This window comes from Pseudomonas sp. GL-B-26 (genome assembly GCF_019947405.1).
In the GTDB taxonomy this organism is placed as follows: Bacteria; Pseudomonadota; Gammaproteobacteria; order Pseudomonadales; family Pseudomonadaceae; genus Aquipseudomonas.
In genome coordinates this window covers 56902-114572 of sequence record NZ_JAGYGJ010000016.1, presented here as the reverse complement: position 1 = coordinate 114572, position 57671 = coordinate 56902, and the positions used below count along the sequence as shown (strand labels likewise).

54 protein-coding genes (2 of these 54 only partly in view) are annotated in these 57671 nt (G+C 58.5%); 39 read left to right on the top strand and 15 right to left on the bottom strand.

Features of this window, described 5'->3' with window-relative positions; translation table 11 throughout:
• Both choX and KGB23_RS13095 read left to right on the top strand, forming a co-directional pair.
• Positions 1-721, top strand: the 3' portion of a protein-coding gene (choX, locus tag KGB23_RS13100) for a choline ABC transporter substrate-binding protein (protein WP_150657788.1). 200 nt of this gene lie to the left of the window's left edge; the window shows 721 of its 921 coding nt (coding positions 201-921); its start codon lies off the left edge, out of view; its stop codon occupies positions 719-721.
• 261 nt (positions 722-982) lie between these two features.
• Positions 983-2551 (top strand): SulP family inorganic anion transporter, encoded by a 1569-nt coding sequence (locus KGB23_RS13095; protein ID WP_223431369.1) that lies wholly within the window; start codon positions 983-985, stop codon positions 2549-2551.
• 43 nt (positions 2552-2594) lie between these two features.
• Here the strand turns inward: KGB23_RS13095 and aroE are convergent, their stop codons facing one another.
• Both aroE and hemF read right to left on the bottom strand, forming a co-directional pair.
• Complete coding sequence (aroE, locus tag KGB23_RS13090; protein ID WP_223431368.1) at positions 2595-3416, bottom strand: shikimate dehydrogenase; 822 nt, start codon at positions 3414-3416, stop codon at positions 2595-2597.
• A 13-nt stretch (positions 3417-3429) separates the two neighbouring features.
• Positions 3430-4344 (bottom strand): oxygen-dependent coproporphyrinogen oxidase, encoded by a 915-nt coding sequence (gene hemF, locus KGB23_RS13085; RefSeq protein ID WP_223431367.1) that lies wholly within the window; start codon positions 4342-4344, stop codon positions 3430-3432.
• Between the two features lie 178 nt (positions 4345-4522).
• Here hemF and KGB23_RS13080 point away from each other — a divergent pair, with 178 nt between their 5' ends.
• Positions 4523-5500: an NADPH:quinone reductase gene (locus KGB23_RS13080; protein ID WP_111448163.1), complete on the top strand. Its 978-nt coding sequence runs from the start codon at positions 4523-4525 to the stop codon at positions 5498-5500.
• Positions 5501-5620: 120 nt separating this feature from the next.
• On the opposite strand, the gene KGB23_RS13075 is transcribed toward KGB23_RS13080, so the two are convergent.
• The 3 genes from KGB23_RS13075 to KGB23_RS13065 form a co-directional block, all read right to left on the bottom strand.
• Positions 5621-6178, bottom strand: coding sequence for an L-threonylcarbamoyladenylate synthase (locus tag KGB23_RS13075; protein WP_223431366.1), 558 nt, complete (start codon positions 6176-6178; stop codon positions 5621-5623).
• Between the two features lie 54 nt (positions 6179-6232).
• On the bottom strand, positions 6233-7333 hold the full coding sequence (gene dprA, locus KGB23_RS13070) for a DNA-processing protein DprA (RefSeq protein WP_223431365.1): 1101 nt from the start codon (positions 7331-7333) through the stop codon (positions 6233-6235).
• A gap of 79 nt (positions 7334-7412) precedes the next feature.
• Positions 7413-8438, bottom strand: coding sequence for a LysM peptidoglycan-binding domain-containing protein (locus tag KGB23_RS13065; protein ID WP_223431364.1), 1026 nt, complete (start codon positions 8436-8438; stop codon positions 7413-7415).
• Between the two features lie 172 nt (positions 8439-8610).
• Here KGB23_RS13065 and def point away from each other — a divergent pair, with 172 nt between their 5' ends.
• The 5 genes from def (at position 8611) to KGB23_RS13040 (ending at position 13345) form a co-directional block, all read left to right on the top strand.
• Positions 8611-9117: a peptide deformylase gene (def, locus tag KGB23_RS13060; protein ID WP_008155676.1), complete on the top strand. Its 507-nt coding sequence runs from the start codon at positions 8611-8613 to the stop codon at positions 9115-9117.
• A gap of 57 nt (positions 9118-9174) precedes the next feature.
• Entirely contained in the window at positions 9175-10134 is a 960-nt protein-coding gene (fmt, locus tag KGB23_RS13055) for a methionyl-tRNA formyltransferase (RefSeq protein WP_223431363.1), read from the top strand.
• Positions 10131-11441, top strand: a complete 1311-nt coding sequence (gene rsmB, locus KGB23_RS13050; protein WP_134421100.1) for a 16S rRNA (cytosine(967)-C(5))-methyltransferase RsmB — start codon at positions 10131-10133, stop codon at positions 11439-11441. The genes fmt and rsmB overlap by 4 nt, the downstream gene beginning before the upstream one ends.
• 22 nt (positions 11442-11463) lie before the next feature.
• Positions 11464-12837 carry a Trk system potassium transporter TrkA gene (gene trkA / locus KGB23_RS13045; protein ID WP_223431362.1) on the top strand — a complete coding sequence of 458 codons (1374 nt, stop codon included), beginning with the start codon at positions 11464-11466 and terminating at the stop codon, positions 12835-12837.
• 193 nt (positions 12838-13030) lie between these two features.
• On the top strand, positions 13031-13345 hold the full coding sequence (locus KGB23_RS13040; protein WP_223431361.1) for a tetratricopeptide repeat protein: 315 nt from the start codon (positions 13031-13033) through the stop codon (positions 13343-13345).
• Here KGB23_RS13040 and KGB23_RS13035 read toward each other — a convergent pair whose 3' ends face one another.
• The 3 genes from KGB23_RS13035 to tag all read right to left on the bottom strand — a co-directional run bounded on the left by KGB23_RS13035 (position 13346) and on the right by tag (position 15142).
• The gene (locus KGB23_RS13035; protein WP_008155688.1) at positions 13346-13585 is read right to left on the bottom strand and encodes a PilZ domain-containing protein; all 240 of its coding nucleotides are present in this window, start codon (positions 13583-13585) and stop codon (positions 13346-13348) included.
• A 71-nt stretch (positions 13586-13656) separates the two neighbouring features.
• Positions 13657-14544: a lysophospholipid acyltransferase gene (locus KGB23_RS13030; protein ID WP_223431360.1), complete on the bottom strand. Its 888-nt coding sequence runs from the start codon at positions 14542-14544 to the stop codon at positions 13657-13659.
• 40 nt (positions 14545-14584) lie between these two features.
• Entirely contained in the window at positions 14585-15142 is a 558-nt protein-coding gene (gene tag / locus KGB23_RS13025) for a DNA-3-methyladenine glycosylase I (protein ID WP_150657777.1), read from the bottom strand.
• 81 nt (positions 15143-15223) lie between these two features.
• On the opposite strand from tag, the gene glyQ reads away from it, so the two are divergent.
• The 4 genes from glyQ (at position 15224) to KGB23_RS13005 (ending at position 19647) form a co-directional block, all read left to right on the top strand.
• On the top strand, positions 15224-16177 hold the full coding sequence (glyQ, locus tag KGB23_RS13020; RefSeq protein WP_003213601.1) for a glycine--tRNA ligase subunit alpha: 954 nt from the start codon (positions 15224-15226) through the stop codon (positions 16175-16177).
• On the top strand, positions 16174-18228 hold the full coding sequence (gene glyS / locus KGB23_RS13015) for a glycine--tRNA ligase subunit beta (protein WP_223431359.1): 2055 nt from the start codon (positions 16174-16176) through the stop codon (positions 18226-18228). The genes glyQ and glyS overlap by 4 nt, the downstream gene beginning before the upstream one ends.
• Before the next feature lie 4 nt (positions 18229-18232).
• The gene (gene gmhB / locus KGB23_RS13010) at positions 18233-18778 is read left to right on the top strand and encodes a D-glycero-beta-D-manno-heptose 1,7-bisphosphate 7-phosphatase (RefSeq protein ID WP_223431381.1); all 546 of its coding nucleotides are present in this window, start codon (positions 18233-18235) and stop codon (positions 18776-18778) included.
• Between the two features lie 89 nt (positions 18779-18867).
• Positions 18868-19647 carry a lysophospholipid acyltransferase family protein gene (locus KGB23_RS13005; RefSeq protein WP_223431358.1) on the top strand — a complete coding sequence of 260 codons (780 nt, stop codon included), beginning with the start codon at positions 18868-18870 and terminating at the stop codon, positions 19645-19647.
• Between the two features lie 296 nt (positions 19648-19943).
• Here the strand turns inward: KGB23_RS13005 and gyrB are convergent, their stop codons facing one another.
• Genes gyrB through dnaA form a run of 4 tightly spaced genes read right to left on the bottom strand, consistent with a single transcriptional unit; the run spans position 19944 to position 26154 of the window.
• Entirely contained in the window at positions 19944-22361 is a 2418-nt protein-coding gene (gene gyrB, locus KGB23_RS13000) for a DNA topoisomerase (ATP-hydrolyzing) subunit B (RefSeq protein WP_223431357.1), read from the bottom strand.
• A gap of 5 nt (positions 22362-22366) precedes the next feature.
• Positions 22367-23470, bottom strand: coding sequence for a DNA replication/repair protein RecF (recF, locus tag KGB23_RS12995; RefSeq protein ID WP_056738504.1), 1104 nt, complete (start codon positions 23468-23470; stop codon positions 22367-22369).
• A gap of 20 nt (positions 23471-23490) precedes the next feature.
• Positions 23491-24594 carry a DNA polymerase III subunit beta gene (gene dnaN, locus KGB23_RS12990; RefSeq protein ID WP_008155702.1) on the bottom strand — a complete coding sequence of 368 codons (1104 nt, stop codon included), beginning with the start codon at positions 24592-24594 and terminating at the stop codon, positions 23491-23493.
• Positions 24595-24633: 39 nt separating this feature from the next.
• The gene (gene dnaA, locus KGB23_RS12985; protein WP_223431356.1) at positions 24634-26154 is read right to left on the bottom strand and encodes a chromosomal replication initiator protein DnaA; all 1521 of its coding nucleotides are present in this window, start codon (positions 26152-26154) and stop codon (positions 24634-24636) included.
• A 567-nt stretch (positions 26155-26721) separates the two neighbouring features.
• Between dnaA and rpmH the strand changes: the two genes are divergently transcribed.
• From rpmH to glmS, 21 genes are all read left to right on the top strand, one after another.
• Positions 26722-26856: a 50S ribosomal protein L34 gene (gene rpmH / locus KGB23_RS12980; RefSeq protein WP_003213577.1), complete on the top strand. Its 135-nt coding sequence runs from the start codon at positions 26722-26724 to the stop codon at positions 26854-26856.
• Between the two features lie 16 nt (positions 26857-26872).
• Positions 26873-27274: a ribonuclease P protein component gene (gene rnpA, locus KGB23_RS12975; protein WP_223431380.1), complete on the top strand. Its 402-nt coding sequence runs from the start codon at positions 26873-26875 to the stop codon at positions 27272-27274.
• Positions 27267-27512, top strand: a complete 246-nt coding sequence (yidD, locus tag KGB23_RS12970; RefSeq protein WP_074872215.1) for a membrane protein insertion efficiency factor YidD — start codon at positions 27267-27269, stop codon at positions 27510-27512. The genes rnpA and yidD overlap by 8 nt, the downstream gene beginning before the upstream one ends.
• 2 nt (positions 27513-27514) lie before the next feature.
• On the top strand, positions 27515-29200 hold the full coding sequence (yidC, locus tag KGB23_RS12965) for a membrane protein insertase YidC (protein ID WP_223431355.1): 1686 nt from the start codon (positions 27515-27517) through the stop codon (positions 29198-29200).
• A 79-nt stretch (positions 29201-29279) separates the two neighbouring features.
• On the top strand, positions 29280-30650 hold the full coding sequence (mnmE, locus tag KGB23_RS12960; protein WP_223431354.1) for a tRNA uridine-5-carboxymethylaminomethyl(34) synthesis GTPase MnmE: 1371 nt from the start codon (positions 29280-29282) through the stop codon (positions 30648-30650).
• Positions 30651-31200: 550 nt separating this feature from the next.
• Positions 31201-33099 (top strand): tRNA uridine-5-carboxymethylaminomethyl(34) synthesis enzyme MnmG, encoded by a 1899-nt coding sequence (gene mnmG / locus KGB23_RS12955; RefSeq protein WP_223431353.1) that lies wholly within the window; start codon positions 31201-31203, stop codon positions 33097-33099.
• Positions 33096-33740, top strand: coding sequence for a 16S rRNA (guanine(527)-N(7))-methyltransferase RsmG (rsmG, locus tag KGB23_RS12950; protein ID WP_033059687.1), 645 nt, complete (start codon positions 33096-33098; stop codon positions 33738-33740). Before mnmG ends, rsmG begins: the two co-directional genes overlap by 4 nt.
• 18 nt (positions 33741-33758) lie before the next feature.
• A complete protein-coding gene (locus KGB23_RS12945; protein WP_008155709.1) occupies positions 33759-34556 on the top strand; it encodes a ParA family protein in 798 nt (265 codons plus the stop codon).
• Positions 34557-34565: 9 nt separating this feature from the next.
• A complete protein-coding gene (locus KGB23_RS12940; protein WP_008027541.1) occupies positions 34566-35438 on the top strand; it encodes a ParB/RepB/Spo0J family partition protein in 873 nt (290 codons plus the stop codon).
• Between the two features lie 147 nt (positions 35439-35585).
• Positions 35586-35993, top strand: a complete 408-nt coding sequence (locus KGB23_RS12935) for a F0F1 ATP synthase subunit I (protein ID WP_007948092.1) — start codon at positions 35586-35588, stop codon at positions 35991-35993.
• 16 nt (positions 35994-36009) lie between these two features.
• On the top strand, positions 36010-36879 hold the full coding sequence (gene atpB / locus KGB23_RS12930) for a F0F1 ATP synthase subunit A (protein ID WP_223431352.1): 870 nt from the start codon (positions 36010-36012) through the stop codon (positions 36877-36879).
• 133 nt (positions 36880-37012) lie between these two features.
• Positions 37013-37270 (top strand): F0F1 ATP synthase subunit C, encoded by a 258-nt coding sequence (atpE, locus tag KGB23_RS12925; RefSeq protein WP_002555987.1) that lies wholly within the window; start codon positions 37013-37015, stop codon positions 37268-37270.
• Positions 37271-37326: 56 nt separating this feature from the next.
• Entirely contained in the window at positions 37327-37797 is a 471-nt protein-coding gene (locus tag KGB23_RS12920; protein WP_150657769.1) for a F0F1 ATP synthase subunit B, read from the top strand.
• 12 nt (positions 37798-37809) lie between these two features.
• Positions 37810-38346: a F0F1 ATP synthase subunit delta gene (locus KGB23_RS12915; protein ID WP_008155712.1), complete on the top strand. Its 537-nt coding sequence runs from the start codon at positions 37810-37812 to the stop codon at positions 38344-38346.
• 21 nt (positions 38347-38367) lie between these two features.
• Positions 38368-39912 (top strand): F0F1 ATP synthase subunit alpha, encoded by a 1545-nt coding sequence (gene atpA / locus KGB23_RS12910; RefSeq protein ID WP_033059681.1) that lies wholly within the window; start codon positions 38368-38370, stop codon positions 39910-39912.
• Positions 39913-39962: 50 nt separating this feature from the next.
• Entirely contained in the window at positions 39963-40823 is an 861-nt protein-coding gene (gene atpG, locus KGB23_RS12905) for a F0F1 ATP synthase subunit gamma (RefSeq protein WP_033059680.1), read from the top strand.
• A gap of 27 nt (positions 40824-40850) precedes the next feature.
• Entirely contained in the window at positions 40851-42230 is a 1380-nt protein-coding gene (gene atpD / locus KGB23_RS12900; RefSeq protein WP_033059678.1) for a F0F1 ATP synthase subunit beta, read from the top strand.
• 45 nt (positions 42231-42275) lie between these two features.
• A complete protein-coding gene (locus KGB23_RS12895; protein WP_008155716.1) occupies positions 42276-42701 on the top strand; it encodes a F0F1 ATP synthase subunit epsilon in 426 nt (141 codons plus the stop codon).
• Between the two features lie 116 nt (positions 42702-42817).
• Entirely contained in the window at positions 42818-44185 is a 1368-nt protein-coding gene (gene glmU, locus KGB23_RS12890) for a bifunctional UDP-N-acetylglucosamine diphosphorylase/glucosamine-1-phosphate N-acetyltransferase GlmU (RefSeq protein WP_223431351.1), read from the top strand.
• Positions 44186-44385: 200 nt separating this feature from the next.
• Positions 44386-45162 carry a DeoR/GlpR family DNA-binding transcription regulator gene (locus KGB23_RS12885; protein WP_223431350.1) on the top strand — a complete coding sequence of 259 codons (777 nt, stop codon included), beginning with the start codon at positions 44386-44388 and terminating at the stop codon, positions 45160-45162.
• Position 45163: 1 nt separating this feature from the next.
• Positions 45164-46996 carry a glutamine--fructose-6-phosphate transaminase (isomerizing) gene (gene glmS / locus KGB23_RS12880; RefSeq protein ID WP_223431349.1) on the top strand — a complete coding sequence of 611 codons (1833 nt, stop codon included), beginning with the start codon at positions 45164-45166 and terminating at the stop codon, positions 46994-46996.
• A 246-nt stretch (positions 46997-47242) separates the two neighbouring features.
• On the opposite strand, the gene KGB23_RS12875 is transcribed toward glmS, so the two are convergent.
• A complete protein-coding gene (locus KGB23_RS12875) occupies positions 47243-48547 on the bottom strand; it encodes an MFS transporter (RefSeq protein WP_223431348.1) in 1305 nt (434 codons plus the stop codon).
• A 281-nt stretch (positions 48548-48828) separates the two neighbouring features.
• Between KGB23_RS12875 and KGB23_RS12870 the strand changes: the two genes are divergently transcribed.
• From KGB23_RS12870 to KGB23_RS12850, 5 genes are all read left to right on the top strand, one after another.
• Positions 48829-49731 (top strand): LysR family transcriptional regulator, encoded by a 903-nt coding sequence (locus KGB23_RS12870; RefSeq protein WP_223431347.1) that lies wholly within the window; start codon positions 48829-48831, stop codon positions 49729-49731.
• A gap of 131 nt (positions 49732-49862) precedes the next feature.
• Positions 49863-50489, top strand: coding sequence for a glutathione S-transferase family protein (locus tag KGB23_RS12865; RefSeq protein ID WP_223431346.1), 627 nt, complete (start codon positions 49863-49865; stop codon positions 50487-50489).
• A gap of 63 nt (positions 50490-50552) precedes the next feature.
• Entirely contained in the window at positions 50553-52583 is a 2031-nt protein-coding gene (locus tag KGB23_RS12860; protein WP_223431345.1) for a pyridoxamine 5'-phosphate oxidase family protein, read from the top strand.
• Positions 52584-52753: 170 nt separating this feature from the next.
• Positions 52754-53950 (top strand): DUF3142 domain-containing protein, encoded by a 1197-nt coding sequence (locus KGB23_RS12855; protein WP_223431344.1) that lies wholly within the window; start codon positions 52754-52756, stop codon positions 53948-53950.
• Complete coding sequence (locus tag KGB23_RS12850; RefSeq protein ID WP_223431343.1) at positions 53937-56051, top strand: hypothetical protein; 2115 nt, start codon at positions 53937-53939, stop codon at positions 56049-56051. Before KGB23_RS12855 ends, KGB23_RS12850 begins: the two co-directional genes overlap by 14 nt.
• A gap of 3 nt (positions 56052-56054) precedes the next feature.
• On the opposite strand, the gene KGB23_RS12845 is transcribed toward KGB23_RS12850, so the two are convergent.
• Positions 56055-56684 carry a LysE family translocator gene (locus tag KGB23_RS12845; RefSeq protein ID WP_223431342.1) on the bottom strand — a complete coding sequence of 210 codons (630 nt, stop codon included), beginning with the start codon at positions 56682-56684 and terminating at the stop codon, positions 56055-56057.
• 145 nt (positions 56685-56829) lie between these two features.
• Between KGB23_RS12845 and KGB23_RS12840 the strand changes: the two genes are divergently transcribed.
• Positions 56830-57303, top strand: a complete 474-nt coding sequence (locus tag KGB23_RS12840; protein WP_046044944.1) for an Lrp/AsnC family transcriptional regulator — start codon at positions 56830-56832, stop codon at positions 57301-57303.
• Between the two features lie 113 nt (positions 57304-57416).
• Here KGB23_RS12840 and lpdA read toward each other — a convergent pair whose 3' ends face one another.
• A protein-coding gene (gene lpdA, locus KGB23_RS12835; protein WP_223431341.1) for a dihydrolipoyl dehydrogenase crosses the window boundary here: on the bottom strand, positions 57417-57671 show its 3' portion. 1146 nt of this gene lie beyond the right edge of the window; only the last 255 of its 1401 coding nucleotides appear in the window; the start codon falls outside the window, past its right edge — the gene reads right to left on this strand; it ends in the stop codon at positions 57417-57419.

Below are 57671 nucleotides of genomic sequence, written 5' to 3'. Positions count from 1 at the left end.
CTTTGGCGGCTTGAAAGATGGCCAGGTCGATGTGTTTCTGGGTAACTGGATGCCGGCGCAGCAGGGTTTCTACGACAAGTTCGTGGCCACCGGCGATGTCACGCAACTGGCAAAGAACCTCGACGGCACCGAATTCACCCTCGCGGTCCCGGATTACGTTTGGGACGCGGGTGTGCATAACTTTTCCGACCTGAACAAGTACGCCGACAAGTTCGACAAGAAGATCTATGGCATCGGCTCCGGCGCTCCCGCCAACATCTCCTTGCAGGAAATCATCAAGAAGAACGACTTCGACATGGGCCAGTGGAAACTGGTCGAGTCCAGCGAGCAGGCCATGCTGGCCGAAGTGTCCCGCGCGGTGAAAAAACAGAAGTTCGTGACCTTCCTCGGCTGGACCCCACACCCGATGAACGTGCAACTGAAAATGCATTACCTCAAGGGCGGCGAGAAGTACTTCGGCGACACCGGCAGCGTCCATACCCTGACCCGCAAAGGTTATGCACAGGCCTGCCCGAACGTTGGCAAACTGCTCACCAACCTGAGTTTCACCCAGGACATGGAGAACAGCATCATGGCCGAGGTGGTGAACAAGAAGGTCAGCAATGCTGATGCGGCCAAGGCGTGGATCAAGGCTAATCCGGCGGTACTGGATAAGTGGCTGGATGGGGTGAAGACAGTGGATGGGAAGGATGCGTTGGGGGCGGTGAAAGCGAAGCTTTGATGGATCGATCCTGAGTATTGTGTCTGACTCAGGATCCACCCCTCACCCCAGCCCTCTCCCCATAGGGGAGAGGGGGAAAGGGAGCAGATCTCCGGTGTTTTTCAGACCTGAGTTCGCCTCGTTATCTCAGGTCGCAGTATTCCGAACATTCAACACGGTCAGTCCCCTCGCCCCTCTGGGGAGAGGGTTAGGGTGAGGGGGCGATCTCCCTGGCAGTCCCCACCCTGCTACCCTTGCGCAAACCCCCACCCGAGAGGACCCATGGCCTTCCCAAGCCGCCATTCACTCTTCCCCTTCCTTAGCTGGATGCCCCGGCAAACCCGCGCCAGCGTCGGTCGCGACCTGATCGTCGGCCTCAGCGGTGCGATTCTCGCGTTGCCGCAATCCATTGCCTACGCGCTGATCGCCGGTCTCCCACCTGAATACGGTCTGTACGCTGCGATTATCCCGGTGCTGATCGCCTGTCTCTGGGGTTCTTCATGGCACTTGATCTGCGGTCCTACGGCGGCGATTTCTATTGTCTTGTATGCCAGCGTCAGTCCGCTGGCCGTTCCTGCGTCAGAGGACTACGTCACCCTGATCCTGTTGCTGACGCTGCTTGCCGGCATTTTCCAGTGGCTGCTCGGTTTGCTGCGCTTCGGCGCCTTGGTGAATTTCGTCTCGCACTCGGTGGTGCTGGGTTTCACCCTCGGCGCGGCGGTGGTGATTGCCATCGGCCAACTGCCGAATCTGTTGGGGCTGGACTTGCCCAACCAGGCAACAGCGCTGAACAGCTTGATGATGCTGTTCAGTCATCTTGGCGAAGTGGATAAACCGTCGCTAATGCTGGGCCTGGCGACGGTCGTCGTGGGCGTGATCCTGAAATTGCTCCTGCCGCGCTGGCCGACGCTATTGATCACCCTGGTACTGAGCGGATTGCTGGTCTGGCTCTGGCCATCGATGTTCGGTCATGTGAAGTTGGTCAGCGCATTTGTCGGGCGGTTGCCGCCTTTCAGCCCGCTGCCGCTGGATCTGGACCTGATTCTGCGCTTGCTACCCAGCGCGGTGGCGGTGGGCATGCTCGGGCTGGTCACCAGTCTGTCAATTGCCCGATCCTTGTCGGCCCGCTCCCAGCAGTTGCTCGACGCCAATCAGGAAGTCCGCGCCCAGGGTTTATCGAACATGGTGGGTGCGTTTTTTTCCGGATCACTGTCAGCCGGTTCCTTCACCCGCTCGGGCCTGAGCTACGAAGCGGGTGCCTGCTCGCCGATGGCCGGCGTTTTTTCGGCGGTGTGGGTGGCGCTGTTCGCCATCTTCGGCGCGAATTTGATCGCGCACATTCCGATCCCGGCCATGGCCGGCAGTATTTTGTTGATCGCCTGGGGTCTGGTGGATCATCGCGGCATTCGCGCGTTGTTGCGGGTCAGTCGCGCCGAGTTCCTGGTCATGGCGCTGACCTGTGTCGCCACGCTGCTGCTGGAATTGCAGACCGCAATCTACGCCGGGGTGCTGGCTTCGCTGTTCTTCTACCTCAAACGCACCTCACAACCGCGAGTTCAGCATTGGCGGGATGGGGATGAAGACATTCTGCGGGTTGGCGGTTCGATCTTTTTCGGCGCCAGCCATTACCTGCAAGTACGCCTGCAACGGATGCACGGCGCGCGCGTGGTGATCGAGGCGCAACAGATCAACTTCATCGACTATTCAGGCGTGGAGATGCTGCACCAGGAAGCGCGACGGCTATTGCGCCAGGATCGCAGCCTGACCCTGCGGCGTGCGCGGCCGCAGGTGGTGGAAGAGTTACGGAAGCTGGAAGGGGCGGAGAAATGCCCGATCCGGTTTGAGGACTGATCCGAAATCGGTGTCGCGGCCATTCGACTTGCTCGCGAAGCTTTTAAAGGGCCAACTGGCGGCGGAGTTCGGCCAGCACCGGCGCCGTGTCCGGCCGCACGCCGCGCCACAGGAAGAAGGCTTCTGCCGCTTGTTCCGCGAGCATCCCCAAGCCATCCATCGACACCGCCGCGCCATGTTCACTGGCCCAACGGCAGAACGAGGTCGGCTCCTTGCCGTACATCATGTCGTAGCACACCGTCTTGCCCGGTTCGATCAAACTGCTGGCAATCGGCGGTACATCCCCTGACAGACTGGCGGATGTCGCGTTGATGATCAGATCGACCGACTCCTTCAACCAATCGAAACCACTGGCCGACACCGGCCCCAGGTCCGCGAACAATTCCGCCAACAGTTCGGCTTTTTCCACCGTGCGGTTGGCGATGACCACCGAGGCAGGTTGCTCGGCCAGCAACGGCTCCAGCGCACCGCGCACCGCGCCGCCAGCACCGAGCAGCAGGATGCGTTTGCCCTTGAGGCTGAAACCGGCGTTGACCGTCAGGTCCCGCACCAGTCCGGCGCCATCGGTGTTGTCGCCCAGCAGGCTGCCATCCGCGAGTTTGCTCAGGGTGTTCACCGCACCGGCGCGTTGCGCCCGCGCCGTCAGACTGTTCGCCAGACGATAGGCCTCTTCCTTGAACGGCACCGTCACATTCGCCCCGCGACCCTCGAGGAAAAACGTTCGGGCGCAGGTGGAAAAATCGTCGAGGGGCGCCAGCAACGTGCTGTAGTCCAGTTTTTGAGCCGTCTGCTCGGCGAACAGACGGTGGATCAGCGGCGACTTGCTGTGGCCAATCGGGTTACCGAATACGACATAACGGTCCATCAGGATTCCTCGTTCAGGCGTTGGCCAACCAATCGCGGTCTTGCAGGAAGTACTCGGTCAGCCGTGCTTCTTCACTGCCCGGCTCGGCTTTCCAGTCGTAGCTCCAGCGTACTTGCGGTGGCAGGGACATCAGGATCGACTCGGTACGCCCGCCCGATTGCAGACCGAACAACGTGCCGCGGTCGTAGACCAGGTTGAATTCAACGTAGCGCCCACGGCGGAATTCCTGGAATTCACGCTGTTTGGCGGTAAACGCATCATTTTTGCGGCGCTGCACGATCGGCAGGTAGGCGTCGATGAACGCATCACCGATGGCACGCATGAAAGCGAAGCTGGTGTCGAAGTCCCACTCGTTCAAGTCATCGAAAAACAGGCCGCCGATGCCGCGCGGCTCGTGGCGATGCTTGATGTGGAAATAGCTGTCGCACCAGGCCTTGTAGCGCGGGTAAACATCCGGACCGAACGGCGCACAGGCCTGTTCGGCAACGCGGTGCCAATGCACGCAGTCTTCTTCATTGCCGTAATAAGGGGTCAGGTCGAAGCCGCCGCCAAACCACCAGACTGGTTCTTCACCTTCTTTTTCAGCGATGAAAAAGCGCACGTTGGCGTGGGACGTCGGCACATACGGGTTGTGCGGGTGAATGACCAAAGACACGCCAAGGGCTTCGAAGCCACGGCCAGCCAACTCTGGCCTATGGGCGCTGGCGGACGGAGGAAGACCGCTGCCGAAGACGTGGGAAAAATTGACGCCGCCCTTTTCGATGACCGCGCCGTTTTCGATCACCCGGGTGCGACCGCCACCGCCGGCAGGTCGGGTCCAGGCGTCTTCGACGAACTGCGTGCCGCCGTCTTCAGCTTCGAGGGCCGCGCAAATGCGGTCTTGCAGGTCGAGCAGGTAGGCTTTTACGGCCTCGGTGCGGGTCGTCATGTCATCACCTTGAATCGGGCAAAGCTACGCGGCGCTCCATGGGAGCGGGGCCGGCGCAAATGGGCGCGTAGCATAACATCGCAGATGGACCTGCCGCAGTTGACGAAGATCAAGCTTGGGAGTTCGATAGGGAGCTTCGCGCTACAAATCCAGTAGCCAAGACCTAAGGAGAGTTCTGATGGCCAAGCGTATCCAGTTCCGCGCCCATGGCGGCCCCGAAGTACTCGAGTATGTCGATTACCAACCCGCCGAGCCTGGCCCGCAGCAGGTTCGCGTGACCAACAAGGCCATCGGCCTGAATTTCATCGACACCTATTACCGCAGCGGCCTCTATGCCCCGCCAGCCCTGCCATCGGGCCTGGGCTCGGAAGGCGCGGGCGTGGTCGAGGCGGTGGGCAGTGAAGTCACCCGGTTCAAGGTCGGTGATCGCGTGGCGTACGGCAGCGGTCCATTGGGCGCCTACAGCGACGTTCACGTGTTGCCGGAAGCCAACCTGGTGCATCTGCCGGACGCGATCAGCTTCGAACAGGCCGCCGGCGTGATGCTCAAGGGCCTGACCGTGCAGTACCTGCTGCGTCAGACGTATGAACTCAAGGGTGGCGAAACCATCCTGTTTCACGCTGCCGCGGGTGGCGTCGGCTCCCTGGCCTGCCAATGGGCCAAGGCCTTGGGCGTGAAGTTGATCGGCACGGTCAGCTCACCAGAGAAAGCCGCACTGGCCAAGGCCAACGGCGCTTGGGCGACCATCGATTACAGCCATGAAAACGTCGCACAGCGCGTACTGGAATTGACTGACGGGAAAAAAGTCCCGGTGGTGTACGACGGCGTGGGCAAGGACACTTGGCTGACTTCGCTTGATAGCGCGGCGCCTCGCGGTCTGGTGGTGAGCTTCGGCAATGCGTCCGGTGCGGTAGACGGGGTGAATCTGGGGATTCTCTCGGCGAAGGGTTCGCTGTACGTGACCCGCCCTACGCTCGCGACCTACGCCAACAATGCCGAGAACCTGCAGCGTATGGCGGATGAGCTGTTTGAGATGATCATCAGCGGCAAGTTGAAGGTGGACATCAGCCAGAAATATCCATTGGCCGAAGCGGCGAAGGCGCAGACCGAGTTGTCGGCGCGGCGTACGACTGGTTCGACTGTTTTGTTGCCTTGAAGACGCCTTCGCGAGCAAGCCCGCTCCCACATTTAACCTCATTCCGCTGAGGAAACCCGGTCAACTGTGGGAGCGGCGGTGCGACGATTCGACTTGCTCGCGAATAGCCGCACCTCGGTCTTAATCCGGGCGGATGACGTGGCCGGTCGCCAGATCGCGAATCACGCTCGGATTCTTGCGCCCACCCAGATTCCCACCCAACACGTAATCCACCTGCCCACGGAAATACTGCTCGACGCGAATCCGCGTCCGCGCCGCCGGTTGGCCCTGCGGGTTGGCCGACGTTGAAACCAACGGCCCGACCACCGCGCACAAATCCCGCACCAACGGGTGATCGCTGACCCGCAGCGCCACCGTTTCATGCACGCCGGTAATCCACTGCGGCAACATATTCTGATGCGGCACCAGCCAGGTGTTCGGCCCTGGCCAGGTGCTGGCCATGCGATCCATCCACAATTCAGGAAAGTCTTCGAAGAGGAAGTCGAACTGGCGAATGTTGTCGGCCACCAGAATCAACCCTTTTTCCACCGACCGACCCTTGATCGCCAGCAGACGATAGACCGCCTCTTCGTCCCACGGGTCGCAACCCAGGCCCCAGACCGCTTCGGTTGGGTAGGCAATCACCGCGCCTGCGCGAATGGCTCGTGCGGCTTGTTGCACACGCCAACTGTTGACCATGAAAAACTCTCCGGAATAAGGCTCTGCGCAGTTTACCGATCTTCCTTGTAAAACCTAGCTCACCCGCGCAAACCAGCGCCCGCTTTCGCAGACCGCCCGGCCATCCATTTCCAGCTCCGTCAGCGCTGCCAGCACTTTTGGCAAGGCCCAGCCGCTGGTGACGGACAACGCTTCACTGGTGTGGGGCGCGGCATGCAGCAGCATGAGCAACGGATGTGTCACTGCTGGTGTCGCTGTGGATAACGGCAACCGTTGCCAGCCACGCAAGGCTTCGAGGATATGCTCGATGGTTTCTACCAGCACCGCGCCGTCGCGGATCAGCTGATGACAACCCTTTGCGCCCGGGTGGTGGATCGAACCTGGAATCGCATACACCTCGCGGCCCTGTTCCGCCGCCAGCCTCGCGGTGATCAGCGAACCGCTGGCGATACTTGCCTCGACCACCAGCACGCCGAGGGATAAACCGCTGATGATTCGATTGCGCCGGGGGAAGTTGCTGGCGCTGGGACCAGCGTCCAGCGGGAACTCCGAAAGCACCGCGCTGCCCGAAGCGATCATGGCATCTGCCAGCCGTCGATTGCGCTGTGGATAAAACTTTTCAAGCCCCGTGCCAAGTACACCGACCGTTCGCCCGCCCACGTCCAAAGCGGCTTGATGGGCGGCGGCATCAATGCCCAAGGCCAGACCGCTGGTAATGACAAAACCGGCACCGGCCAGACTGCGGGAAAAAGCAGCGGCGGTGTCCATGCCCGGCCGCGAAGCGCGACGGCTGCCGACCATCGCCAGCTGCGGTTTTTCCAGAATTCCCGGATCGCCCGCCACGAATAACAGCGGCGGCGCATCACTGATTTCCGCCAGCAGTGCCGGATAGTCAGGTTGGTCCCACATCAGTAAATGCTGGCTCGGACGCTCTAACCAGGCCAATGCATGGCTCGCGCCATCACGGATTTCACTGGAGCGCCTGGCCTCCGCGCAAGCGAGGGGCAAACCCAACGAACGCCAGGCACTGGCCGGCGCGCTGATTGCCTTGGACGCCGAGCCGAAGGCCTCAAGCAATTTCTTGAATCGCGCAGGGCCGAGTTCCGGCAGGCGATGCAAACGTAAACGAGCTTCCAGTTCCGCAGGGGAAACCGGTGCAAAAGCAGACAGCGACATGGATCATCCTTGATCGTTATGAGCCCCGTTCAAACGGGAATAAGCTGTGGATAACTCTGTTGGTAACTTGTTGAGCCTGTTAAGGATTTCGCACCTTGTCCAGCACCGCCAGGGAGCGTGATGCATAGAGCACCAGCCCGTAGCTGAGCTTGTCGTAGGTGCGGAAAACCATCAGCAAACCGGCGCGCTCATCCGGGATTTTCAGTGGCTGACCGGTGATCCGGTCACGCACGGTCTCGCCGGTTTTCATCACCACCAACACGTTGCCTTCGGCCAGGCCATCGCGCTGGCCCTTGTTCAGCGTGACCACATCCAGCGCGCCAATCTGGGTAACCCCGCGCGGCACATCGATGATCAGCCCGTTGATCTCGGTTTTTGGCGCACTGGGCATGAAGGTCGAGTTGATCGAGCGCTCTTCACCGCTGAACAAGCGGTCGCCGAGGCGGACTTCCTGAGTGGTGCGTTGCAGCGCCAGGGTGGCGACGTCGCCTTCGGTGGCCACAATCTCGCCACCGCCGATATCGTCGGCATTGATCCCCAAAAATTCTTTACTGACAGGATCGGTGTAGACCTTGCCCTGACGGAAGATGCCGTAAACCGGTTGAGCCGGGTCGAAGTGACCGCGAGCGAAGATTCGGTCACCGGTGCCACTGAGCACGCGTTCGGCATCGCCGGCGACGATATAAGGCGCCTTGTCGAAGTCCTCGACCTTGTCGATGATGCGGTTGCTCAGCAGAAAGCTGTTGATCGATTGCAGCGGAATGCTCGGGATAGCATCGGCAACCGCGCTGCTGCGGATGCGTGGCGAAAGCTTGATGGTGCCCCTGGAAGCGCCGCGATTGAGGGTCAGGCGTGGCTGCCCGTTGACGTAGACCAGCGACAGCGAGTCGCCGGGGTAAATCAGATTGGGGTTTTCGATCTGTGGATTGGCCTGCCAGAGTTCCGGCCATTTCCATGGTTCACGAAGGTATTTCCCCGATATGTCCCAAAGCGTGTCACCCGATACCACGGTGTATTGCTGTGGAAAACCTTCCTTGAGTTGCACTTGCCCGTGCGCCAAACCGGCCGAGGCCAGAAGGAGCAAGGCGAGTAGTGATTTCCTCATGCGGTGAATCCCTTTATTATGTGCATTCGCGTAGAACGCCAGAGCCCTCGTGGCTCGCTCCCGACTCTTTACCAAAAAGAGCAGGAAGCTACGTTTTACAACGGTAGCCTGCATCTTCGGACCCGCCAGGCCATCGACCCGACATTACCTCACATGTGCAGCAATTGAGCTTATGGCCATTTTAGACATCCTCGAATTCCCCGACTCGCGCCTGCGCACTATCGCCAAACCTGTGGCCGTAGTGGACGACGAAGTGCGTCAGTTGGTCGATGACATGTTTGAAACAATGTATGAAGCGCCAGGCATCGGCCTCGCCGCGACCCAGGTCAACGTGCACAAACGTATCGTCGTGATGGACCTCTCCGAAGACCGCAGCGAACCACGGGTGTTCATCAACCCCGAGTTCGAAACCCTGACCGACGAGATGGAGCAATATCAGGAAGGCTGCCTCTCGGTGCCGGGCTTCTACGAAAACGTCGATCGCCCACAGAAGGTTAAAGTCAAGGCTCTGGACCGCGACGGCCAGCCTTACGAACTGATCGCCGAAGGCTTGCTCGCGGTGTGCATCCAGCATGAATGCGACCACCTGAATGGCAAATTGTTCGTTGACTACCTGTCCAATCTCAAACGCGACCGAATCAAGAAGAAACTGGAAAAGCTCCATCGCCAGAACGCTTGATGCCCTCCTTTCAAAGGCTTGCTGCGGCAAGCCTTTTTCTTTTGCGAGACCTTTTGAATGACTGAGCCACTGCGCATCGTCTTTGCCGGCACCCCGGAATTCGCCGCCGAACACCTCAAGGCCCTGCTCGACAGCCCTTACGAGATCGTCGCGGTCTACACCCAACCGGACCGTCCGGCGGGCCGTGGGCAAAAGTTGATGCCAAGTCCGGTCAAGCAGTTGGCTCTGGAAAACAACATTCCTGTGCTGCAACCGCCAACCCTGCGCAACGAAGACGCTCAGGCTGAACTGGCCGCGCTCAAGCCGGACTTGCTGGTGGTGGTCGCCTACGGCCTGATCCTGCCGCAAGTGGTGCTGGATATTCCGCGTTTGGGTTGCATCAACAGCCACGCCTCCTTGCTGCCACGCTGGCGCGGAGCGGCGCCGATCCAGCGCGCCGTTGAAGCGGGCGACAACGAGAGCGGCGTGACCGTGATGCGCATGGAACTGGGCCTCGACACCGGGCCGATGCTGCTGAAAGTCACCACCCCGATCACCGGTGAAGACACCGGCGGCAGCCTCCACGACCGTCTGGCGGAAATGGGCCCGCCAGCGGTGATTCAGGCGATCGCCGGCCTCGCCGCCGGCACACTGGAAGGCGAAGTGCAGGACGACAGCCTCGCCACTTATGCTCACAAATTGAACAAAGATGAAGCGCGCATCGACTGGAGCCGCCCGGCGGTTGAGCTGGAACGTCTGGTCCGCGCCTTCAATCCATGGCCGATCTGCCACAGCACGCTAAATGGCGAAGCGCTGAAAGTGCTGGCCGCGAGCCTCGCCGAAGGGCAGGGCGCACCGGGGGAAATCCTCAGCGCCAGCAAGGACGGTTTGATCGTCGCCTGCGGTGAACAAGCCCTGTGTCTGACTCGTCTGCAATTGCCCGGCGGCAAGGCGCTGAACTTCAGCGACTTGTTCAACAGCCGTCGTGAGAAATTCGCCGTCGGTACCGCTCTCGGTCAAGCGGCGGACGCTCAATGAATCCACGTCTGGCCGCCGCCAAGGCACTTGCTGCTGTTCTTAACGGAAAAGCCTCACTCAACAGTTCGCTGCCGACACAAATGGACAAGGTCGAAGACCGCGATCGCGGCTTCACCCAGGACCTGGCGTTCGGCACCGCGCGCTGGCAGCCACGTTTGTCGGCGCTGGCGGCCAAGTTGCTGCAGAAGCCGTTCAAGGCAGCCGACGCAGATGTCGAGGCGCTGTTGCTGGTCGGTCTCTACCAGTTGCTCTACACCCGGGTTCCGGCCCATGCCGCCATCGGTGAAACCGTAGGTTGCGCCGACAAGCTGAAAAAACCCTGGGCCAAGGCCTTGCTCAACGCCGTGCTGCGCCGCGCCCAGCGTGAAAGCGAAGCGCTGCTGGCCGAGCTGGAACACGATCCGGTGGTGCGCACTGCCCACCCGCGCTGGCTGCAAAAATCCCTCAAGGCGTTTTGGCCTGAGCAGTGGGAAGCCATTTGCGCAGCGAACAACGCGCATCCGCCGATGATCCTGCGGGTCAACCGTCGTCATCACAGCCGCGATGCTTACCTCGGGTTGCTGACTGACGCCGGCATCGCCGCCACGCCGTGTGTTTACAGTCAGGACGGCATCATTCTCGACGCCGCTGCCGACGTGCGCAGCTTGCCGGGTTTCGCCGAAGGCTGGATCAGCGTGCAGGACGAAGCCGCGCAACTGGCCGCCGATCTGCTCGACCTGGCACCGGGCCAACGGGTGCTGGACGCCTGCTGTGCACCGGGAGGAAAGACCTGCCACATCCTTGAAGCCGAGCCGGCACTCGCCGGTGTGGTGGCGGTGGACCTGGAAGCCAAGCGTCTGGTGCGGGTACGGGAAAACCTCGCCCGCCTGGGCCTGAGCGCCGAACTGATCGCCGCCGACGGCCGCGACACCGCGACCTGGTGGGATGGCAAGCCGTTCCAGCGCATTCTGCTGGACGCGCCATGCTCGGCCACCGGTGTGATTCGTCGTCACCCGGACATCAAGCTGACTCGCCAACCCGATGACATCGCCGCACTCGCGGTTCTCCAGGGTGAACTGCTCGATGCCATGTGGATAACTTTGGAGGTCGGCGGCATCCTGCTTTACGCCACCTGCTCCACGCTGCCGACCGAGAACACCGAAGTCATCGAAGCCTTCCTCGCTCGCACGCCGGGCGCCCGTGAACTGGACCTCGCGACTCAAGCCGGTATCAAGCAACCTCACGGTCGCCAATTGCTGGCCCAGGAAGGCGGGCACGACGGGTTCTACTACGCCAAGCTGATCAAGATCGCCGCCGCGCGCGGTTAATGGGTTTTAAGGGAGTGACTGGATGAAAATCATCATCCTCGGCGCAGGGCAGGTCGGCGGTTCGCTGGCAGAACACTTGGCCAGCGAGGCCAACGACATCACCGTGGTCGACACTGATGGTGAACGCCTGCGCGATCTCGGCGATCGGCTGGATATCCGCACCGTGCAGGGCCGCGGTTCACTGCCGACGGTACTGCGTCAGGCCGGCGCGGACGACGCCGACATGCTGGTGGCGGTGACCAACAGCGACGAAACCAACATGGTTGCCTGCCAGGTTGCCCACACCCTGTTCCACACGCCGACCAAAATCGCCCGGGTTCGCGAAGCCGCCTACCTGACTCGCTCCGAGCTGTTCGACAACGAAGCGATTCCGGTGGACGTGCTGATCAGCCCGGAGCAAGTGGTCACCAATTACATCAAGCGCCTGATCCAGCATCCGGGCGCGTTGCAGGTGATCGACTTCGCCGAAGGCAAAGCCCAATTGGTGGCGGTCAAGGCGTACTACGGCGGCCCGCTGGTGGGTCAGCAATTGCGGCAGTTGCGCGAACACATGCCGAATGTCGAAACCCGTGTCGCGGCGATTTTCCGTCGTGATCGGCCGATCTTGCCGCAGGGCGATACGGTGATCGAGGCGGACGACGAAGTCTTTTTCATCGCCGCCAAGGCGAATATTCGCGCGGTGATGAGCGAAATGCGTCGCCTCGATGAGAGCTACAAACGCATCGTCATCGCCGGCGGCGGGCAGATCGGTGAGCGTCTGGCCGAGGCCATCGAAAGCCGTTACCAAGTGAAGATCATCGAGATGAACCCGGCGCGCTGCCGTCATCTCTCGGACACCCTCGATAGCACCGTGGTGTTGCAGGGCAGTGCCTCCGACCGCGACTTGCTAATGGAAGAGAACATCGCCGACGCCGACCTTTTCCTGGCGCTGACCAACGACGACGAAGCCAACATCATGTCCTCGCTGCTGGCCAAGCGCCTGGGCGCGAAGAAGGTGATGACCATCATCAACAACCCGGCCTACGTCGACCTGATCCAGGGCGGCGACATCGACATCGCCATCAGCCCGCAATTGGCGACCATCGGCACCTTGCTGGCCCACGTACGTCGCGGCGATATCGTCAGCGTGCACTCATTGCGCCGGGGCGCGGCGGAAGCCATCGAGGCGATTGCCCACGGTGATGAAAGATCGAGTAAGGTCATCGGCAAGTCCATTGAGAACATTGGCTTGCCGCCGGGCACCACCATTGGCGCGATCATCCGTGACGAAGAAGTGATCATTGCCCACGACGACACGGTGATCGTGGCGGGTGACCATGTGATTCTGTTCCTTGTGGATAAAAAGCATATTAGGGATGTGGAGAAGCTGTTCCATGTGGGACTCAGCTTCTTCTGATCCGGAGTTTGCACTGGGCAGACTGGCCCCTTCGCGAGCAAGTCGAATCGTCGCACCGCCGCTCCCACATTAGATCTTCAGTGGACATTAATTTTGTGTACGAAGACGATTCAATGTGGGAGCGGGCTTGCTCGCGAAGGCGGTCTCTCAGAAAAAATCCTTCCCTGATTCACCTCAATAAGGAATCCACCCAATGCTCGAATCCCTGGAAAAAATGCTCGCCAAGGGTGTGGATAACTCATTGCTGCGCTTCGGTCTGGGCAAGGGTTATCTGGATCTTGGGGAAAACGCCAAGGCCGCTGAGCATTTCCAGCGTTGCGTCGAATTCGATCCGAAGTACTCAGCCGCCTGGAAGCTATTGGGCAAGGCCCATCTGGGGCTGAAGGATTTCGCATCCGCACGTCAGGCGTGGGAACAGGGCCTGGAAGCCGCTCGCGCCCATGGCGACAAGCAGGCCGAAAAGGAAATGACCGTGTTTCTGAAGAAGCTTGAGCGTCAGGCTCACTGATCAGAGGTAGCGCAGGCCAATGCCCTCGGCATCCACCAGCACCACTTCCATGCGCACCCGCGGCGCGCCTGTGGGTAAGTCTTGCACTTGACCGTAAACCACCGCGCCCTTGGGCAATGCCGACAAGCCCGGATGCTTGACGTAGACGCCTGTCGTCGAAAGGTTACGCGTCTGGCCCAGGCATTCGCCGAAGCTGTGGTGACTGATCTTGATGCGAAACGATTTGCGGTGTTCGGACATCTTCTGCGCCCTTAATTGAACGGTGTGGATAACCCTGGACTCACGGTTATCCACAGATCATGCCAATCAACTCAGTACCAGCGTTCTTCACCCGGCGGACGCTTCTTGAAGCGCTTCATGCTCCACATGTACTGGCTCGGATACGCCCGCACATAGCGCTCGACCACCTGGCTCATGGCCGCGCAGGACGTCTCGGTATCGGTGCTGTACATGGCTTCTGGCGCGGCTTCGAGGATCACTTTGTAACCCGAACCGTCGGGCAGACGTAGCGCATGCAGGAACACGCCGACCGCTTTGCCGCCGGCCAGCATATTCGGTACGAACTTGCTGGTCAGGGCCTGGGTGGCGAAGAACGGCACGAAAATCCCGGCGGATTCGGACGGTTCCGGGTCAGCGGGAATGCCCACTGCACCACCTTTGCGCACTTCCTTGATGATGCTGAGGATGCCTTCCTTGGTGGAAGCGGCCACCCGGTTGCCCAATTGCACCCGCTGCTTGCGCAGCAAATCATCCACAGCCTTCAGCTTTGGCGGACGATAAAAGATGATCGGTTTGCACTGGTTGCAATAGAAGTGGTTCAACACTTCCCAGTTGCCCAGGTGACTGGTGATACCGACGACCCCTTTGCCGGAGGCGAGGGCGTCCTTTAATACGTCGAGACCTTCGACTTCACGCACCAGGTCGATGGAGCGCTGGGCCGGCCAGATCCAGGCGCAGGCACTTTCGGTCAGGGACTTGCCGATGTCTTTCAGGCTCTGGCCTACCAGACGCTCACGCTCGGCCGGGTCCATATCCGGGAAACACTTGGCGAGATTGATCCGCACCACATCGCGGGAACGGTTAGGGGTTTTCCACATGACCCAGCCGATGACCGAGCCCACTGCCTGCACTGCCCGCCAAGGAAGCAGGGCAAACAGCCGCAGAGCGCCTACCAGCAAGGCGCCTTTAAACTTATCCACAGGTCACTCCTGATCTTGTGCTGTGCGCGAGGCGGCTATTCTAACCGCCGATCGCCAGCGCCGCGTAGCGATCGCAATCCTGGGTGTGGTCCATGACCATGCCCGAGGCCTGCATCAGCGCGTAGCAAATAGTTGGACCGACGAACGTGAAGCCGGCCTTTTTCAGGCCTTTGCTCATCTCCACGGCGGTCGGCGTCACGGCCGGGACTTCGCTGCGGTCCTTGAAATGATTGATCACAGGCTTGCCGTCGACGAAGGACCAGAGAAACTCCACCGGATCCTCCAGCGCCAGCCAGGCCTGGGCATTGCGCCGGGCCGCATTGAGTTTGAGGCGATTGCGAATGATGCCCGGATCGAGCATCAATTCATCGATTTCGGCGTCGCTCATCTGCGCCACGCGCTGTACGTCGAAGCCGAACATCACCTGACGATAGTGCTCACGTTTACGCAGCACGGTGATCCAGGAAAGGCCGGCCTGGAACCCTTCGAGCAAAAGCAACTCGAACAATCCCTGCGCATCGCGTAGCGGCGTGCCCCACTCCTGATCGTGATAAGCCATGTACAGCGGATCTTCGGAACACCAAAAGCAGCGTGGCATAAGGCTCCAGGGGGCGTGCGCAGGACCGAATCGGGTATACTCCCGCTCTTTAAATCGCAGCCCAAGAAACAGGTGAATTTCGTGAGCCAGCCTACGCCAGCCGTGCGTACCTTCCAAGACTTGATCCTCGCCCTCCAGCAATACTGGGCCGAGCAAGGTTGTGTGGTACTTCAGCCCTACGATATGGAAGTAGGCGCCGGGACTTTCCACACTGCCACGTTTCTGCGCGCCATTGGCCCGGAAACCTGGAACGCCGCTTATGTGCAGCCCAGTCGTCGCCCGACTGACGGCCGCTACGGCGAAAACCCGAACCGTCTGCAGCACTACTACCAGTTCCAGGTCGTGCTGAAGCCGAACCCGGACAACTTCCAGGAACTGTACCTGGGCTCCCTCAAGCATGTCGGCCTGGACCCGCTGGTCCACGACATTCGCTTCGTTGAAGACAACTGGGAATCGCCAACACTGGGCGCCTGGGGTCTGGGCTGGGAAGTCTGGCTCAATGGCATGGAAGTGACGCAGTTCACTTACTTCCAGCAAGCGGGCGGCATCGAGTGCTACCCGGTAACCGGCGAGATCACTTACGGTCTCGAGCGCCTGGCCATGTACCTGCAGGGCGTGGACTCGGTCTACGACCTGGTCTGGGCTGACGGTCCGTTCGGCAAAGTGACCTACGGCGATGTGTTCCACCAGAACGAAGTGGAGCAGTCGACCTATAACTTCGAACACGCCAACGTCGAGAAGCTGTTCGAACTGTTCGACTTCTACGAAAGCGAAGCCAAGCGCCTGATCGAACTTGACCAGCCGCTGCCGTTGCCAAGCTACGAAATGGTGTTGAAGGCCTCCCATACCTTCAACCTGCTGGATGCTCGCCGGGCGATCTCGGTGACCGCGCGTCAGCAATACATTCTGCGTGTCCGCACCCTGGCGCGTTCCGTTGCGCAAGCCTACTTGCTGGCTCGCGCCAAGCTGGGCTTCCCGATGGCGACCCCGGACTTGCGTGACGAAGTACTGGCCAAGCTGGAGGCTGCACAATGAGTGCTCAAGATTTTCTGGTTGAACTGGGCACCGAAGAACTGCCACCCAAAGCCCTGAACACCCTGGCCGACGCGTTCTTGGCTGGTATCGACAAGGGCCTGCAAGCCGCTGGCCTGAACTACGAGACCAAAACCGTCTACGCCGCGCCACGTCGTCTGGCTGTGCTGATCACCGATCTGGCGACTCAGCAGCCGGATCGCAGCATCAACCTCGATGGTCCGCCACGTCAGGCCGCATTCGATGCCGAAGGCAACCCGACTCAAGCAGCCCTGGGCTTCGCCAAGAAGTGCGGCGTCGACCTGAGCGAAATCGATCAGAGCGGCCCGAAACTGCGTTACAGCCAAAGCATCGCCGGCAAGCCGACCGCGAGCCTGCTGCCAACCATCGTCGAAGATTCCCTGAACGACCTGCCGATTCCCAAGCGCATGCGCTGGGGTGCTCGCAAGGAAGAATTCGTTCGTCCGACCCAGTGGCTGGTGATGCTGCTCGGTGACCAAGTCATCGACTGCACGATCCTCGCCCAGAAGGCGGGTCGCGATTCCCGTGGCCACCGCTTCCATCACCCGGAAAGCGTGCGCATCACCTCGCCGGCCAACTACTTGACCGACCTGCGTGCCGCTTACGTATTGGCCGATGCCAATGAGCGTCGCGAGCTGATCAGCAAACGCGTCGAAGAGCTGGCGACGATGCAGGAAGGGACGGCGATCGTGCCGCCAGCGCTGCTCGACGAAGTGACCGCGCTGGTTGAATGGCCGGTGCCGCTGGTGTGTTCGTTCGAAGAACGTTTCCTCGACGTGCCGCAAGAAGCCCTGATCACCACCATGCAGGACAACCAGAAGTACTTCTGCCTGCTGGATGCCGACGGCAAGTTGCTGCCACGTTTCATTACCGTGGCCAACATCGAAAGCAAAGACCCGCAGCAGATCATCGCCGGTAACGAGAAAGTGGTTCGCCCACGCCTGACCGACGCCGAGTTCTTCTTCAAGCAAGACAAGAAGCAGAAACTCGAAGACTTCAACCTGCGCCTGCAGAACGTGGTGTTCCAGGAAAAACTCGGCAGCGTCTACGACAAGGCCGAGCGCGTTTCCAAACTCGCTGCGTTCATCGCTCAACGCATTGGCGGTAACGCCGCATGGGCTTCCCGTGCCGGTCTGCTGTCCAAGTGCGACCTGGCGACCGAGATGGTCGGTGAGTTCCCGGAGATGCAAGGTGTCGCCGGTTACTACTACGCCCTCAACGACGGCGAGCCGGAAGAAGTCGCTCTGGCGCTGAACGAGCAATACATGCCGCGCGGTGCCGGCGCTGAACTGCCGACCACCCTGACCGGTGCGGCGGTGGCCATCGCTGACAAGCTCGACACACTGGTGGGGATTTTCGGCATCGGCATGCTGCCAACCGGTAGCAAAGACCCGTACGCCTTGCGCCGTGCTGCACTCGGCGTGTTGCGCATCCTGATCGACAAGAAGCTCGACCTCGACCTGAACGACGCCGTGGCTTTCGCCGTGAATGCATTCGGTACCAAGGTCAAGGTTGCCGGCCTCAACGATTCGGTGCTGGAATTCATCTTCGACCGTCTGCGTGCCCGTTACGAAGACGAAGGCGTTGATGTCGGGACGTACCTGTCGGTGCGTGCCCTGAAACCGGGTTCAGCGCTGGACTTCGATCAGCGCGTACAAGCGGTAGAAGCTTTCCGAAAATTGCCGGAAGCCGCTGCCCTGGCCGCCGTGAACAAGCGCGTTTCGAACTTGCTGAGCAAGGTCGAAGGCTCTGTTCCTTCGGTCGTGGAAGCCAAATACTTCGACAACGCCAACGAGTTCTCCCTGTACTCGGCGATCCAGCAGGCTGACCAGGCTGTCCAGCCGATGGCTGCGGCGCGTCAATACAGCGAATCGCTGGCACGTCTGGCTGCCTTGCGCGAGCCAGTGGATGCGTTCTTCGAAGCCGTGATGGTCAACGCAGAAGATGCCAAGGTCCGCGCCAACCGTTATGCGCTGCTGTCGCGCCTGCGTGGGCTGTTCCTCGGCGTCGCCGACATTTCGCTGCTGGGTTGAGGGGCTGCTGTTGAAACTGCTGATTCTCGATCGGGACGGGGTGATCAATTACGACTCCGACGCTTACATCAAGTCGGTGGAGGAGTGGATTCCGCTCCCGGGTTCGATCGAAGCCATCGCGCAATTGAGCAAGGCCGGCTGGACGGTAGCAGTGGCTACCAACCAGTCGGGCATCGCTCGCGGCTATTACGACATCGCCACCCTGGACGCCATGCACGAGCGCTTGCGCGAGCGGGTGGCGGAGCAGGGCGGTGAAGTCGGGCTGATCGTCTATTGCCCGCACGGGCCGGACGATGGCTGCGATTGCCGCAAACCAAAACCCGGGATGTTGAAAACCATCGCCGCGCATTACAACGTATCGCTGACAAATCTTTGGTTCGTCGGCGATACCCTTGGTGACCTGGAGGCCGCCAAAGCCGTCGATTCACAGCCAGTTTTGGTAAAGACCGGGAAAGGCGAAAAGACTTTGGGCAAGACCCTACCGGCAGGCACCTTGATTTTTGACGATCTGGCGGCGATTGCCGCAGAACTTGTGCACAACTGCACTTAAATAAGTCGTGCGCTTCGATTTTCCTGACCAAGGATGAAAGGGAAGTGCGCTTGAATAGGCGGGCAGTGCCCGCAACGGTAAATGTCGCCATGTCGATACTGCAGGCCATCAGAACCTTCCTCTTTTACCTGCTGCTGGGCACCAGTTCCTTGCTCTGGTGCAGCCTGAGCTTTTTTATCGCGCCTTTTCTGCCGTTCAAGGCGCGGTATCGCTTCATCAATGTGTACTGGTGCCGCTGCGCCTTGTGGCTGAGCAAAGTCTTTCTGGGCATCAGCTACGAAGTGAAGGGCGCCGAGAACGTACCCGACCAGCCCTGCGTGATTCAGTCGAACCACCAGAGCACGTGGGAGACGTTCTTTCTATCCGCCTACTTTGAGCCATTGAGCCAGGTACTTAAGCGCGAACTGCTCTTCGTTCCGTTTTTCGGCTGGGCCATGGCCATGCTGCGACCGATCGCCATCGACCGCGACAATCCGAAAGCGGCACTCAAGCATGTAGCGAAGAAGGGCGATGAACTGTTGAAAGACGGCGTCTGGGTCCTGATCTTTCCAGAGGGAACGCGCGTTCCTTACGGCACCATCGGAAAGTTCTCTCGGGGTGGTACTGCTTTAGCCGTCAACGCCGCACTTCCAGTACTGCCGATTGCGCACAATGCTGGCAAGTTCTGGCCGAAAACCGGTTGGGCGAAGAAGCAGGGCGTCATTACCGTGATCATCGGCGCGCCAATGTATGCCGAAGGTAGCGGACCGCGAGCGATTGCCGAGCTGAATGATCGGGTCCAGACCTGGAACGAGCAGATGCAACGTGAAATGGGTTCGCTGCCACCCGCCCCGCAAGCCCCGACTGCTACCGATCAAGTGGCTGTCTGAGATTTTGTGGATAACCTGTGTACCGTTTTCTTGAAATGCGTCGGATTTAGTTCGTAGGTTTATGATTTATATACATATTTTATAAACCCATAAAAAACCGAAAAAGGTGCATAAGTTTTTTTTGGACGTAAAAAAACCGGCTGATATAGCCGGTTTTTTTATGCCTTCGGTTCAGGTGTTTCAATCTTCGTTGGAGAGCGTGGCAGCGATGACCGAGTAAACGGACGCACCTTTCTGACAATAAAAAAAGGCCAACGCTTGAGCGTTGGCCTTTTTCGTTTGGCAGGTTCGCTGGATCAGAAGTCCAGGTTGGAAACCGCCAAGGCGTTGCTTTCGATGAAGTCACGACGAGGCTCGACCGCATCACCCATCAGGGTGTTGAAGATCTGATCCGCGCCAATGGCGTCTTCGATGGTCACTTTGAGCATCCGGCGCTGGCTTGGGTCCATGGTGGTTTCCCACAGCTGATCCGGGTTCATTTCACCCAGACCTTTGTATCGCTGGATAGTGTGACGCTTGGTGCTTTCGGCCATCAGCCATTCAAGGGCTTCCTTGAACTCCGTGACCGGCTTCTTACGCTCGCCACGCTGGATATACGCGCCGTCGTCCAGCAAGGTGCTCAGTTGAGCGCCCAGAGAAACAACAGTCTTGTAATCGTTGCTGCCGAAGAAGTCGCGGTTGAAGGTGACGTAGTTCGACAAGCCGTGGGAGATCAGTTCGACCTCAGGCAGCCAGACGTTACGTTCACGGTCTTCACGCAGGCTGGCTTTGTAAACCAGGCCGGACTTCTCGACGGTGCGCAGGCGAACTTCGTACTGGGCCATCCAATCCTGCATCGCAGCGTGATCGGACAATTGCTCCAGGCTAACGGCAGGCAGGTAGATGAAGTGCTCGGTCAGCTCCTGTGGGTACAGGCGCGACAGACGCTTGAGCGTCTTCATTACCAGACGGAAATCATTCACCAGACGCTCGAGGGCGGGTCCGGAAATACCCGGGGCGTCCTCGTTCAGGTGCAGGCTCGCATCTTCCAGGGCCGACTGCGTCATGTACTCTTCCATGGCGTCGTCGTCTTTGATGTATTGCTCTTGCTTGCCCTTCTTGACCTTGTACAGCGGTGGCTGGGCGATGTAGATGTAGCCGCGCTCGATCAGCTCCGGCAACTGACGGAAGAAGAAGGTCAGCAGCAGGGTACGGATGTGCGAACCGTCGACGTCAGCATCGGTCATGATGATGATGTTGTGGTAACGCAGCTTCGCGATGTTGTACTCATCGCGGCCAATGCCGCAGCCCAGCGCGGTAATCAAGGTGCCCACTTCTTGCGAAGAGATCATCTTGTCGAAGCGTGCCTTCTCGACGTTCAGGATCTTGCCCTTGAGAGGCAGGATGGCTTGGGTCCGACGGTTGCGTCCCTGCTTGGCGGAGCCGCCAGCAGAGTCACCTTCCACGAGGTACAGTTCGGAAAGGGCAGGGTCTTTTTCCTGGCAGTCAGCCAGTTTGCCCGGCAGGCCGGCGATATCCAGCGCGCCTTTACGACGTGTCATCTCACGGGCTTTACGCGCCGCTTCACGAGCGCGAGCCGCATCGATCATCTTGCCGACGACCAGCTTGGCTTCGTTCGGGTTTTCCAGCAGGAAGTCGGAGAAGTACTTGCCCATTTCCTGTTCGACCGCGGTCTTCACTTCGGAAGAAACCAGCTTGTCTTTGGTCTGGGAGCTGAACTTCGGATCCGGCACTTTTACCGAGATGATCGCGGTCAGGCCTTCACGGGCATCGTCACCGGTGGTCGCGACTTTGTGCTTCTTCGCCAGACCTTCGGCTTCGATGTAGGTGTTCAGGTTACGCGTCAGAGCGGAACGGAAACCCACCAGGTGAGTACCGCCATCGCGCTGTGGAATGTTGTTGGTGAAGCACAACAGGTTCTCGTTGAAGCTGTCGTTCCACTGCAAGGCGATTTCCACGCCGATGCCGTCTTCGCGCTGGATGTTGAAGTGGAACACTTGGTTGACCGGGGTCTTGTTGGTGTTCAGGTATTCAACGAACGCACGCAAGCCACCTTCGTACTTGAACAGCTCCTCCTTGCCGCTGCGCTCATCCTTGAGGACGATGCCGACACCGGAGTTGAGGAAGGACAGTTCACGAATCCGCTTGGCCAGGATGTCCCAGCTGAAGTGGATGTTCTTGAATGTCAGATCGGACGGTTTGAAGTGGATCTGGGTCCCGGTGGTTTCGCTTTCACCGACGATTTTCATCGGTTCTTTTGGAACACCGTGAATGTACGTCTGTTCCCAGATCTTGCCGCTGCGGCGAACGGTCAAGACCAGCTCTTCGGACAGGGCGTTCACAACCGACACACCTACACCGTGCAGGCCGCCGGATACTTTGTAGGAGTTGTCGTCGAACTTACCGCCGGCGTGCAGCACGGTCATGATGACCTCGGCTGCCGAGACGCCTTCTTCTTTGTGCACGTCTACCGGGATACCACGACCGTTGTCACGAACGGTGATGGATTCGTCCGGGTGGATGATGATGCTGATGTCGTCGCAGTGGCCGGCGAGAGCTTCGTCGATCGAGTTATCGACCACTTCGAACACCATGTGGTGGAGACCGCTGCCATCGTCGGTGTCACCAATGTACATACCGGGACGTTTGCGTACGGCATCCAGGCCTTTCAGCACTTTAATGCTCGTTGAGTCGTACGTATTTTCTTCGCTCAATGCCTTCACTCCCGATGGTCGTGGGTCTGGGTGATACGGCCCTGTTCCACGTGGAACAGAGCGACTGGCGTTTCCGTCTGCCAGCCTTCCCTCAATAATTCGTGATCTACACAGGTGATAAACACCTGGCAGCGTAAGTCTTCCAGCAAGCGGCAAAGCGCGCGGCGGTGGTGCTCGTCCAGTTCGGACGGCAGGTCATCCACCAGATAAATACACTGGCCGCGTCGGGCCTGGCTGACCAAGTGCCCTTGGGCAATCCGCAATGCACAGACCACCAGCTTCTGCTGACCGCGAGACAAGATGTCCGCGGCGTTGTGTGCACCCAATCTAAGACGCAAATCAGCGCGCTGTGGTCCGGCCTGGGTATGACCCATTTGCTGATCCCGCTGAAGGGACCCGGCGAGCACTGCACTCAGCTCGCGGTCTTTGTCCCAACCTCGGTAATAGCTGAGCGTTAAGCCCTCGAGCTCAACCAGTTCGCTCAAGGTCTGTTCAAAGACTGGTTTCAAGGCTTTGATATAAGCGCGGCGGTATTCATCAATTTCAGCGCTGGCCTGGCACAGTTCCCTGTCCCAAACCGCTTGCGAAACGGCGTCAAGTGTACCATGCCGCAGCCAAGAGTTTCTCTGGCGCAGGGCCTTCTGCAAGCGCTGCCAGGTGGACATGAATCGTGGTTCCACGTGGAACACGCCCCAGTCGAGAAACTGACGGCGAATCTTCGGTGCGCCTTCCAGCAACCGGAAGCTATCAGGGTTGATCAACTGCAGCGGCAGGATTTCCGCCAGTTGCGCCGCGCTGCGGGCATTCTGCCCGTCGATGCGAATCTGGAACTCCCCTTGACGGTCGCGGGAGATCCCCAAGGCGCTGTGCCCACCCTCAGCCATCTCCACCTGACCAAACACCGTACAGGCGAGCTGCTCGTACTGGATGACCGGTAACAGGCGGGTGCTACGAAACGAACGGGCAAGCCCCAGCAGATGAATGGCTTCCAGAACACTGGTTTTGCCGCTGCCGTTGGCGCCGTAAAGAATGTTGATTCGGGGGGAGGGGGAGAAGGTCACCGGGTGCAGATTGCGCACCGCGGTGACCGAGACGCGACTTAAAGACATCTAGCTTCTGCTGAGCATGATTACAGACGCATCGGCATGACAACATAAGCCGAGTCGTCGTTGTCAGACTCTTGCACCAACGCACTGCTGTTGGAGTCGGACAGGATCAGACGAACCTGCTCAGTCGTCATGACGCCCAACACGTCCAGCAGGTAGCTCACGTTGAAGCCGATTTCCAGATTGCCGCCGTTGTACTCGACGCCCACTTCTTCTTCCGCTTCTTCCTGTTCAGGGTTGTTCGCCTGGATCTTCAGCTGACCGTTGGCCAGTTGCAGACGAATACCGCGGTACTTCTCGTTGGACAGAATTGCGGTACGGCTGAACGCTTCACGCAGGGCCTGACGATCGCCGAGGACCAGTTTGTCGCCACCTTTCGGCAGAACGCGCTCGTAGTCAGGGAATTTGCCGTCGACCAGTTTCGAGGTAAAGGTGAATTCGCCAGTGGTGGCGCGGATGTGGTGTTGACCCAGAACGATGCTGACGATGCCGTCCGGTTCGGTCAGCAGACGCGCCAGCTCAAGGATACCCTTGCGCGGCACGATCACCTGGTGACGATCCGGCTGACCGATATCGGCCTTCATCGAGCACATGGCCAGACGGTGACCGTCGGTGGCCACGGCGCGGATGATGCCTTCGGAAACTTCCAGCAGCATGCCGTTGAGGTAGTAACGCACGTCCTGTTGGGCCATGGCGAAGCTGGTGCGTTCGATCAAACGGCGCAGTTTGCTTTGCTCAAGGCTGCACGTCAGCGAGCCGGGGCCTTCTTCCACAGTCGGGAAGTCATTGGCCGGCAGGGTCGACAGGGTGAAGCGGCTACGGCCGGCCTTCACCACGAGCTTCTGCTCGTCGACCTTGATGTCGATCAGCGCATCGTTCGGCAAGCTTTTGCAGATATCCATCAGCTTGCGCGCAGGCACAGTGATGGAACCTGGATCGGCAGGCTCTTCGAGTTGTACACGACCGACCAGCTCGACTTCCAGGTCGGTACCGGTCAGCGACAATTGCTGGCCTTCGACAACCAGCAGCACGTTGGAGAGCACCGGCAAGGTCTGTCGGCGCTCGACGACGCCTGCGACCAGTTGCAGGGGTTTCAACAGGGCTTCGCGTTGAATGGTGAAATGCATGGTCTAGTCCCTTGCCTTAATAAGCTGCGCTGGTGTTCATCAAGTGGTCAGTGTACGCAGCAGGTTCTTGTAGTCCTCGCGGATGTCCGCGTCGGATTCCTTAAGTTCGTTGATCTTGCGGCAGGCGTGCAAAACAGTCGTGTGGTCCCGGCCGCCAAACACATCGCCGATTTCCGGCAGGCTGTGGTTAGTCAACTCTTTGGACAATGCCATTGCAACCTGACGCGGACGTGCGACCGAGCGTGAACGACGCTTGGACAGCAGGTCGGAGATCTTTATCTTGTAGTACTCGGCGACCGTGCGCTGAATGTTATCCACAGAGACCAGTTTGTCTTGCAGCGCCAACAAGTCTTTCAGGGATTCGCGAATCAGCTCGATGGTGATGTCGCGGCCCATGAAGTGCGAGTGGGCGATCACGCGTTTCAGCGCGCCTTCCAGCTCACGGACGTTGGAGCGAATACGCTGGGCGATGAAGAACGCCGCATCATGGGGCAGATCGACTTTGGCCTGATCGGCCTTTTTCATCAGGATCGCCACGCGGGTTTCCAGCTCCGGCGGCTCGACGGCTACCGTCAGGCCCCAGCCGAAGCGGGATTTGAGGCGCTCTTCAAGGCCTTCGATTTCTTTCGGATAGCGGTCACTGGTGAGAATGACCTGCTGGCCACCTTCAAGCAGGGCGTTGAAGGTGTGGAAAAACTCTTCCTGGGAACGTTCTTTGCGGGCGAAGAACTGAATGTCATCGATCAGCAACGCATCCACCGAACGGTAGAAGCGCTTGAACTCGTTGATGGCGTTCAGCTGCAGGGCCTTGACCATGTCGGCCACGAACCGCTCGGAATGCAGGTACACAACCTTGGCATTCGGATTCTTCTTTAATAGGTGGTTACCCACAGCGTGCATCAAGTGGGTTTTACCCAAGCCGACACCGCCATAAAGGAAGAGCGGGTTGTAGCCATGCTTGGGGTTGTCCGCCACTTGCCAGGCCGCAGCCCGGGCCAGTTGGTTGGACTTGCCCTCGACGAAGTTTTCGAAGGTGAAGGTGCGGTTCAGGTAGCTGGTGTGCTTGAGCGCACCTTCGACCTGCACCGTACGCTGTTCGGCGCGAATCGGTGCCTGTTGCGAACTGGCCCCGGCCATCGGGTCGAAGCTGTCGCGCGATGGCTCTTCATTTACCTCGGCAACTTTTTGCGTCGCACGCTTGGTCGGAGCGGCTACCTGGGCTGACGGCGCAGCGTTGACAGGTGCTTGAGCGACCTGAGCCTGTGAAGCAGCGGCGGCCAACGGAGCATTCGGGGCGGCACGCGGTGCCGAACTGCGTTTGCTGCCTATTAATAAGGACAACGCCGGCGCCATGCCATTGCCATGCTCATCCAGCAGTTCAAGGACGCGGCCCAGGTACTTTTCGTTGACCCAGTCGAGAACAAAACGATTCGGTGCGTAGACACGCAACTCGTCGCCTTCGGCTTCGACCTGTAGTGGACGGATCCAAGTGTTGAATTGTTGGGCAGGCAGCTCATCGCGCAAAAGCTCCACGCACTGCTGCCAAAGTTCCACTGACACGGATATCCCCTAAGTTGAAAGCCGGTGAGGCAAAAACAAGCCGCCATTGTAGCCGACCAAGCCCCGACTTATCCACACGAAGGTTGTTCACCCTCCATGAGGAATCAGCGATTTATACGAAAAAAAGACGACCAGCGGTCTGTGCATAAGCACTGTGGATAACCGGGTCTAAGGTCGTTGTACAAGTGGGGGGGAAACTCGGTGGATAACCACCCTGTGGATAAGTACCCCTTTCACACACAGCTTATCCGACAGCGCAGCACAGGGTTACCACCGTTTTCCACCGTAGTTGTCATTCTCTGTACATCACGACTTTAAAGGGCTGATGGCAGTTATCCACAGATGATCGTGTCCCTAGCTTTTATAAGCTTTACAGAAAAGCTTTAAATACTTTCCTTCTTAATTTCTATATCTAGCCAGGGAGCTCGGCAGGAAAAACGTCTGGAGATCTATTTATAAGGAAACGCTGGTTGGAAATTGACCTAGAGGCTTGCTTTCTCTAGAATCCCCGGTCTCTTAAAACGGGGGCCATTCCGGCCCGTTGTGGACGAACCAGGTAACACGACAATGAAACGTACTTTCCAACCAAGCACTATCAAACGCGCTCGTACCCACGGTTTCCGTGCTCGCATGGCTACCAAGAACGGTCGTGCCGTTCTGTCGCGTCGTCGCGCCAAAGGTCGTGCGCGTCTGGCAGTTTGATAAGCCGGCACTGGAGGTGAGTCAGGACTTCAGTCGGGAAAAGCGTCTGCTTACTCCCCGGCATTTCAAGGCAGTCTTTGACTCCCCTACCGGCAAGGTTCCGGGGAAAAATCTCCTGCTCCTTGCGCGCAACAACGATCTTGATCACCCCCGTCTCGGGCTGGTTATCGGGAAAAAGAGCGTAAAGCTCTCCGTCGAGCGCAATCGCCTCAAACGTCTGATGCGCGAATCGTTCCGTCTGCACCAGGATTTACTGGTCGGTTGGGACATCGTTATCGTCGCGCGCAAAGGTTTGGGTGACGTAGAAAACCCCGAATTGATTCAGCATTTCGGCAAACTCTGGAAGCGTCTGGCACGCAGCACGCCGGTACCAGCAGTCAAAACCGAAACTGTAGGGGTAGACAGTCCCGATGCGTAAACTGGCACTCGTTCCGATCCAGTTTTATCGCTATGCCATTAGTCCTCTGATGGCCAGTCACTGTCGTTTCTACCCCAGTTGTTCCTGCTACGCGTATGAAGCCATAGAAAATCATGGCCTTCTGCGCGGTGGCTGGCTGGCCTTTCGTCGTTTAGGTCGCTGTCATCCGTGGAATCCCGGTGGTTATGACCCGGTTCCATCTATCCCTACCTCCCGTTCTTCTTCGATGGCCGAGTAATCATGGATATCAAACGCACGATCCTGATCGTCGCCCTGGCAATCGTGTCCTACGTTATGGTTCTTAAATGGAACCAGGACTATGGCCAGGCTGCCCTGCCGACTCAGAATGTTGCTTCCAGTACTACCGCACCGGGCCTACCGGATACGGCGACTGGCAATAATGCTTCTGTCAGTGACGACATTCCACGCGCCGCAAGCGATACCAGTGCAACTGCACCTGCTGAAACACCAGTAGCTGCAAGCAAAGACCTCATCCAGATCAAAACGGATGTGCTCAACCTGGCAATCGATCCACAAGGTGGCGATGTTGCCCAGTTGACGCTGCCGCTGTATCCACGTCGCCAGGACCATCCGGAAATTCCATTCCAGTTGTTCGATAACGGCAACGAGCGGACTTATCTGGCTCAAAGCGGTTTGATCGGCACCGATGGTCCGGACGCAAGTCCTGCCGGTCGTCCGGTTTACTCCTCGGAGAAGAAGGTTTACCAACTGGCTGACGGTCAGGACCAATTGGTCGCAGACCTGAAGTTCAGCAAGGACGGCATCAACTACATCAAGCGTTTCACCCTGAAACGTGGCCTGTATGACGTAACCGTTTCCTACCTGATCGATAACCAGAGTGCCAAACCCTGGTCCGGTGCAATATTCGCGCAATTGAAGCGTGACGCCAGCTCCGATCCTTCTTCCAGCACCGCCACCGGCACCGCGACTTACCTGGGCGCTGCCCTGTGGACAAGTAACGAGCCGTACAAGAAAGTGTCCATGAAGGACATGGACAAGGCTCAGCTGAAAGAAACCGTTAACGGTGGTTGGGTTGCATGGTTGCAGCACTACTTCGTGACCGCGTGGATTCCGGCGAAAGGCGAGAACAACCTCGTCCAGACCCGTAAAGACAGCAAAGGCAACTACATCATCGGCTACACCGCTCCGGCAATGACTGTCGCACCAGGTGCAAAAGCCGAGACCAGCGCCGTTCTATACGCAGGTCCGAAAAGCCAGGCCGTGCTGAAAGAGTTGTCCCCAGGTCTGGAACTGACCGTCGACTACGGCATTCTGTGGTTCATTGCCCAGCCAATCTTCTGGTTGCTGCAACACATCCACGCGCTGGTCGGTAACTGGGGCTGGTCGATCATCTTCCTGACCATGCTGATCAAAGGGATCTTCTTCCCGCTGTCGGCTGCCAGCTACAAATCCATGGCGCGCATGCGTGCAGTGGCACCGAAACTGGCGGCGCTGAAAGAGCAACATGGCGACGACCGGCAGAAAATGTCGCAATCCATGATGGAGCTGTACAAGAAAGAGAAGATCAATCCGCTGGGTGGTTGCTTGCCAATCCTCGTGCAGATGCCGGTTTTCCTTTCGCTGTACTGGGTTCTGCTGGAAAGCGTTGAAATGCGCCAAGCGCCGTTCATGCTGTGGATTACTGACCTGTCGATCAAGGATCCGTTCTTCATTCTGCCGATCATCATGGGTGCAACCATGTTCATCCAGCAGCAGCTGAACCCGACTCCTCCGGATCCGATGCAGGCCAAGGTGATGAAGCTGATGCCAATCATCTTCACCTTCTTCTTCCTGTGGTTCCCGGCTGGTCTGGTGCTGTACTGGGTAGTGAACAACTGCCTGTCGATCGCCCAACAGTGGTACATCACTCGTAAGATCGAAGCAGCTACCAAAGCAGCTGCCTGATTTACACTGTGGATAACCACTCAAAACGCCCCCTAGTGGGGCGTTTTGCTATCTGTCACTTTTGTCTGGATAACGGTTTATGAGCGTTCCTCGTGAAACCATCGCCGCCGTCGCCACCGCTCAAGGTCGCGGCGGTGTGGGCATCGTCCGTATTTCCGGGCCGCTGGCGAGTGTTGCGGCCAAAGCCTTCAGCGGTCGTGAGCTCAAGCCAAGGTATGCCCACTATGGCCCGTTCCTCAGTGAAAACGATGAGGTGCTGGATCAAGGTATCGCCTTATATTTTCCGGGCCCGAACTCGTTCACCGGCGAAGATGTGCTGGAGCTCCAGGGCCACGGCGGTCCGATTGTTCTGGATATGCTGCTCAAGCGTTGCCTGGAATTGGGCTGTCGGTTGGCCCGGCCGGGTGAATTCAGCGAGCGCGCGTTCCTCAATGACAAACTCGACCTGGCTCAGGCCGAGGCGATTGCCGACTTGATCGAGGCGAGTTCTGCACAGGCTGCACGAAATGCCCTGCGTTCCTTGCAGGGCGCATTTTCCGAGCGTGTGCATAACCTCACCGAGCAACTGATTGGCCTGCGCATCTATGTCGAAGCGGCGATCGACTTCCCTGAAGAAGAAATCGACTTCCTCGCCGATGGTCATGTACTGAGCATGCTCGACAAAGTGCGTGACGAGTTATCCACCGTACTACGAGAAGCCGGGCAGGGTGCCTTGCTGCGTGACGGGATGACCGTGGTGATCGCCGGCCGGCCGAATGCCGGTAAATCCAGCCTGTTGAATGCACTGGCCGGTCGTGAAGCCGCGATCGTCACCGAGATCGCCGGCACCACCCGGGACATTCTTCGTGAACATATCCACATTGATGGTATGCCGCTGCACGTGGTCGACACCGCAGGTCTGCGAGATACCGACGACCAGGTAGAAAAAATCGGTGTCGAACGGGCGCTGAAAGCCATCGGCGAGGCTGATCGAGTCCTGTTGGTGGTCGATGCAACCGCTCCTGAGGCACTTGATCCGTTCGCGTTATGGCCTGAATTTCTGGAAATCCGTCCCGATCCGGCAAAAGTCACGCTGATCCGTAACAAGGCAGACCTCACGGGCGAAGCCATTGCACTGGAAGTCAGCGAAGATGGCCACGTCACCATCAGCCTGAGCGCCAAATCTGCAGGTGAAGGGCTGGAATTGCTGCGCGACCACCTCAAGGCCTGCATGGGTTACGAACAGACCTCGGAAAGCAGCTTCAGTGCTCGCAGGCGTCACCTTGAAGCGTTGCGTCACGCCAGTACTTCCCTTGAGCACGGCCGTGCACAGCTGACCCTGGCGGGAGCCGGTGAACTTTTAGCCGAGGATTTGCGACAAGCCCAACACGCTTTGGGTGAAATCACCGGTGCATTCAGCTCCGATGACTTGCTGGGACGGATTTTTTCCAGCTTCTGTATCGGTAAATAGTCCTTCCGTTGTCCACAGACAGGCCATTCGTGCCTGTCTGTTCCCTCCTTTTCTTGAATTCTCTTCCAGTGCTGAGCAGATTCTTTCTGCTTGAGCGGATTTCCCGTGCCCTGGATTTGCTTATTCAGCAGTTTTCTGTGGTTTAAGCCCTGTGAATAACTGCCTCCAAGGGCAGTTGATAACAGGGCCTCAAAACTGAAGATAACCGCTCCTGTGGATAAGCACCCCTTTAATCCACAGGCTTAAACCGGTTATCCAAGGGCCTCCTTGGCACATGACCACAGGGTTTTGAATCTCTGTACATATTGAATATAAAGGTCTGCAGAGATCTATCCACAGAAATGTGGCTCAGTAGAAATAAACATAAAAACAAAGATTTAATAAATTTCTTTCTTTTTAATTTCTATAACCACGACTTCTCCACAGCTGGTTAAATTTTGTGCAAAGGGTTCTTTAGGAAGGGCGAAGTCCCTATACTTGCCGACCAGGTCCAAAAACCTGAGCTCAAACTATTCCTGATTACCTAACTGAAGCAGGCACGAGGTGCGTGGTGGATTTCCCTTCCCGTTTTGAAGTGATCGTCATCGGCGGCGGTCATGCCGGTACCGAGGCAGCACTGGCCTCAGCACGTATGGGTGCAAAAACCCTGTTGCTGACGCATAACGTGGAAACCCTCGGTGCCATGAGTTGCAACCCCGCTATCGGTGGGATCGGCAAAAGCCATCTGGTCAAGGAAATCGATGCCCTTGGTGGTGCGATGGCCATGGCCACCGATAAGGGTGGTATTCAATTTCGCGTGTTGAACAGCCGTAAAGGCCCCGCCGTGCGTGCAACCCGCGCTCAGGCTGACCGGGTTCTGTACAAGGCCGCTGTCCGCGAGATCCTCGAAAACCAGCCGAACCTGTGGATATTTCAACAGGCCGCCGACGACCTGATCGTCGAGCAGGAACAAGTGCGCGGTGTTGTCACCCAAATGGGCCTGCGTTTCTTCGCGGATTCCGTGGTGTTGACCACTGGCACCTTCCTCGGTGGACTTATCCACATCGGAATGCAAAATTTTTCCGGTGGCCGTGCCGGTGATCCGCCGTCGATTGCCCTGGCTCACCGTCTGCGTGAATTGCCACTGCGTGTCGGTCGCCTGAAAACCGGTACGCCACCGCGTATCGACGGCCGATCTGTGGATTTTTCGGTGATGACCGAGCAAGCAGGCGATACACCGATCCCGGTGATGTCGTTCATGGGTTCCAAAGAGCAGCATCCGAAACAGGTCAGCTGCTGGATTACCCACACGAACGCCCGTACCCACGAAATCATTGCCGCCAACCTCGATCGTTCGCCGATGTATTCCGATGCAGGTGTGATCGAAGGTATTGGCCCGCGTTACTGCCCGTCGATCGAAGACAAGATCCATCGCTTTGCCGACAAGGAAAGCCATCAGGTCTTCATCGAACCGGAAGGCCTGACGACCAACGAACTGTACCCGAACGGGATATCCACATCCCTGCCGTTCGACGTGCAACTGCAGATCGTGCAATCGATCCGCGGCATGGAAAACGCGCACATCGTTCGTCCGGGTTATGCCATCGAATACGACTACTTCGACCCGCGTGACCTGAAGTACAACCTGGAAACCAAAGTCATCGCCGGTCTGTTCTTCGCCGGGCAAATCAACGGCACCACCGGTTACGAAGAAGCCGGCGCCCAGGGTTTGCTGGCCGGGGCCAACGCCGCACTGCGTGCTCAGGGCAAAGACGCCTGGTGCCCGCGTCGCGATGAGGCGTACATCGGGGTGTTGGTCGACGACCTGATTACCCTGGGTACCCAGGAACCGTATCGGATGTTCACGTCCCGCGCCGAATACCGCCTGATCCTGCGCGAAGACAACGCCGACCTGCGCTTGACCGAAAAAGGTCGCGAACTGGGTCTGGTGGATGACGCGCGTTGGGCTGCGTTCTGCACTAAACGCGAAAGCATCACGCTGGAAGAGCAACGCCTGAAAAGTACCTGGGTTCGCCCGGGCACCGAGCAAGGCGATGCGATTTCCGAGAAGTTCGGCACGCCGCTGACCCACGAATACAATTTGCTCAATCTGCTGAGCCGTCCGGAAATCGACTACGCTGGTCTGATTGCCGTGACCGGTGGCGGCGCAGAAGATCCACAAGTCGCCGAGCAGGTCGAAATCAAGACCAAATACGCCGGTTACATCGATCGCCAACAGGATGAAATCGCACGGCTGCGGGCCAGCGAAGACACAAAACTGCCTGTGGATATCGATTACACGAACATTTCCGGTCTCTCCAAAGAGATCCAGAGCAAGCTCGGTGCGACCCGTCCAGAGACTTTGGGCCAGGCGTCGCGTATCCCGGGTGTGACGCCGGCAGCGATTTCGCTGTTGATGATTCATTTGAAAAAACGCGGCGCGGGCCGTCAGTTGGAGCAAAGCGCTTGAGTTCGTTGGTCACCTCGCAACACGCAGAAGAGTTATCCACAGGTGCTCGCCAGCTCGGTGTCACGCTGACAGAAACCCAGCATGCCCAGCTGCTGGGTTATCTGGCCCTGTTGATAAAATGGAACAAGGCTTACAACCTGACTGCCGTACGCGATCCGGATGAAATGGTTTCCCGTCACTTGCTCGATAGTTTGAGCGTGATGTCGTTCGTCGAAAACGGTCGCTGGCTGGACGTCGGCAGCGGTGGCGGCATGCCGGGTATTCCCTTGGCCATCCTGTTTCCAGAGTCCCAAGTGACCTGCCTGGACAGCAACGGCAAGAAAACCCGCTTCCTGACCCAGGTCAAACTCGAACTCAAACTGGATAACCTGCAAGTTATCCACAGTCGCGTCGAAGCTTTTCAGCCTGATCAGCCATTCAACGGGATCATCTCCCGGGCGTTCAGCAGCATGGAGAACTTCAGCAACTGGACTCGCCACCTCGGCGACACCGAAACACGTTGGCTGGCAATGAAGGGCGTTCATCCCGCCGATGAGCTGGTAGCATTGCCGGCAGACTTCCACCTCGATAGCGAACACGCCCTGGCCGTACCCGGTTGCCAAGGCCAACGCCATCTGCTGATACTGCGCCGCACGGCATGATTGGGAACACAAGCAAGAATGGCTAAGGTATTCGCGATAGCGAACCAAAAGGGCGGTGTGGGCAAAACCACCACCTGCATCAACCTCGCAGCATCGCTGGTCGCTACCAAGCGCCGGGTGCTGTTGATCGATCTCGATCCACAGGGCAACGCCACCATGGGTAGCGGTGTGGATAAACACGGCCTGGAAAATTCGGTCTACGACCTGCTGATCGGCGAATGCGATCTGGCCCAGGCCATGCACTATTCCGAGCACGGTGGTTACCAACTGCTGCCGGCCAACCGCGACCTGACCGCGGCCGAAGTGGTTCTGCTGGAAATGCAGATGAAGGAAAGCCGCCTGCGCAGTGCGTTGGCGCCGATCCGTGAAAACTACGATTACATTTTGATCGACTGTCCGCCGTCGTTGTCGATGCTCACGCTGAACGCTTTGGTCGCCGCCGATGGGGTGATTATCCCCATGCAGTGCGAGTACTTCGCGCTCGAAGGCTTGAGCGACCTTGTGGATAACATCAAGCGCATCGCTGAGTTGCTGAACCCGAACCTGAAAGTCGAAGGCCTGTTGCGGACCATGTATGACCCGCGCCTGAGCCTGATGAACGATGTTTCGGCGCAGCTCAAGGAACACTTCGGCGAGCAGCTCTACGACACGGTGATTCCGCGCAACATCCGCCTGGCTGAAGCACCAAGCTATGGCATGCCGGCGCTGGCGTACGACAAATCATCGCGGGGCGCCATTGCCTATCTGGCATTGGCGGGCGAGATGGTTCGTCGTCAACGCAAAAACTCACGCACTGCCGCTGCTCAGGCAACTTAAGGAATCCCCATGGCCGTCAAGAAACGAGGTCTCGGACGTGGACTGGATGCACTGCTGAGTGGTCCGACTGTCAGCTCGCTGGAAGAACAAGCGGTGCAGGCTGATCAGCGTGAGTTGCAGCACCTGCCCCTGGACCTGATCCAGCGCGGCAAGTACCAGCCGCGCCGGGACATGGACCCTCAGGCGCTGGAAGAGCTGGCGCAGTCGATCAAGGCTCAGGGCGTGATGCAGCCGATCGTGGTTCGTCCGATTGGCAGCGGTCGCTTCGAAATCATCGCCGGTGAACGCCGCTGGCGCGCCAGCCAGCAGGCTGGCCAGGAAACCATCCCGGCGATGGTTCGCGATGTGCCGGATGAAACCGCGATCGCCATGGCGCTGATCGAGAACATCCAGCGCGAAGACCTCAACCCGATCGAAGAAGCGGTGGCCTTGCAGCGTTTGCAGCAGGAATTCCAGCTGACGCAGCAACAAGTGGCCGAAGCCGTGGGCAAATCCCGCGTGACCGTGGCCAACCTGCTACGCTTGATTGCGTTGCCGGAAGTCATCAAAACCATGCTGTCCCACGGCGACCTGGAAATGGGTCATGCCCGTGCTTTGCTCGGTTTACCGGAAAATCAACAGGTTGAAGGGGCGCGACATGTTGTCGCACGGGGACTGACTGTACGCCAGACTGAAGCACTGGTTCGCCAGTGGTTGAGTGGTAAACAGGAACCTGCTGAACCGGTAAAGCCGGACCCGGATATCGCTCGACTCGAACAGCGTCTGGCTGAGCGCCTAGGCTCTGCGGTGCAGATTCGCCACGGTAAAAAGGGGAAGGGGCAGTTGGTGATCGGTTACAACTCCCTCGATGAGCTTCAAGGTGTGCTTGCACACATTCGCTGAAACATTTCCTCATGTAGCGTGCAGTCGGAAATCACTACCTGACAGTTGAATAGGGGCAGAACCGCCCCTATACTCTGCGCGCATTTTGTCGGCACAAATTATGCCAAGTTATTGAATTCTGGCAGCCGATCATTGGGGAGAAAAACGATGGAAAGCCGCACGCCAAACCGCTTGCCGTTCCATCGCCTGGCAGTTTTTCCGGTCTTACTGGCTCAATTTGTCGTTTTGGTACTGGCCGCTCTGGCGCTTTGGTACTGGCATGGAGTCGTAGCCGGGTACTCAGGACTCTGCGGAGGCCTGATAGCCTTGCTACCCAATGTTTATTTCGCTCACAGGGCATTTCGGTTTTCCGGCGCCCGAGCAGCTCAAGCCATCGTCCGGTCTTTTTATGCTGGCGAGGCGGGCAAACTAATTTTGACGGCAGTGCTCTTTGCATTGACGTTTGCAGGTGTGAAGCCATTGGCGCCGCTAGCTGTATTCGGCGTCTTCGTGTTGACCCAACTGGTCAGCTGGTTCGCGCCCCTGCTGATGAGAACAAGACTTTCGAGACCTTAGGGCGTTTGAGGCAACCATGGCAGAGACAACCGCTTCGGGCTATATCCAGCACCACTTGCAGAACCTGACCTTCGGTCAGCACCCAACTGGCGGGTGGGGTTTTGCCCACACCGCAGCAGAAGCCAAAGAAATGGGCTTCTGGGCTTTCCACGTCGATACTCTCGGCTGGTCGGTCGCATTGGGTCTGATCTTCGTTCTTCTTTTCCGCATGGCGGCAAAGAAGGCGACTTCCGGTCAGCCTGGCGGCTTGCAGAACTTCGTCGAGGTTCTGATCGAGTTCGTCGACAGCAGCGTGAAAGATACCTTTCACGGCCGTAATCCATTGATCGCACCATTGGCGCTGACGATTTTTGTCTGGGTGTTCCTGATGAACGCCGTCGACCTGGTTCCGGTCGACTGGATTCCGAAAGTGGCTGCCTTCATTACCGGCGACCCGCATCTGGTCTTCCGTGCTGTTCCGACCACTGACCCGAACGCGACCCTGGGTATGTCCCTGTCGGTGTTTGCGTTGATCATTTTCTACAGCATCAAGGTCAAGGGTATCGGCGGCTTCATCGGCGAACTGACCCTGCACCCTTTCGGCAGCAAGAACATCTTCGTTCAAGCCCTGCTGATCCCGGTGAACTTCCTGCTGGAGTTCGTGACGCTGGTTGCCAAGCCAATCTCCCTGGCACTGCGTCTGTTCGGCAACATGTACGCCGGCGAACTGGTCTTCATTCTGATTGCTGTGATGTTCGGCAGCGGTCTGCTCTGGCTTAGCGGCCTGGGCGTAGTTCTGCAGTGGGCGTGGGCTGTGTTCCACATCCTGATCATCACCCTGCAGGCGTTTATCTTCATGATGCTGACCATCGTTTACCTGTCGATGGCGCACGAAGAGAACCATTAAGACCAGTCTCGACTAGTCTGATGTCCCACTCGGTCAAACGAGTGGGTGCCCGAACAGGGCTATGAAACGATTTGTTTTACCGCTTTAAAATCTAAAAAACCTAAACCATACGACGTAAAAGTCGGGAGGAAAGATGGAAACTGTAGTTGGTCTAACCGCTATCGCTGTTGCACTGTTGATCGGCCTGGGCGCACTGGGTACCGCAATTGGTTTCGGCCTGTTGGGTGGCAAGTTCCTGGAAGGCGCAGCGCGTCAGCCAGAGATGGTTCCAATGCTGCAAGTCAAAATGTTCATCGTTGCCGGTCTGCTCGACGCCGTAACCATGATCGGTGTTGGTATCGCTCTGTTCTTCACCTTCGCGAACCCATTCGTTGGTCAACTCGCTGGCTAATTACTCGAACCTTCGAGTAATTGGTGTGATGTGCAACGAACGAGCGAGGTGTTGGCGTGAACATTAATGCAACCCTGATTGGCCAGTCCGTTGCGTTCTTCATTTTTGTACTGTTTTGCATGAAGTTCGTGTGGCCTCCGGTCATCGCGGCTTTGCACGAACGTCAGAAGAAGATCGCGGATGGACTGGACGCTGCCGCCCGAGCAGCTCGCGACCTGGAGTTGGCCCAAGATAAAGCGGGTCAACAACTGCGCGAAGCTAAAGCTCAGGCAGCCGAAATCATTGAGCAAGCCAAGAAACGCGGTAACCAGATCGTCGATGAGGCTGTTGAAAAAGCCCGTATCGACGCTGACCGTGTGAAGGTTCAGGCTCAGGCCGAGATCGAGCAGGAACTGAACAGTGTCAAAGACGCGCTGCGTGCCCAATTGGGTGCTCTGGCCGTTGGCGGCGCCGAGAAGATCCTGGGTGCCACAATCGATCAAAACGCGCACGCGGAGCTGGTAAACAAACTGGCTGCTGAAATTTAAGCGAGGGCGATCATGGCAGAATTGACCACGTTGGCCCGACCTTACGCTAAGGCAGCCTTCGAGCACGCCCAGGCCCACCAGCAACTGGCCTCTTGGTCAGCCATGCTCGGCCTGGCTGCAGCAGTGTCGCAAGACGACACCATGCAGCGCGTGCTCAAGGCCCCGCGACTGACGAGCGCAGACAAGGCCGCCACGTTTATTGACGTGTGCGGCGACAAGTTTGATGTGAAGGCACAGAACTTCATTAACGTCGTTGCCGAAAACGACCGTCTCCCGCTGTTGCCGGAGATCGCCGCTCTGTTTGACCTGTACAAGGCCGAACAAGAGAAATCGGTAGACGTTGAAGTCACCAGTGCTTTTGCATTGAACCAAGAACAGCAAGACAAACTCGCCAAGGTTCTCAGTGCACGACTCAACCGGGAAGTGCGCCTGCAAGTCGAGGAAGACAAATCCCTTATTGGGGGCATTGTCATCCGCGCCGGCGACCTGGTAATCGATGGCTCGGTTCGCGGCAAACTCGCGAACCTTGCCGAAGCATTGAAATCTTGAGTTTGAAGGGGCAGCAGAGCAATGCAGCAACTCAATCCTTCCGAAATAAGTGAAATTATCAAGGGCCGCATCGACAAGCTCGATGTGACCTCCCAAGCCCGTAACGAAGGCACTGTCGTCAGCGTATCTGACGGTATCGTGCGGATTCACGGTCTGGCCGACGTAATGTACGGCGAGATGATCGAGTTTCCGGGCGGCGTCTTCGGTATGGCTCTCAACCTGGAGCAAGACTCCGTAGGTGCCGTTGTATTGGGCTCTTACCAGTCTCTGGCTGAAGGCATGAGCGCCAAGTGCACTGGCCGCATCCTCGAAGTTCCGGTTGGTAAGGAACTGCTGGGTCGCGTAGTCGACGCACTGGGTAACCCAGTTGACGGCAAAGGTCCGCTGAACAACACCGAGACCGATGCGGTCGAGAAAGTTGCTCCAGGCGTGATCTGGCGTAAGTCGGTAGACCAGCCTGTACAGACTGGCTACAAGGCTGTCGATGCCATGATTCCTGTCGGCCGTGGCCAGCGTGAGCTGATCATCGGTGACCGTCAGATCGGTAAAACCGCTCTGGCGATCGACGCGATCATCAACCAGAAAAACAGCGGTATTTTCTGCGTCTACGTAGCGATCGGTCAGAAACAATCGACCATCGCTAACGTGGTTCGCAAGCTGGAAGAAAACGGCGCACTGGCTAACACCATCGTCGTTGCCGCGAGCGCTTCGGAATCTGCAGCACTGCAGTTCCTGGCACCGTACTCCGGTTGCACCATGGGTGAATTCTTCCGCGACCGCGGTGAAGACGCGCTGATCGTTTATGACGATCTGTCCAAGCAAGCAGTGGCTTACCGCCAGATTTCCCTGCTGCTGCGCCGTCCACCAGGCCGTGAAGCTTACCCAGGCGACGTGTTCTATCTCCACTCCCGTCTGCTGGAGCGCGCATCCCGCGTTTCGGAAGAGTACGTAGAGAAGTTCACCAACGGCGCAGTGACCGGCAAAACCGGTTCCCTGACCGCACTGCCGATCATCGAAACCCAGGCTGGCGACGTTTCCGCGTTCGTTCCGACCAACGTGATTTCCATCACCGACGGTCAGATCTTCCTGGAATCGGCCATGTTCAACTCCGGGATCCGTCCTGCTGTGAACGCCGGTGTTTCGGTATCCCGTGTGGGTGGTGCCGCTCAGACCAAGATCATCAAGAAGCTCTCCGGTGGTATCCGTACCGCTCTGGCTCAGTACCGTGAACTGGCGGCATTCGCCCAGTTCGCTTCTGACCTGGACGAAGCGACCCGTAAGCAACTTGAGCATGGTCAGCGCGTTACCGAGCTGATGAAGCAGAAGCAATACGCACCAATGTCGATCGCTGACATGGCGCTGTCGCTGTATGCCGCTGAGCGTGGGTTCCTGACTGACGTTGAAATCGCCAAGATCGGCAGCTTCGAACAAGCGCTGATTGCTTTCTTCAACCGCGATCACGCCGAATTGATGGCGAAGATCAACGTGAAGGGTGACTTCAATGACGAAATCGACGCTGGCATGAAAGCCGGTATCGAGAAGTTCAAGGCCACCCAAACCTGGTAAGCCGCAGCGGGAGCCGCAAGGCTCCCGCTTGCTAACCTGATAGGTGTTACATGGCAGGCGCAAAAGAGATTCGCAGTAAGATTGCGAGCATCAAAAGCACGCAAAAGATTACCAGCGCCATGGAAAAAGTGGCGGTCAGTAAAATGCGCAAGGCACAAATGCGCATGGCTGCTAGCCGTCCTTACGCGGAGCGCATCCGCCAGGTTATTGGTCATTTGGCCAACGCCAACCCGGAATATCGCCACCCCTTCATGATCGAGCGTGAAATCAAGCGCGTCGGTTATGTCGTAGTGAGCAGTGACCGTGGTCTGTGTGGTGGTTTGAACACCAACCTGTTCAAGGCCCTGGTCAAGGACATGGCGGTAAACCGCGAAAACGGCGTCGAGATCGATCTGTGTGTTGTTGGTAGCAAGGGTGCGGCTTTCTTCCGCAACTTCGGCGGTAACGTCGTTGCAGCTATCAGCCACCTGGGTGAAGAGCCGTCGATCAATGATCTGATTGGCAGCGTCAAGGTGATGCTGGATGCCTACCTGGACGGCCGTATTGATCGCCTGTCCGTGGTGTCCAACAAGTTCATCAACACCATGACGCAACAGCCTACTGTGGAGCAGTTGATTCCACTGGAGGCAACCCCGGATCAATCGCTCAAGCACCACTGGGACTATCTCTACGAACCGGATGCCAAAGAGCTGCTTGACGGCTTGATGGTCCGTTACGTCGAGTCGCAGGTCTACCAGGCGGTGGTCGAGAACAACGCGGCTGAACAAGCTGCGCGGATGATCGCGATGAAGAACGCTACCGACAACGCCGGTGATTTGATCAGCGATTTGCAGCTGGTCTACAACAAGGCGCGTCAGGCTGCGATCACCCAAGAGATCTCGGAAATCGTCGGCGGCGCTGCCGCGGTTTAACGGTTCAAATATTCAGAGGATCCAGCTATGAGTAGCGGACGTATCGTTCAAATCATCGGCGCCGTTATCGACGTGGAATTTCCACGCGACAGCGTACCGAGCATCTATAACGCGCTGTTGGTACAAAGCGCGGCAGGGACCACTCTGGAAGTTCAGCAACAGCTGGGCGACGGCGTGGTTCGTACCATTGCGATGGGTTCCACCGAAGGCTTGAAGCGCGGTCTGGAAGTCAAAGACTCCGGCGCAGCCATCTCCGTACCGGTCGGTAAAGCGACCCTGGGCCGGATCATGGACGTACTGGGCAACCCGATCGACGAAGCTGGTCCGATTGACACCGAAGAGCGCTGGGGCATTCACCGTCCTGCGCCAACCTTCGCTGAACAAGCTGGCGGCAACGACCTTCTGGAAACCGGCATCAAGGTTATCGACCTGGTTTGCCCGTTCGCCAAGGGTGGTAAAGTCGGTCTGTTCGGTGGTGCCGGTGTAGGCAAAACCGTAAACATGATGGAACTGATCCGTAACATCGCCATCGAGCACAGCGGTTATTCCGTGTTCGCCGGTGTGGGTGAGCGTACTCGTGAGGGTAACGACTTCTACCACGAGATGAAGGATTCCAACGTTCTGGACAAAGTGGCACTGGTTTACGGTCAGATGAACGAGCCGCCGGGTAACCGTCTGCGCGTAGCACTGACCGGCCTGACCATGGCCGAGAAGTTCCGTGACGAAGGTAACGACGTTCTGCTGTTCGTCGACAACATCTATCGTTACACCCTGGCCGGTACTGAAGTATCCGCACTGCTGGGCCGTATGCCTTCCGCAGTAGGTTACCAGCCGACCCTGGCCGAAGAGATGGGTACTCTGCAAGAGCGTATCACTTCGACCAAAAACGGCTCGATCACCTCGATCCAAGCGGTATACGTACCTGCGGATGACTTGACTGACCCGTCGCCAGCGACCACTTTCGCCCACTTGGACGCCACCGTCGTTCTGTCCCGTGACATCGCTTCCCTGGGTATCTACCCAGCGGTCGATCCACTCGACTCGACTTCGCGCCAGCTGGACCCGAACGTAATCGGCCAGGACCACTACGACACCGCTCGCGGCGTACAGTATGTTCTGCAACGTTACAAAGAACTGAAGGACATCATTGCGATCCTGGGTATGGACGAGCTGTCGGAAGCCGACAAGCAGTTGGTAAACCGTGCTCGTAAGATCCAGCGTTTCTTGTCGCAGCCGTTCTTCGTGGCTGAAGTCTTCACCGGTGCTTCGGGTAAATACGTTTCCCTGAAAGACACCATTGCTGGCTTCAAAGGCATCCTCAACGGTGACTACGACCACCTGCCAGAACAAGCGTTCTACATGGTCGGCGGCATCGAAGAAGCGATCGAGAAAGCCAAGAAACTGTAATCCCGGCGCCCGGCAACGGGCGCTAATTTAGGTTGAGGCAATCAGATGGCTATGACAGTCCATTGCGATATCGTCAGCGCGGAAGGGGAAATCTTCTCCGGCCTGGTCGAGATGGTGGTTGCGCACGGTGCACTGGGTGATCTTGGTATCGCTCTGGGTCACGCGCCGCTGATCACTAATCTCAAGCCGGGCCCGATCCGCCTGATCAAGCAGGGCGGGGAAGAGGAGGTGTATTACATCTCTGGCGGTTTCCTCGAGGTTCAGCCGAACATGGTCAAGGTACTTGCCGACACTGTGCAACGTGCTGCCGACCTGGACGAAGCCTCCGCTCAGGAAGCCGTTAAGGCTGCCGAGAAGGCCTTGCATGACCGTGGTGCAGAATTCGATTACGGTTCTGCTGCCGCACGTCTGGCCGAGGCCGCAGCTCAGCTGCGCACCGTCCAGCAGATCCGCAAGAAGTTCGGCCACTAATAGGCCACCGCTTGTTGTGCGATTGATTAAAAAGGGTAGCCTCGGCTACCCTTTTTTCTTTTCCGATATTCATTACCTGGTCGCAGCCGCCGACCACCCAGGATTGGTAGCCAGTCATGTCTTTAGAAATCGTTATCCTCGCTGCTGGTCAAGGCACTCGCATGCGTTCGGCACTGCCGAAAGTTCTGCATCCGATTGCCGGCAACTCGATGCTCGGCCATGTTATCCACAGCGCCCGGCAACTTGATCCACAGCGCATCCACGTAGTCATCGGTCATGGTGCCGATGCAGTGCGCGAACGTCTGGCGGCTGATGATCTGAATTTCGTCTTGCAGGACAAGCAGCTTGGGACTGGCCACGCCGTTGCTCAAGCGGTGCCTTTCATTGAGTCCGACACCGTCCTGATTCTTTATGGTGACGTGCCATTGATCGAAGTCGAGACTCTGCAGCGTCTGCTCAAGCAAGTAGCGCCGCAGCAACTGGGTTTGTTGACAGTAGAACTGGACGACCCGACCGGCTATGGCCGCATCGTCCGCAACGCCGACGGCAAAGTAACTGCCATCGTCGAGCAGAAAGACGCCAACGAAGCCGAACGAGCGATCACTGAAGGCAACACCGGCATTCTGGCGCTGCCGTTCGCGCAATTGGCTGGCTGGATGAGCCGTCTATCGAACAACAACGCCCAGGGCGAGTACTACCTGACCGACGTAATCGCCATGGCAGTCAGCGACGGTCTGGTGGTGGCCACCGAGCAACCGCATGACGCCATGGAAGTGCAGGGCGCTAACGACCGCAAGCAGCTTTCCGAGCTTGAGCGTCATTATCAGCTGCGCGCCGGCCGTCGTTTGATGGCTCAAGGCGTGACCCTGCGTGACCCGGCTCGTTTTGATGTGCGCGGTGAAATCACTGTCGGCCGCGACGTGCTGATCGACATCAACGTGATCCTCGAAGGCAAGGTCGTTATCGAGGACGACGTGGTAATCGGCCCGAACTGCGTGATCAAGGACAGTACCTTGCGCAAAGGTGTGGTGATCAAGGCCAACAGCCATATAGAAGGCGCGGTTCTCGGCGAAGGCAGCGATGCCGGCCCGTTCGCTCGTTTGCGTCCAGGCACTGTGCTGGAAGCACGCGCCCATGTGGGTAACTTTGTTGAGTTGAAAAACGCTCATCTCGGCGAGGGCGCCAAGGCCGGTCATCTGACCTATCTGGGTGATGCCGAGATCGGCGCGCGTACCAACATCGGCGCGGGCACCATTACCTGCAACTACGACGGCGCCAATAAGTGGAAAACCGTTCTGGGTGAAGATGTGTTCATCGGCTCCAACAACTCGTTGGTTGCGCCTGTGGATATCTCTTCCGGTGCAACCACGGCGGCGGGTTCGACTATTACGCAGAATGTGGATAACGCGCAGTTGGCCGTGGGCCGTGCGCGACAGAAGAATATCGATGGCTGGAAGCGGCCTGAGAAAATCAAGAAGAGCTGAGTTATCCACAGTTCTTGAAGATCAAATGATCGCAGCCTGCGGCAGCTCCACAGGGTGAACAAAAAACCCATTTGTGAGCGGCCGCAGGCTGCGATCTTTTTTTGTTATCCACAGGGCTTTTTATCGCCCCACGCTTGACGAAGTTTCGCCAATAGGTTTTGATTGCTTCCGTTATCTTTCGAATCGAAACTTACTAAGCCATGTCGAAACGCAATACGCCTCAACGCCGTCACAACATCCTCGCCTTGCTCAATGTGCAGGGCGAAGTCAGTGTGGATGAGCTGGCCAAGCGCTTCGAAACGTCTGAAGTTACGATCCGCAAGGATCTCGCAGCGCTTGAGACCAATGGTTTGCTGCTGCGCCGTTATGGCGGAGCGATCACCCTGCCTCAAGAGTTGGTGGCCGACCTTGGTCAGCCGGTGTCCAAATACAAGCAGGCCATCGCCCGCGCCGCCGTTACGCGGATTCGCGAGCATGCGCGGATCATCATTGACAGCGGCAGCACCACGGCGGCGATGATTCCGGAACTCGGCCAGCAGCCGGGCCTGGTCGTGATGACCAACTCGCTGCATGTCGCCAATGCCTTGAGCGAACTTGAGCATGAGCCGGTGCTGTTGATGACCGGCGGCACCTGGGACCCGCATTCCGAGTCCTTTCAGGGGCAGGTGGCCGAGCAAGTACTACGCTCTTACGATTTCGACCAGTTGTTCATCGGTGCCGACGGCATCGACCTGGTTCGCGGTACCACCACCTTCAACGAACTGCTGGGGCTGAGCCGAGTCATGGCTGAAGTCGCCCGGGAAGTGGTTGTCATGGTGGAGGCCGACAAGATCGGCCGCAAGATTCCCAACCTGGAGCTGCCCTGGAGCAGCGTCCATACCCTTATTACCGATGATCGCCTGCCGCTCGAGGCACGGGATCAGATTCAGGCCCGCGGAATCAACTTGATCCTCGCGGCTGTCAATCAGGAGAAATAGCATGTGTGGAATTGTCGGCGCAGTCGCAGAACGTAATATCACCGCCATCCTGCTCGAAGGCCTGAAACGCCTGGAATACCGTGGCTATGACAGTGCAGGTGTAGCGGTCTACACCAATGACCAAAAGCTTGAGCGCCTGCGTCGCCAGGGCAAGGTCAGTGAATTGGAACTGGCGCTGGCAGAAGAACCGTTGGTCGGCCGCCTGGGTATCGCCCACACCCGCTGGGCCACTCACGGTGCGCCGAGCGAGCGCAACGCTCACCCGCATTTCTCCGCTGATCTGGCGGTAGTCCACAACGGCATCATCGAGAACCACGAAGCCCTGCGCGAGCAACTGAAAGCCTTGGGTTACGTGTTCACCTCGGACACAGACACCGAAGTCATTGCTCACCTGTTGAACCACAAACTCAAGGATCTGCCTGATCTGACCGTCGCCCTGAAGGCTACTGTCAAAGAGCTGCACGGTGCATACGGTTTGGCGGTCATCAGCGCTAAGCAACCGGATCGTCTGGTTGCGGCCCGCAGCGGCAGCCCGCTGGTCATCGGTTTGGGCATGGGTGAAAACTTCCTGGCTTCCGATCAACTGGCCCTGCGCCAGGTCACTGACCGCTTCATGTACCTGGAAGAAGGCGATATCGCCGAAATTCGCCGCGACAGCGTGCAGATCTGGGACGTTAGCGGCCAAGTGGTCGAACGTGAGTCGGTGCAGTACCGCGATGGCGCCGAAGCCGCCGATAAGGGCGAATTCCGCCACTTCATGCTCAAGGAAATTCACGAGCAACCGGCCGTGGTGCAGCGCACCCTGGAAGGTCGCATTAGCCAGAATCAAGTGCTGGTGCAAGCGTTCGGTCCACAGGCTGCCGAGCTGTTCGCCAAAGTGCGTAACGTGCAGATTGTCGCGTGCGGCACCAGTTACCACGCCGGCATGGTTGCCCGTTACTGGCTCGAAGAACTGGCCGGCATCCCGTGCCAGGTCGAAGTCGCCAGCGAATTCCGCTACCGCAAGGTGGTGGTGCAGGCCGACACGCTATTCGTGACCATTTCCCAGTCCGGTGAAACCGCCGACACCCTGGCTGCGTTGCGCAATGCCAAGGAATTGGGTTACCTCGCCAGCCTGGCGATTTGCAACGTCGGCATCAGCTCCTTGGTGCGTGAATCCGATCTGACTCTGCTGACCCAGGCCGGTCGCGAGATCGGCGTGGCCTCGACCAAAGCCTTTACCACTCAGTTGGTCGGTCTGCTGCTGCTGACTCTGTCCTTGGGTCAGGTTCGCGGCACGTTGGCCAAAGGCGTCGAAGCCACATTGGTTGAAGAGCTGCGTCGCTTGCCAACCCGCCTCGGCGAAGCCCTGGCCATGGACGGTACCGTCGAAAAAATCGCCGAGCTGTTCGCCGAAAAAAACCACACCCTGTTCCTCGGTCGTGGCGCGCAATTCCCGGTGGCGATGGAAGGCGCTCTCAAGCTCAAGGAAATCTCCTACATCCACGCCGAAGCCTATCCGGCCGGCGAGTTGAAACACGGTCCATTGGCGCTTGTGGATAACGACATGCCAGTGGTCACCGTGGCACCGAACAACGAGCTGCTGGAGAAGTTGAAATCCAACCTCCAGGAAGTCCGCGCCCGTGGCGGTGAGCTGATTGTCTTTGCAGACGAGCAGGCCGGCATGACCAATGGCGAAGGCACACACGTTGTGCAAATGCCACACATCCACGACATCCTGTCGCCAATCCTCTACACCATTCCGCTGCAGTTACTCTCGTATTACGTTGCCGTGTTGAAAGGCACTGACGTTGACCAGCCGCGAAATCTGGCGAAGTCGGTGACGGTGGAATAAGCGATTTACGCAGGAGTACGACGAGTGCTCCTGCGTAGTTGTTCCAGTGCTGCGCTGTCGGAAAGTACTCAAAAAATTGTCAGAAAAATCCCCGAAAAATTCCCTTCAATACAACTCGCTTTGCACTCAACGCTAGGAATAGCGTGCCTTTTGCTGAAACCTTTTCTGCCGTCGATTCCGAGATTCGGAAACAAGCGGATTCTGTGTGAAAGGCAACTCCGTTTGTAAGTGGTGTATGGCGGCGCGTCAGTGCGCAAACGCTTCAGGGTATTTGTCAAGGTAGGCATCATTGAGCTGCGTATCCGGGGAACGCATGAACGTTTTGAAATCGGGTACCAGAAAGACCAGCAGAGACAACAGCAACACCATGGCGCCCAGCAGCGTGATTGTTAGTGCGACCCCCAGATAGGCGATCAGGGTGTTCATCGCAAAACTGCCCAAGGGGCTGGCCGCCGCAGACAGAAATGAAACCGTGGCAAATATCCGGTTGCGATGGAGCTTGGGCGTCGCCAGTAGCCTCACTGCGGAGGTGGGGATGTTGATCAACATCAGGCCTACGCCGCCGCAGAAAAAGGCTGCGGGTACGATGATCGACGATGAAACGGTGCCGACCACCACCAGGTTGCACCCTAGTAATGCAAAACCTGCGGACACACACATATCACGGGGGACCCGGTCGGATAACCAGCTGATGATCTTGTAACTGCCCGCCAGAATGCCCAGTCCGAAGCATGAATCCAGAAGACCAATGTATGTGACCGGGTACTGGATGACGTCCTTTACGTACAGTGGAATCAGAATGGTGAAGAACGGAAACAGGGCAAAGTTGATCAGCATTGCAATGATGGCCAGGTAAAACTCGACTTTCACTCCGTAAACCACTTTGAAACCGGAATAAATCATGCTGAAGCCGCTGGCACCCGGGCCTTTTTCGCCTTGGCCAGTGGCACCGATGTGGCTCGGGATGGTCGCGATCAATGCCCCTGCGATGAGAATCGCAAAAAAATCGGCAGCAAAGGCGAACGTGATACCGAACCCGTAAATCAACCCGCTGGCCAGTACCGGCCCCAGCAGAATCGAAAAAGACGACATCACGCTTTTGGTCCGAAAGGCCAGGGAGACTTTATCGTCGTCTGCGAACAAAGGAATGACCGACGCCTGGAGAGGGTCGCGCACGCCGACGATCGCACTGCTGATCATCATCAGCGCGCCCACCGTCCAAGGGTTGAACGACCCCGTGGCGGACAGCACCACCATCAACAGCGCTGTCAGCAGGCTGATCCATGAGGCCAGCTTGATGATCAGGATTTTGTTGTACTTGTCTCCCAGCCATCCCAACAAGGGTTTGGCTAACACCTCCGCCGCAATGGAACAGGCAATCATGTTGGCGAAGTAGAGCGCAGAGCCTGTTTCCTGCAAGGCCCACCAAGCCACCGCCAGTTGATTGCACCGCCCCCCCAGAACCATAAGCAAAAAGCTGAATTGCACTTTCAGCAGGCGCCGGTCGATGCCGGGAAAGCCCCACGTAATGCCTGAAAAACTTGCACTCATTGACGTACCTTTGATCCGGATAGGGCGACTGTGCAAGCAGAGGCGTTCAAGAAACGACGGGGGTGACGTTCATCAGGGTAGAGCCACCTGCAGTGCTCTCGATACTCTGATGCCGGTCAGGCTTTAGCGAGAAGTTTTTCGCAAGAAGCTTTGCGGTATTAAAGTTGTCTCCAGAACGCATGCATGTCCAAAACCTAAGTAATCTCTCGCTTTGGAATCAGGGCCAACATACAAGGAGTTGCCGCAGGCTGCGATCTTCTGATTTTTACTGAGGACACCATATGGACCGATTCCAGGAAATGCAGGTCTTCGCTGCTGTCGCCCAAGACCAAGGTTTCTCGGCGGCGGCGCGGCGTTTGGGCCTGTCGGCCGCCAGCGTCACTCGAGCCGTGGCGGCGCTGGAGAAACGCATCGGCACGTTGCTGCTGACGCGCACCACCCGCAGTGTGCATTTGAGCGAGGCGGGTCAGCGTTACCTGGAAGACTGTCGGAGGATTCTCGCCGAGGTACAGGAAGCCGAGGACTCGGCGGCGGGCAGCCACACTCAACCGCGTGGGCAACTGACAATTACCGCACCGGTGTTGTTTGGTGAGCTGTTTGTCACGCCAGTGATGGTGAATTATCTGACGCAGTTTCCTGAAGTCAGCATCAATGGGTTGCTGGTCGATCGAGTGGTCAGCATGGTCGAGGAGGGCATCGATATCGCCGTGCGGATCGGTGAGTTGCCCGACAGTAATCAGCACGCGATTCGCGTGGGTGAGGTTCGGCGGGTGATTTGCGGCTCGCCGGAATTCCTGGCGGCCCATGGTCGACCTCGACATCCTCAGGATCTGGCTCAGGCGCCGGTTATTGCGACGTCCTCTATCGGTCAGTCGAAAACCTGGCCGTTCCTCGAAGGGGGAGAGCCGCTGAGTGTTCGACCAGCGCCGCGCCTGGTGGTGACGGCCAATCAGGCGGCCATTACGGCGGCGTGCCTGGGTTTGGGGTTGACCCGGGTTCTGTCTTATCAGGTCGCGAGCAAAGTCGCCTCGGGTGAGCTGGAAATCGTTCTGGCTGACTTCGAACTGCCGCCATTGCCTATCCATGTGGTCTATCAGGGCGGGCGCAAGGCCCCTGCGCGGATTCGCAGTTTTGTGGATTTTGCGGTGAGCGCGCTGCGTGAGCACCCGTCCTTACAGGCGTGATGGTTTATTTCACCTAGTGAAATAATGGATTGCGTTGGCTGGTTATTCTGTTGTTTTGGTTGCGGGTGGAAGATAGCGCCCCATCGGTGCTGAACACTGTTCAACAGCGCCACCACCCAGCGGAGTCGACCATGCAAGCGATCAAACTCTACAACTTCCCACGTTCTGGCCACGCTCACCGTGTAGAGCTGATGCTGTCCCTGCTGCATCTGCCGACCGAGCTGATCTTTGTCGACTTGCCGAAGGGCGCGCACAAACAGCCGGATTTCCTCGCGCTCAACGCTTTTGGTCAAATTCCGGTCATCGATGATCAAGGCGTGGTGCTGGCTGACTCCAACGCGATTCTGGTTTATCTGGCGCAAAAATATGGCAACGGTCGTTGGCTGCCAGCCGATCCGGTCGGGGCGGCCAAGGTTCAGCGCTGGTTGTCGATTGCCGCTGGGCCGATTGCCTTTGGCCCCGCCAGAGCGAGGCTGATCACGGTGTTTGGTGCGGCTTACAACGCTGAAGAGGTGATCGCTTATTCCCACAACGTGCTCAAAGTGATCGATCAGGAACTGGCAGCAACGCCGTATCTGGCCGGCGCCGAGCCAACCATTGCCGACGTTTCGGCCTACAGCTACATCGCCCATGCGCCAGAAGGCAACGTGTCCCTTGAGGACTACGCCAACATCCGCGCCTGGCTGGCGCGGGTCGAAGCCTTGCCAGGGTTTGTCGGCATGCCGCGCACCGTTGCCGGTCTGCAAAAAACTGCCTGATGCTTACGGCCCGACACTTTCGGGTCGTTCACACTGCGCCGATGGCGCAGGGGAGAAGTCGTTGTGGACCGTTCACCCTGGCACGCCGGCGAGAAACAATTGCAGGCTCACGTAGGCATTGCCGAGCGAATGGAGGTGCTCGGTCGTAAGGTGATTCGCAGTGAAATGCCGGATCAGCACCGCACGTTCTATGAGCAACTGCCGTTCATGCTGTACGGCGCGGTGGATGCCGACGGTAATCCTTGGGCCAGTATTCTTGACGGGCCGCCGGGTTTCGCTCACTCGCCCACGCCGGGTGCGCTGCAATTCAGCAGCCTGCCGGGCGCTGAAGATCCTGCGCAATTGACGGCGGGCGCGGCGATCGGCCTGCTGGGGATCGAACTGCACACCCGTCGCCGCAACCGCCTCAATGGCCGAGTCGGCGCGATGACGGCAAGCGGCTTCGAGGTGGCGGTGGAGCAGTCCTTCGGCAATTGCCCGCAATACATCCAATTGCGCCAGTTTCGCTCGGTTCCACTGGCGGATCCGTCGACTCGCCTCGCGCAACACCTCAACGGGCTGGATGAAGCGGCCAAAACCCTGATCGCGGGAGCCGATACGTTCTTTGTCGCCAGTTACGTGGACGTTGATGGCCAACGTTCGGTGGACGTTTCTCACCGCGGCGGCCAGGCCGGTTTCGTACAGGTAGAAGGCAATCGCCTGACCATTCCGGATTTCGCCGGCAACCTGTTTTTCAACACTTTGGGCAACCTGCTGCTCAATCCCCGGGCCGGTTTGCTGTTTATCGATTTCAATTCGGGAGACCTGCTACACCTCAGCGGTCGCACCGAAGTCATTCTTGAAGGCCCACAGGTCGAGGCGTTTCAAGGGGCTGAGCGCTTGTGGACATTCGAGGTGGAAAGCGTGGTGCGTCGGCCCGGCGCGCTTGCTCTGCGCTGGCGCTTTGACGGTGTGTCGCCCACCAGTTTGCTGACCGGCACCTGGGAGCAGGCCAACGCCCGTCTGCAAGCCCAGGCCTTGGGCGATCGTTGGCGGCCGCTGCGGGTGGCGCGTATCAAAGAGGAAAGCCACAACATCCGCTCGATCTATCTGGAGCCTGCCGATGGGGCAGGGTTGCCGGTGTTTCAGGCCGGGCAGCATTTGCCGCTGCGGTTCAACATTGCCGGCGTGGTGCACATCCGCACTTACAGCCTGTCGAGCGCGCCGTCCGATGACTTTTTCCGCATCAGCGTGAAGCGTGAAGGCTTGGTGTCTTCGCATCTGCATGAACAGGTGCGCGTCGGTGATCTGTTGGAGGCCCGCGCGCCTCAAGGGCATTTCACCGTGGCACCTAATGAACGTCGGCCACTGGTGCTTCTGGCTGCCGGTGTCGGCATCACGCCGCTGCTGTCGATGCTGCGCGAAGTGGTTTATCAAGGCCTGCGCACCCGCCGCATCCGGCCGACCTGGTTTTTCCAGAGCTCTCGGACGTTGGCCGATCAAGTGTTTCGTCCTGAGCTGGATCGCTTGCTTGATGGCGCAGGTGACGCGGTCAGGGTGCTGCGTCTGGTGAGTCAGCCGGAAGCGGGGGCTTTGGAGGGTGAGGATTTCGACCTGACGGGGCGGATCGACACCGCGCTGCTCAAGACCCTCGTTGAAGTGGAGGACTACGATCAGCTGGATTTTGTCCTCTGTGGCCCGGGAAGTTTTACCCAAGGGCTGTACGACGGTCTGCGGGAACTGGACATCCGTGACGCAAGGATTCACGCCGAAACCTTCGGCCCCTCGACCTTGCGCCGGGTGCCGGACCCCGATGCGGTGATCATCGAGCAACCACCCGCAGCTACCACCTCGGTGCCGGTGGTGTTTCAGCGCTCGGCTAAGGAGGCTCGCTGGCAACCGGACGGCGGCAGTTTGCTGGAGTTGGCGGAAAGCCGTGGATTGCGCCCGGAATTCAGTTGTCGCGGCGGTTCCTGCGGGACCTGCAAGACTCGCCTGATCAGCGGCCAGGTGAATTATCCACAGCCGCCGGCCGAAGTGCCGGATGACGGACACGTGCTGATTTGTTGTGCGATTCCGGCGCAGGGGTCGCAGCCTTTGGTCCTCGACTTGTAGCAGCTGCCGAGCCTGCGAGGCTGCGTTCGGCTGCGAAGCAGTCGTAAAATCAGACACAGCGGTTCTTCAGATACACCGTGCACGTAGTATTGGCGACTGCTACGCAGCCGAACGCAGCCTCGCAGGCTCGACAGCTGCTACAAAGGATCTGATTCGGCTCAAGGGGCTTTATGTATTTTTTCGCTCGTCTGTCGGCGTTGATTGTCGCGGTGGCGTTGCTCAGCGGTTGCGAACGACAGGACGCGCCAGCGCTCGATCAGCAACTCTACGTCTGGCAACGGCAATGGACACCGGCCCACGAAGCGGCGCTGAGAGACAGCCGCGCTGGCTTTTCCACCCTGCGGGTGCTGGCCTTGCAGGCATTCCCGGAGGCGGGTTGGAGCCGGGCGCGGATTGACCCGGCGCTGCTCAAAGGTGATGGTCGGCCGCTGATCGCGGTGATTCGTCTCGATGGCCAGCTCAAGTCGCTGGATCGGGACGCAGTCACCGCGCAGATCCTGCAGGTGCTCGGCGATTGGCAAGGTCAGGGGTTGAATCTCTCCGGCGTGGAAATTGACCACGATGCCGGTAATGTTCGGCTACTGGCCTACCGCGAATTTCTTACGCAGTTGCGCGCAGTTCTGCCGGCCACTATTGCGCTGAGCATCACCGCGTTGCCGGCCTGGCTCGACAGTCCCGAATTGCCCGCATTGTTATCCACAGTCGACAGCAGCGTGTTGCAGGTGCACGCGGTGAGCGATCCGCGTCTTGGCTTGTTTGACCCGGATCTGGCCCGACAATGGGCCAAGGCCTGGAGCCGCATCACTTCGAAACCGTTCTATCTGGCGCTGCCGGCCTATGGTGTGGCGTTGTTGCCGGGAGGCGGCGGTGCACCGGTAGTGGAAAGCGAAGTACCCATCGAACGGGGCGGCAAACGTCGGGAATTGCTCTCCGATCCGCAGCAACTCAGCCGACTCGGGAGCGAGTTGCGCAACGATCCACCGGCGCATCTGGCGGGTCTGATCTGGTTTCGTTTGCCGCTGGCCAGCGACCGTCGGGCCTGGAGCCTGACGACCCTGAGCGCTGTGGCGCGTGGCGATGCACTCGACAGTCGACTGGCGCTGAAACTCTCGGTGCAGAACGACCTCTATGACATCAGCCTCAGCAATCAGGGCAACCTAGACAGCGCCTGGCCCGAACGCCTGACTCTCGCGGTGCAGGGCTGTGACGGTGCCGATGCGCTGGCCGGTTATGCGTTGCAACAGCGTCCGGATCTGCTTACCTTCACCCGCCTGCGCGACGGTCGAATACCGGCCGGCGGGCAGCGCGCCGTGGGTTGGGCTCGTTGCGCACATATTGATCAAGGAGGTTCGAATGTTGACCCGTAACTGGCCCCGCCATCTGCTTTGCCTGAGCCTCAGCCTGCCGCTGGGTTCGGCGCTGGCCTGTGGGCCGGACTTTCCGATGCGTCTGCTGGACAACCGCGGCCAGTCGCTGGCGGAATTGCCGGAAGGTAACTTCAGATTTGAAATCAGTCGCCTCGGGCATGCGGTCGCCGGGCTGAAGAATGTCACCGAAACCGCCTATAACATGGATGCGCCCGACTCCGCAGAACAGCGGGACAAGGCTGAACAATCCGGTTTGACGGCTGAGCAGCAGGTGCTGGTGAAACAGTTACGCAGCCTGACCGATGCGCATGAAGTCGAGATTCAGGGCGCGAACCTGCCGGCTGAACTCAAGCTTTATCTGGCCGGGGCTGTGGCATTTAATGCCGGTGATCATGGACTGGCCGCCGAGTACTTCCAGAAGGTGCTGGCATTGCCAGCGGATCAACGGGCGTTGCGCAGCACCTGGGCGGCTTACTCGTTAGGCCGGGCGCTGTTTGCCATGAGCTCAGAAGCGGACGCTGGCTCTGACTTGTTGGCTCAGTCTGGAAAGGCTTTCGAGCAGACCCGTCAGCTAAGCATCGGCGGTTTCAGCGATCCACTGGAACTGGGCGTCGCCAGCCTCGGTGAGGAGGCCCGCGTGGCCCGCACCGCCGGCGACTGGAACCGCGCCATCGAACTCTACGCCACGCAAAACCTTCAGGGTTCGGCGGTGGGTTACACCTCGTTGAAACTGTTGGTGGCCGACCTCGCGGCGATGCCTGACGATCAACTGGCCGTGTTGCTCAAGGGCAAACCGGTGCAGCAACTGGTGACAGCGTCGTTGATCAGCCGACTGGGCTGGTCATTCGGTGATCAACCGCCGAATGAATTGAAACTGATCAAACTGCTGCAGAACAGCACCCGCGGCAGCCTCGATAATGCTGATCGCCTGGCGGCGGTGAATTATCAACAGGGTGATTACGCCAGCGCCAAGGCGTTCCTCGAACACGCCGGTGATGGCGGACTGGCGTGGTGGCTGCGGGCCAAACTGGCCGTGCGCGATGGCGATAAAAACGCGGCTGCCGCGGCGTATGCCAAGGCTGCCCAGGCCTTCCCGCAGAACGAGTCGTGGGGTGAGCGGCGCACGCCAGACTGGGACTTCGAAACGCTCCAGCCCAAGTGCCGGGTTGAGGGTGAAAGCGCGATCCTGGCGTTGCAACGCGGGGATTACCTGCAAGCGTTCGATCAGCTTTATCGCAGTAAAGATATCTACTGGTTCGACGCCGCCACGGTCGCCGAGCGCGTGTTGACGGTCGATGAGCTCAAGCAATACGTCGACACTCAAGTGCCGGCGCCGCCCCCTCTGACTCAGCAGGATCGCGATAACTACGTGCAGTTACCGGTGGCGGCAAAACTGCGCAATTTGCTCGGGCGGCGCTTGTTGCGCGAAGAGCGGTCCGACGAAGCTTCAGCCTATTTCGATAACGCCGACTTGCAGGCCAAGGCCAAGTGGTACGGACAGTTGCGCCACGACGCCGAATCCAAGTGGTGGCCGACCAAACGGGCATTCGCTTATTACCATGCCGCGACACTGGCCCGTTTCGACGGAATGGAGTTGTTGGGCTACGAGATGTCCCCGGATTACGCCACCTTCGGCGGCAATTACAGTCTGGAAGCGCCCGAGCTCAAGGTTGGGCCGCTGATGGCCGAGGGCGAAATGCGGCGTCAGCAAGCCACGGTGGCGCAGCCTGATGAGCGTTTCCACTACCGTTTTGTCGCCACGGCGCTGGCGAGCAAGGCCGCTGATCATCTGCCCCACAGCAGTCAGGCGTTTGCTTCGGTGCTGTGCAAGGCTTCGTCGTGGGGCACCAGCCTGCAAGAGCAAAGCGCTTTCTACCGTCGGTATGTCGAGGAAGGCCCGTATGTGGTCTGGGCCGGCGATTTTGGTCACCAATGCCAGGAACCGGACTTTCAGAACGTCGACAAGCGCTATGTGACCCAGGTCACCGACGCCGCGCGCTCGCAGCTGCGGCCTTACAAAACACCGTTGCAGATTGGCGGTGTGATAGCGGTCACGGCGGCGGCGCTGTTGCTGATCAATCGCCGCCGCAAGACGCGGTAAGGCTCAAGCCTGTTGCACAAAGGTCAGCCGCACGGCGAAGCCGATCAACAGGCTGCCAAACAGCCATTGCTGCAGGCGCTGGGCTGAAGGACTGCGATGCAGCCAACGGCCAAGCGCTGCGCCGGTCAGTGCGTAAGCGCTGTCGAACAGCAAGCCGACACCGACCAGCACAATCCCGAGGGTCGCAAATTGCGCGAGCACCGGCCCGGCGTGTGGATCGATGAACTGCGGCAGCAGCACCGAGCAGAACAGCAAGGCTTTGGGGTTGAGCAGGTTGGTCAGCAAACCGCGCTGGATCGCTGCACGCCAGCGAGGTTTTTCAGTGGTGGCATCTGCTCCGTTCAAGTTCGGCAACATGGTGGTTCGCAGGCATTGAATGCCGATCCATAGCAGATACGCGGCCCCGGCCAGGCGTACCACGTCGAACGTCCAGGGCGCAGCCTTGAACAGTGCCGCCAACCCAAGCGCTGCCAACGCCACGTGGCATCCCCGGGCCACACCCAGACCTACCGCTGTGGCCAGCGCCGCGCCTTTGCCCTGACGGGCGCCGGTCTGCAACAACAGGATCATGTCCGGGCCCGGCAACAGATAGACCACCGCCAGCGCCATGAAAAACACCCAGAGTCCCGCCACGTTGCACCCCATTCGTTGTCGATTCGGTACGGCCAGTCTAGGGCTGAAGGACAGGGCAGGTGGTTGCGTAGTTCGCTTCTAAAATGCTTCCGGTTGGCATAACCTGCCACTCAATTGCAGGTAAACCATCAGGATCTGCCAAACCATGAAACTCGACGCCTATGACCGCAAGATTCTCGCAGCGCTGCAACGGGACGGTCGTCTGAGCAATGTGCAACTGGCTGACGAGATCGGTCTGTCCGCCTCGCCTTGTTTGCGCCGGGTTCGGATGCTCGAAGAAGCCGGGGTGATACGCGGTTACCAGGCCAATCTGGATCGCGACGAAGTAGGGCTTGGGCTGACGGTATTCGTCGGGGTCAAGGTCGAGCGGCACAACGATGAGCAGGCCGAATCCTTTCGCCTGGCCGTGACCGCGTTGCCCGAGGTGATTTCGGCCTTTCTGGTGTCAGGGGAATCGGACTTTCTGCTGCAAGTGGTGGTGCCGGACCTGCGTGCCTATGACCGTTTTCTCACGGGGCGTTTGCTGAAGTTGCCGGGTGTAAGCGACATTCGCAGTAACTTTGCGATTCATACGGTTAAAACCCCGGGGGCTTTGCCGCTGGAACATTTACCGGTCTGAGACCCAATCGCTAGCAAGCTCGCTCCCACATTGGTTTTGTGAACGCCACAGATCAAATGTGGGAGCGAGCTTGCTAGCGATAGCGGTAGACCCGCCACCGCCAACCTCCAGGCTTACATCTGCGTCGCCATCCCCTCCACATTCATCGCCGCCTGGCGCAAAGCCTCGGAGCGGGTCGGGTGTGGATGGCAGGTCAGGGCAATGTCTTCGGCGGAGGCGCTGAACTCCATGGCCACGCAATATTCGCCAATCATTTCACTGACACTTGGACCCACAAGGTGCACGCCGAGAATCTCGTCGGTGCGCTCATCGGCCAGCACTTTGGCGAAGCCTTCGGTTTCGTGATTGATCTTTGCCCGGCTGTTGGC

Bases quoted from the DNA above. Each gene is read 5' to 3' on its own strand.
- KGB23_RS13095 (WP_223431369.1), top strand. From the start codon at position 983: ATGGCCTTCCCAAGCCGCCATTCACTCTTCCCCTTCCTTAGCTGGATG.
- aroE (WP_223431368.1), bottom strand. From the start codon at position 3,416: ATGGACCGTTATGTCGTATTCGGTAACCCGATTGGCCACAGCAAGTCG.
- hemF (WP_223431367.1), bottom strand. From the start codon at position 4,344: ATGACGACCCGCACCGAGGCCGTAAAAGCCTACCTGCTCGACCTGCAA.
- KGB23_RS13080 (WP_111448163.1), top strand. From the start codon at position 4,523: ATGGCCAAGCGTATCCAGTTCCGCGCCCATGGCGGCCCCGAAGTACTC.
- KGB23_RS13075 (WP_223431366.1), bottom strand. From the start codon at position 6,178: ATGGTCAACAGTTGGCGTGTGCAACAAGCCGCACGAGCCATTCGCGCA.
- dprA (WP_223431365.1), bottom strand. From the start codon at position 7,333: ATGTCGCTGTCTGCTTTTGCACCGGTTTCCCCTGCGGAACTGGAAGCT.
- KGB23_RS13065 (WP_223431364.1), bottom strand. From the start codon at position 8,438: ATGAGGAAATCACTACTCGCCTTGCTCCTTCTGGCCTCGGCCGGTTTG.
- def (WP_008155676.1), top strand. From the start codon at position 8,611: ATGGCCATTTTAGACATCCTCGAATTCCCCGACTCGCGCCTGCGCACT.
- fmt (WP_223431363.1), top strand. From the start codon at position 9,175: ATGACTGAGCCACTGCGCATCGTCTTTGCCGGCACCCCGGAATTCGCC.
- rsmB (WP_134421100.1), top strand. From the start codon at position 10,131: ATGAATCCACGTCTGGCCGCCGCCAAGGCACTTGCTGCTGTTCTTAAC.
- trkA (WP_223431362.1), top strand. From the start codon at position 11,464: ATGAAAATCATCATCCTCGGCGCAGGGCAGGTCGGCGGTTCGCTGGCA.
- KGB23_RS13040 (WP_223431361.1), top strand. From the start codon at position 13,031: ATGCTCGAATCCCTGGAAAAAATGCTCGCCAAGGGTGTGGATAACTCA.
- KGB23_RS13035 (WP_008155688.1), bottom strand. From the start codon at position 13,585: ATGTCCGAACACCGCAAATCGTTTCGCATCAAGATCAGTCACCACAGC.
- tag (WP_150657777.1), bottom strand. From the start codon at position 15,142: ATGCCACGCTGCTTTTGGTGTTCCGAAGATCCGCTGTACATGGCTTAT.
- glyS (WP_223431359.1), top strand. From the start codon at position 16,174: ATGAGTGCTCAAGATTTTCTGGTTGAACTGGGCACCGAAGAACTGCCA.
- KGB23_RS13005 (WP_223431358.1), top strand. From the start codon at position 18,868: ATGTCGATACTGCAGGCCATCAGAACCTTCCTCTTTTACCTGCTGCTG.
- recF (WP_056738504.1), bottom strand. From the start codon at position 23,470: ATGTCTTTAAGTCGCGTCTCGGTCACCGCGGTGCGCAATCTGCACCCG.
- dnaN (WP_008155702.1), bottom strand. From the start codon at position 24,594: ATGCATTTCACCATTCAACGCGAAGCCCTGTTGAAACCCCTGCAACTG.
- rpmH (WP_003213577.1), top strand. From the start codon at position 26,722: ATGAAACGTACTTTCCAACCAAGCACTATCAAACGCGCTCGTACCCAC.
- yidD (WP_074872215.1), top strand. From the start codon at position 27,267: ATGCGTAAACTGGCACTCGTTCCGATCCAGTTTTATCGCTATGCCATT.
- yidC (WP_223431355.1), top strand. From the start codon at position 27,515: ATGGATATCAAACGCACGATCCTGATCGTCGCCCTGGCAATCGTGTCC.
- mnmE (WP_223431354.1), top strand. From the start codon at position 29,280: ATGAGCGTTCCTCGTGAAACCATCGCCGCCGTCGCCACCGCTCAAGGT.
- KGB23_RS12945 (WP_008155709.1), top strand. From the start codon at position 33,759: ATGGCTAAGGTATTCGCGATAGCGAACCAAAAGGGCGGTGTGGGCAAA.
- KGB23_RS12940 (WP_008027541.1), top strand. From the start codon at position 34,566: ATGGCCGTCAAGAAACGAGGTCTCGGACGTGGACTGGATGCACTGCTG.
- KGB23_RS12935 (WP_007948092.1), top strand. From the start codon at position 35,586: ATGGAAAGCCGCACGCCAAACCGCTTGCCGTTCCATCGCCTGGCAGTT.
- atpB (WP_223431352.1), top strand. From the start codon at position 36,010: ATGGCAGAGACAACCGCTTCGGGCTATATCCAGCACCACTTGCAGAAC.
- atpE (WP_002555987.1), top strand. From the start codon at position 37,013: ATGGAAACTGTAGTTGGTCTAACCGCTATCGCTGTTGCACTGTTGATC.
- KGB23_RS12915 (WP_008155712.1), top strand. From the start codon at position 37,810: ATGGCAGAATTGACCACGTTGGCCCGACCTTACGCTAAGGCAGCCTTC.
- atpA (WP_033059681.1), top strand. From the start codon at position 38,368: ATGCAGCAACTCAATCCTTCCGAAATAAGTGAAATTATCAAGGGCCGC.
- atpG (WP_033059680.1), top strand. From the start codon at position 39,963: ATGGCAGGCGCAAAAGAGATTCGCAGTAAGATTGCGAGCATCAAAAGC.
- atpD (WP_033059678.1), top strand. From the start codon at position 40,851: ATGAGTAGCGGACGTATCGTTCAAATCATCGGCGCCGTTATCGACGTG.
- KGB23_RS12895 (WP_008155716.1), top strand. From the start codon at position 42,276: ATGGCTATGACAGTCCATTGCGATATCGTCAGCGCGGAAGGGGAAATC.
- glmU (WP_223431351.1), top strand. From the start codon at position 42,818: ATGTCTTTAGAAATCGTTATCCTCGCTGCTGGTCAAGGCACTCGCATG.
- KGB23_RS12885 (WP_223431350.1), top strand. From the start codon at position 44,386: ATGTCGAAACGCAATACGCCTCAACGCCGTCACAACATCCTCGCCTTG.
- glmS (WP_223431349.1), top strand. From the start codon at position 45,164: ATGTGTGGAATTGTCGGCGCAGTCGCAGAACGTAATATCACCGCCATC.
- KGB23_RS12875 (WP_223431348.1), bottom strand. From the start codon at position 48,547: ATGAGTGCAAGTTTTTCAGGCATTACGTGGGGCTTTCCCGGCATCGAC.
- KGB23_RS12870 (WP_223431347.1), top strand. From the start codon at position 48,829: ATGGACCGATTCCAGGAAATGCAGGTCTTCGCTGCTGTCGCCCAAGAC.
- KGB23_RS12865 (WP_223431346.1), top strand. From the start codon at position 49,863: ATGCAAGCGATCAAACTCTACAACTTCCCACGTTCTGGCCACGCTCAC.
- KGB23_RS12855 (WP_223431344.1), top strand. From the start codon at position 52,754: ATGTATTTTTTCGCTCGTCTGTCGGCGTTGATTGTCGCGGTGGCGTTG.
- KGB23_RS12850 (WP_223431343.1), top strand. From the start codon at position 53,937: ATGTTGACCCGTAACTGGCCCCGCCATCTGCTTTGCCTGAGCCTCAGC.
- KGB23_RS12840 (WP_046044944.1), top strand. From the start codon at position 56,830: ATGAAACTCGACGCCTATGACCGCAAGATTCTCGCAGCGCTGCAACGG.